Below are 55,615 nucleotides of genomic sequence, written 5' to 3' on the forward strand. Positions count from 1 at the left end.
TCGTCGATGCCGACGTCGAAGCTGCCCTGCAGGGGCGTCAGCGCCAGCTGGCCGCTGGCGGTGATGCGGCCGCGATCACCGAGGGTGGTCTTGAGCTCCAGGCCGAAGGGCTTGCTGCTGGCGGTGTCGAAGCCTTTCACCGCCAGGTCCAGGCCGCTGAAATAGAGACTGGCCGGCTCCTGGGGCACGCGGTCCACCAGGTGCAGCTGGTTATCGCTGAGCTGGGCGTCGTCGAGCTTCACGCGCCACGCCGGGCCACTGCTGGGGGCATCGCTGGTGGGGAAGAGCTGCTGCCAGTCGAGCGTGCCGTCCTGCTCGCGATTGCCCCAGGCATCCAGGCCGTTGCCGCGCAGGCGGGCGATGCTGACTTCGCGCTTCTGCAGATCCAGACCGATACCCTCGGCGGCCAGGCGCTTGAAGCTGGCCTTGGGGTCGGCATTCACCGCCTGCACGGCGACGTCGTCCAGCGCCAGGCGGCCTTGACTGAGTTGCAGTTGCAGGGTCTTGCTCAGGTCCAGGCGGTAGTGGGCGCTGGCTTCCAGGCGCCCCTTGCCCAGCGCCAGCGGCAACTGGTTGCGCACATAGGGCCACCAGGGCGCGAGGCTGACGCCCTTGAGGGTCAGGTCGCCTTCGCTGCGCAGCGGCAGGAGATCCAGGCTGCCCTTCCAGGTGAGCTGGCCGCCCTGGGCGGTGGTGGCGGTCATTGCCAGTTGGCCTGGGGTGTCGCCGCTACGGGTGCGGAAATCCTGCAGGGTGGCGTCCAGGGGGGTGAAGGTGGCCTCCACCGGCTGGGCGCCCTGGGCATCGAGGAAATGCAGCCGGCCACCGACCAGGGCAATGCGCTCGATGTGCACCGGGAAGGGCTGGCCGGGCTCCGCCTCCGCCGGGGTCGGCGCGGCGGTGGTGGTGGGGTCGCTGCGCCAGAGCTGGGCCAGATTGACCTGGCCACCCTTGGCGATGCGCAGATCGACCTGGGGCTGGTCGAGGCGCACCTCGGTCAGGTGCAGGGTCCGTCGCCAGAGGCTGTCCCACTGCACATCGGCCGAGAAACCTTCGGCCGCCACCACGGGGTGCTCCGCCGGACCGATCAACAGCTTTTCGGCGTGCAACTGCAGGGTGAAGGGGTTGAAGCTCAGGGCCTGCAGGCTGGCGGGCTGGGTGAAGCGCTCGGCCAGCGCCTGGTTGAGGTAGTGCAGGGCGAGGCGCGGTCCGGCCAGGAATCCGAGCAGACTGTAGAGGGCCAAGAGCACGAGCAGCACGAGGCTCGCTTTCACAATTCTGGGCATGCAGGCATCTAGGACGGCGAAGGTGCCCGGATTATGGCACGGCACCTTCGCCAACGAGGGCGGTGGCCGTCCCAAAAGCACTGCTGGCTATGGGAGTCATCAGGGCCACGACTACAGGAGCGGCTGCAGAATCGCTCACAGTTTCGCCAACCCGGACGAGCGGAGCGGGCGCGCGACCGATCAGTGGTCAGGCGGACGGGAAGGCTTCTGGTAGAGGCGCCGAGGCCTGTGCCGAAGGCTCTAACACGGCACTTTGCCATGATCCGCCCGTCGCTCCGGATTAAGTTTGACTTAAGGACCGCCGACTAGTCTCGCGAACAGGTTGCATTCTCAGGGAGGGGGACACGGCGACGGGCTCAGCGGCTCGCGGCGTGACGACAGGACGGCCAGGGCAACCGCGAATCGAGAAGCCGCGCCGCCGGGAGTCGCAGATGTCCAGTCCGATCCAGCTCCATTCCATCCAGAAGAAGATCCAGTTCCTGCGCACCACCTTCAGCTACGTCGGCTGGTCGCTGTTCGGTCTGCTGCTCTGGGACGTGGCGGTGACGGTGGACGCCATGCTGTTCGTCGACGAGCGCTTCGACCTGCCGCTCACGCCCCTGACCCTGCTGTGCTCGGCGCTGGTGGTGCTGATCAGCTTTCGCAACAGCAGCGCCTATGCCCGCTGGTGGGAGGCGCGGACCCTGTGGGGCGCCATGGTCAACAGCTCGCGCAGCTTCGGCCGCCAGGTGCTGACCCTGATCGACGACCAGGGCAGGGTGCAGAACCGGGTCAAGGCCGTGCTGCTGCGTCGGCACATGGGCTATCTGCATGCCCTGCGCGCCCAGCTCAAGCGCCAGGACCCGGCCCAGGCCGCGGCGCCCTATCTGGCGCGCCACGAATTGGCGTTGGCCGACGGCAGCCTCAACTTCGCCAACGACATCCTTGCCGGCACTGCTGAGCTGATCGCCAGCGAATACCGCCAGGGCCGGCTGGACAGCATCCGCCTGGCGCGGCTGGAAGAGACCCTGGTGGACATGTCCAACTGGCAGGGCGGCATGGAGCGCATCGCCAACACCCCCTTGCCCTATCCCTATGTCTGCTTTCCGCAGCTGTTCAGCTTTCTGTTCTGCATCGCCATGCCGCTGGGCCTGGTCTCGACCCTCGGCTGGTTCACCCCGCTGGTGTCGACCGTGGTCGGCTTCATGTTGCTGGCGCTGGAGCGCATCGGCAGCGATCTGCAGGCGCCCTTCGCCGACAGCCAGCACCAGATCACCATGGACAAGCTGTGCGCCACCATCGAGGCCAACCTCTTGTCGATGCTGCGGCCGCGCAGCGAAGAGGGCAGCGCCGTGGCCCTGGCCCAGCCCGAGGACGACGCCTTTCCAAGCCGACGGGTGGCCTGACCGGCGGCGTTACCCAGGAGGCGTCGGGCCGCCAGGGTGGGAAACGTGCGGAAAGTCCCGCGCCAGAGGCATTTCTTTCCTGAGGGCACGGCACTAGCGCCGCTTCGCTCCGGTCACATTTTGCAATCTCCCCTGGCAGCGGTGGTTGGCTGGGGCCCAGCGGGTCATGCCGTGGGTCGCTGGCGGGCCGGGGCGAGAGGTGCCGTGGGGCCTGCGTCCCGCGACCTATATCTCGCTACGGATGCCCGCTCATGTCCGAAACTCGTTCCCCGACCGCCGGGGCCAGCGCCGAACCCTCTCGCCGCGCGCGCCATGCCCTGGATGCCCTGAACTTCACCCTGGCCGACGTCCGCGACGGCCTGGGGCCCTATCTCGCCATCTACCTGATCGCCGTGCGCGGTCCGGGGGAGGGCTGGAACGAGGCCACCGCCGGTTTCATCATGACCCTGGCCGGCATCGCCGGGCTGATCGCCCAGACTCCGGCCGGCGCCCTGATCGACCGTACCCGCCACAAGCGCCTCATGGTCGGCGTCGCCGCCCTGGTGGTGACCGTCTGCAGCGTGCTGCTGCCCTTCGTCTCCAACTTCTATGTGGTGGCGGCCACCCAGTCGCTGGCCCATGCCGCGGCGGCCATCTTCGCCCCGGCGCTGGCGGCCATCACCCTGGGGATCGTCGGGCCCAAGGCCTTCACCCGGCACATCGGCCGCAACGAAGGCTTCAACCACGCCGGCAACGCCGTCTCGGCGGCGCTGGCCGGTGGCCTGGCCTATTTCTTCGGCCCCACCGTGGTGTTCTGGCTGATGGCGCTGCTGGCGGCGGCCTCCATCGTCGCCATCGTCCGGGTGCCCCAGGACGAGATCGACGATGACCTGGCCCAGGGGCTGGGTGACGAAGTCGGTGCCCGCGACGCCAAGCCGGTGTCGGCCTGGCAGGCGCTGCTGGCCAATCGCAAGTTGCAACTGCTGGCGCTGCTGGCCGCGATCTTCCACCTGGCCAATGCCGCCATGCTGACCTCGGTCGGCCAGCAGCTGACCCATATCGTCGGCAAGGACAGCGCCACCTCGCTGGTGGCCGTCTGCATCGTCGCCGCCCAGTGCGTGATGGTGCCGGTGGCCATCCTGGTGGGGCGCAAGGCCGACGTCTTCGGGCGCAAGCCGATCTTTCTCTTCGCCTTCGCCGTGCTGGCGATCCGTGGCGTGCTCTACACCTTTTCCGACAGCCCCTACTACCTGGTGGCGGTGCAACTGCTCGACGGCATTGGCGCCGGGGTCTATGGCGCCCTGATGCCGGTGATCGTCGCCGACCTGACCCGCGGCAGCGGACGCTTCAACGTCAGCCAGGGCGCCATCGCCACCGCCCAGGGACTGGGCGCGGCGATCAGTGCCACCATCGCCGGGATCATCATCGTCCGCTTCGGCTACGCGGCGGCCTTCACCACCCTGGCGGCCATCGCCGCGGTAGGCTTCGTGCTCTATCTGCTGCTGATGCCGGAGACCCGCGACGAGCACGTCGCCGGGGACGCGGCGCGGTCGAGCGGCTCGGTGGTGGGAGGCTGAAATGACACGCCAGGATGATTTTCTCGCCTTCGCCCATATCGGCGATCTGCACCTGACCACCGCCGAGGCGGACAATGCCCGGGCGCTGCAGACCCTCCTGCAGCGCCTGCGCGGGCGCAGCGAGCTGGATTTCGTCTATCTGCCCGGGGATAACGCCGACAACGGCACCGCGGAGCAGTATCTGTTGCTCAAGCGACTGCTGGACGACTTTCCGCTGCCGGTAACGGTGATCACCGGCGACCACGACATGGAAGGCGGCGATCTCGGGCCCTTCTATGCCGAGTTGCAGGTGCCGCAACTGCCTTATGCCAGGGAGGTGGGCGGCGTGCGTTGCCTGTTCCTCGACATGTGTGGACCGGGCACCGGCGGGCCGGATTTCCGCCTTGGCCGCGAGCAGGTGCAATGGTTGGAGCAGGAGTTGCACCAGGCGACCCGGCTGGAGCAGCACTGCGTGGTCTTCATGCACAGCTATCCGGCGGACCTGCAGGGGCCCGGCGAGGCCGAGCGGGTGGCGCGGCTGCTGCACGAGGGCCCGGTGCGCCTGGTGGAGATCGGTCATACCCACTACAACGAACTGGCCCACGACGGCGGCGTGCTCTATGCCGCCTGCAGATCCACCGGCCAGATCGAGGAAGGCGGTGTAGGATTCGCGCTGGTCACCCTGGACGGTCCGGCGGTGAGCTGGCGCTTTCGCGAATTGCCCGACGGCTGGCCCTGGGTGCAGATCACCGCGCCCGGTGATGCCCGCCTCAACGGCGCCGGTGTGGCCGAGGTCCGCGAGTGCCGGGTGCTGGTGCTGGCCGAGAGCGACCTCACGGCCTGCGAGTGGCAATGCGACGACGGTCCCTGGTGGCCGCTGCAGCCGCTCGGCAAGGGTCGCTATCAGGGGGACCGACCCGTGCCGGAGGGCGTCCGCCGGTTGCAGGTCCGGGTCCGGGATGCGCAGGGCGGCGAAGACCGTGACGAGGTGGAGCTGAGCGGTCATCTCAGCCCCGTCGCCGCGCCCGTCGACTGGGGCTCGGATCGCACCCAACTGGGTGAATGGCGGGCCAGGGGCGTCCTGGGGACCCAGCTGGGACCCAATCGCAATGGCCGCAAATGGTGAGGTCGGCCAGGCCGGTTTCGCGAATCGACTAGAAGGAACAGCGCTTTCATGGGGTCCATCATCACCACTCCCCACGTCCTGACGTGGGTCATCGCCGCCCTGGCCACCCTCGGGGTGGTCTCGCGGCCCTTCGGTCTGCCGGAGGCGCTGTTCGCCGTCGCCGGTGCCGCGCTGCTGGCGCTGTTCGGCCTGTTGCCGCTGGACGGCGTCTGGCACGGCGTCGCCAAGGGCACCGACGTCTATCTGTTCCTCATCGGCATGATGCTGCTGGCCGAGATCGCTCGTAAGGAAGGGCTGTTCGACTGGGTCGCCGGCCACGCGGTGCGTGCGGCCAAGGGATCGGCGCTGCGGCTGTTCGCGCTGGTCTATGGCGTCGGCATCCTGGTCACGGTGTTCCTTTCCAACGACGCCTGCGCCGTGGTGCTGACCCCGGCGGTCTACTACGCCACTCGCGCGGCGAAGGTGAAGAATCCGCTGCCCTATCTGTTCTCCTGCGCCTTCATCGCCAACGCGGCGAGCTTCGTGCTGCCGATCTCCAACCCGGCCAACCTGGTGGTCTTCGCCGAGCACATGCCGGAGCTGAGCCGCTGGCTGGCGCTGTTCACGGTGCCGTCGATCCTGGCCATCGCCGCGACCTTCCTCACCCTCTGGGCGACCCAGGCCAAGGTCCTGCGTGCCGAGCGGTTGTCCGAGGGGGCGCGGTGGAGGCGCTGCCCACCACCGGACGCATCGCCGGCTGCGGTCTGATCCTGACCATCCTGGTCCTGCTCGGCGCCTCGGCGCTGGATCTGGAGCTGGGTCTGCCGACCTTTCTCGCCGGCTTCGCCACCTTCCTGGTGGTGGTGGCCTGCAAGCGTGGCGGCGGCCTGGAGTTGCTCAAGCACATTTCCTGGGGCGTCCTGCCGCTGGTGGCCGGGCTGTTCGTGCTGGTGGAAGCCCTGGAGACCACCGGGGTGCTGCAGGCGCTGGCCAATCAGCTGCAGGCCGTCGCCCAGGCGACGCCGGAGCGCGCCGCCTGGGGCGCCGGGCTGCTGGTGGCCTTTGGCAGCAACCTGGTCAACAACCTGCCGGCCGGCCTGCTGGCCGGGGCGGCGGTGCAGACCGCCCATGTCTCGGAAAAGATCGCCGGCGCCGTGCTGATCGGCATCGACCTCGGGCCGAACCTGTCCATCACCGGCTCCCTGGCGACCCTGCTGTGGCTGGCCGCGCTGCGCCGTGAAGGGCTGTCGGTGAGCTTCTGGCAATTCCTCAAGCTGGGCGCCGTGGTGATGATTCCGGCGCTGGTGCTGGCGCTGGCTGCCTTGATCCATCTCTGACGGACGGTCACGGCTTATCCTCAGGCAAGGCGATTTTTGCCCTCTGCCTGGGGCACTATCGGCATACCTCTGCTACGAAGAGCTGCCCATGGCCATCGCGCGCTACACCGGCTTCGCCCAGGCCCTGCACTGGCTGACCGTCGCCCTGCTGTGCCTGCTGTTGCCCTTCGTCTGGGTGGCGGAAAACTTTCCGCCCGGACCGGTGCGGACCCTCTGGTACCTGCTGCACGAATCCACCGGGATCTCGGTGTTCCTGCTGATCCTGATCCGGCTGACCTGGCGCTGGCGGCATCCGGCGCCGCCGGCCCATCCCCGTGACGGTCGTCTGCTGCGGCTGCTCGCCGCGCTTAACCATGGCCTGCTCTATGCCGTGCTGCTGCTGATGCCGGTGACCGGCTACCTGATGGCCGGCCAGGGCCAGCCGGTACCGGTGTTCGGGCTGTTTTCCCTGCCGGGTTTTCCCCGGCATGAAGCCCTCGGCATCCTCGCCAATCGCATCCATGTGGCTGGTCAGTTCGCCGTCTATGGGCTGGTGGTCCTGCACGTGGCGGCGGTGGTCTGGCATGTGGCGATCCGCCGCGATGGCACCCTGGAGCGGATGTTGCCCGAGCAACGGCCTTAAGGCGTCAGCTCCCTTCCACCCGCTGCCGGTCGCGTTCCAGCAGGGCCGGCAGGGTCTCGCGCAGGTGGTCCACCAGGGTGCGGATCTTGGCGTCGAGAAAGCGCCGCGACGGATAGAGCGCATGGATGTCCAGGGCATAGAGCCGGTGCCCCGGCAGCACGCGCTGCAGGCGGCCACTGGCCAGGCCGGCGACCGCGGCGTACAGCGGCAGGGCGCCGATGCCCAGGCCGCTGGCCACGGCTTCGGCCAGGGCATCGGCGGTGTTGACCTGGAAGGGCGGTCGATCCACCGCCACCTCGGCTATACCCTCCGGTCCTTCCAGCAACCAGCGATCCGGCGCCATGGCGCGATTGACCAGCCGCAGGCAGCGATGCCCGACCAGCTCCGCCGGGGTGGTCGGCCGGCCCTGGCGCTCCAGGTAGGCGGGCGCCGCGCAGAGCACGCTGTGGGTGCTGCCCAGATGCGCCGAATGGAAGGCCGAGTCTGGCAGACCGTCGGCCAGGATCAGCGACAGGTCGTAGCCTTCCTTGAGGATGTCGGTGAAGGTCTTGGTCAGTTGCAGATCCAGGTCGACCTCGGGATAGCGCTCGCCGTAGCCGGCCAGGCTCTGGATCAGGTAGTGCTGGCCGAGGCCGGTCATGGTGTGGATGCGCAGCCGGCCGCGCGGCACGGCCAGGGCGTGGCGGGCCTCGGCATCGGCTTCATCGAGGTCGACGAGGATGCGCTGGCAGCGCACCAGGTAGCGTTGGCCGGCTTCGGTCAGGCGCAACTGGCGGGTGGTGCGGTGCAGCAGCCGGGTCTGCAGGTGCTGCTCCAGCTGGCTGACCGCCCTGGATACATAGGCGGTGGTGAGTTCCAGCTGGCGCGCGGCGGCGGTGAAGCTGCCGGTCTTGGCCACGCAGGCGAAGGCGCGCAGATTGAAGAGATGATCCATGGACGGGGCAGGGCGGTGGAAAGGGCCATTGTGGGCCATTACCCGCCCGTTGGTTAAGGCTCTTTGCTGCCATACCCGGCTTAATCCGGGCGGGCGAGGCTTTCTAGAATGGCCGCCGAGGCGCTGCGCCTCCCCCTTCCGCTCGCTCTCGTCGTTGCCCAGCATGCCTCTCGCCTCACCGCCGCTCGCGCGGCCCGCCGCTGCCTTCTCCCGTACCCGCTGGCCGGGCCGCAACGCCTGGCGCCGTGCCGCTCGCGAATGGGTGCGTACCGATGGCCAGACCTGGGCCTTTATCGCCAAGGCGCTACTGGCCGCGGCCCTGGCGCTGTGGCTGGCCTATCGCCTGGAGCTGCCGCAACCGAGCACGGTGCTGGTCACCGTCTTCATCGTCCTGCAGCCGCAGAGTGGCCAGGTGCTGGCCAAGAGTTTCTATCGCATCCTCGGCAGCCTGGCCGGCCTGACCTTTACCGTGGCCGCCATCGCCCTGTTCGCCCAGGAGCGAGTGCTGCTGCTCGGCGCCCTGGTGCTGTGGATCGGCTATTGCACCCGTGGCGCGGCGCGCTATCGCGACTTTCGCAGCTATGCCTTCCTGCTGGCCGGCTATACCGCCTGCCTGGTCGGACTGCCGGCGGTGGCCCAACCCCAGGGCGCCTTTCTCCAGGCGATCTGGCGTCTGCTGGAGATCGCCCTGGGCATCTGCTGCGCCGGCGTCGTGAGCGTGGCGATCCTGCCGCAGACCACCCGCGGCGTCCTGCGCCGGACCCTGGCGCAGCGCCTGCGCGATTTCCTGGCCATGGCCCATGACGGTCTGCTGGGCCAGCTCGACGGCGAACGCTTCGCCGGGCTCAGTGCGCGTTTCGCTGCCGACTCCGTGGGCTTCGAAAGCCTGCGCAGCGCCAGCGTCTTCGAAGAGCCCTATCTGCGCCGACGCAGCGGACGGCTGGCCGCCCTGGGCAATCGTCTCATGCTGCTCAACACCCGCTTCCATGCCCTTCATCAACTGCTCGACCGTCTGGCCGGACGGCCACCGGCGGTGCGCCAGGCGCTGGCGCCCGCCCTTGGGCTGATCGCCGCCGCCCTGGCGCCGGGCCTGGGTCACCTGCCGGAAGAGCGTGACCTGCGCCGCCTCAGTGAGCGCCTGGCCGGGGAGCGCGAGATGCTGATGACGGCGATCCGCGACGGTCGCCAGCAACTGGGCCAGACAGCGCCTGGCGCCGCAGTCGATCGCCTCGACTACGACACCGCCGCCGAACTGCTCTATCGCTTCGCCGAGGACCTGCACCTGCTGCTGAATACCCAGCTGGAGCTGGACCTGCCGACCAGCACCGCGCCCAAGACGCGCGAGACCTTCACGCCGCTGGCCAGTCGCGCGGTGGCCTGGATGGCCGGGCTGCGCAGCGCCCTGGTGGTGCTGGGCGTGGGACTGTTCTGGATCGAAACCGCCTGGCCGAGTGGCGCGGCCTGCACCCTGGCGGCGGCGCTGATCTCGGCGCTGGCCTCCACCTCGGCCGATCCGCGCCGCTATTGCCTGCAACTGGCCGGTGGCACCCTGGTCGGGGCCCTGGCCGGTGGGCTGCTGCAATTCCAGGTGTTGCCCTGGATCGACGGCTTCGCCCTGTTGCTGCTGGTCCTGATGCCAGTGTCCGCCACTGGCGCCTGGCTGATCACTCGACCCCGGCTGGCGGGCTATGGCACCGGGCTGATGGTCTGGTTCTGTTCGGCGGCGCTGCCGGGCAATCTGCCGCGCTACGACGCCGATGTCTTCTGCAACACCTACCTGGCCTACGGATTGGCCTGCGCGGTGGCGGTGGTAGCCGTCAGCGTGCTCCTGCCGCCCAGCCAGCCCTGGGTCTGGCGCCGGCTGGAAGATGCCCTACGCGAGCGGCTGATCCATGCCATCGGGGCACCCCTGGCCGGTCTGAGTGGCCGCTTCGATTCCGGCTTGCGCGATCTGCTCAACCAGGTGCAGGTGCTTACCGTCGGCCAGCCGGAGGTGCAGCGCCGGCTGCTGCGCTGGACCTTCCTGAGTCTGGAGCTGGGCCACGCCATCATCGAGTTGCGCCTGGAGCAGGCCGCGCTGCCACCCTTGCCTTGGTATCGCCAAGAACGTGCCTGGCGCCTGGCCATTCGCGCCCTGGGACGGGCCCTGGTGCGACTGTTCCGCAAGCCCGACGCCGCCAACCTGGCCCGCGCCCTGGCCGCTGTGGACCACGCCATCACCCTGGCGCACCAGGCCCAGCGCCACCTGGAGCCCAATCCGGGCGACTTCGATCGCTCACCGCTGCGCCGTATCGCCAGCTACCTGCATTTCATCCGCACCTCGCTGCTGGCGCCGGATTCGCCCCTGGCCGGGTACCTGCCGCCGGCCAGGCAACCGGCGCGGGACGAAGGCTGAGCAGCGCTTCTGGAAATATTGGCTAGGCTTACGAACGGGGAGGGCCGTCAGGCCCTCTGCCATGCGACTTTCGGCACAACCAGAACAAGGCCCGCCTGCCCATGCCCGTCCGCTTCGTCCGTCCGCTGCTCTGTTCCGCCAGTTTTCTCCTGACGCCCCTGGCGTCCGCCCAGGAAGCCCCCGGTGCCCCCGGCGCCGGACCCTTCTGGTCCTATTCCGGCAAGACCGGCATCGGTACCAGCTACGAGGCCTATCGCGACGGCGCCTACAGCGACCAGGCCAGCACCGGCCGCGTCTCGCGGGTGTGGTTTTCCCTGGCGCAGGGGGTGGTCACCGAGACCATGCAGGGACTCATCCACGAGGCGCAACTGCGCGAGATGCAGCTGGTGATCCGCGGACCCGACTTCACCCACCTGGAGCGCGACGATACCGACAGCCGCATCGAATACCTGGCCACCGATGCCGCCGGCCGGCCCACCTCGCTGGCCTACAAGATCGTCAACCGCGACCGCCAGGGCCGCTACGAGATCGAAAAGCACATTTTCACCGACCCGGACCAGGACACTCTGGTCATGCGTGTCATCTTTCGCAGCCAGGACCCGCGCATCCAGCCCTATCTCTATGTCGATCCGGCGCTGGCCAACAGCGGCAGCCACGACCGCGCCGCGGTGAAGGGTGGGGTGCTCTACGCCAGCGAAGGCGAGCACGCCCTGGTGGTCAAGGCCAGCCAGCCGCTGCAGACGCCCACCGTGGGCTTCGTCGGCAGCTCCGACGGCCTCGACGACCTGCGCCGCAACGGCAAGCCGACCCAGACCTACAGCAGCACCGGCGACCAGGCCGGCAACGTCGCCATGCTCGCCAAGCTACCGCTCAAGGGCGCCGAGACCACCCTGGACGTGGTGGTGGGCTTCGGCGCCAATCCGCGCCAGGCCGAGGCGGCGGCGGATGCCACCCTGGCCCACGGTTATCAAAAGGTGCTGGCCCACTACAACGGCGAGGGCGACGCCATCGGCTGGCAGGACTACCTCGCCAGCCTCGACCAGCTGCCGCGTCTGCAGGCCCAGGCCGGCGACGGCGGCAAGCTGCTCAACGCCAGCGCCCTGGTGCTCAAGGCCCAGGAAGACAAGACCCACGCCGGCGCCCTGATCGCCTCGCTGTCCAACCCCTGGGGCGAAACGGTGCCGGCGGGCAAGGGCACCACCGGCTACAAGGCGGTCTGGCCACGGGACTTCTACCAGTGCGCCATGGCGCTGCTGGCGCTGGGTGACCGGCAGACGCCCAAGGTCGCCTTCAGCTACCTCAAGCAGGTGCAGGTGGATGCCAATACCGCGCACAAGCCGGCCGACAGCTCCGCCTTCATCCACCAGCAGAAACAGGGCGACGAGGTGCGGGCGCCGGGCGCCACCGGCTGGTTCCTGCAGAAGACCCACGTCGACGGCACCATCGAGTGGGTGGGCGTGCAACTCGACCAGACCGCCATGCCGATCATGCTCGGCTATCGCCTCTGGCAGGGCGGCCTGCTGGGTGACGCCGAGATCGATCGCTGGTACCGCGCCATGCTCAGGCCCGCGGCGGATTTCCTCGCCCGCGACAGCCAGGTCAACCTGGGCTGGAACACCTGGCAGGTCAAGCCGCCGCAGACCCAGCAGGAGCGCTGGGAAGAGCAGTGGGGCTATTCGCCATCCACCACCGCGGCGGTGATCGCCGGTCTCGCCACCGCCAGCGAACTGGCGCGCCATGCCGGCGATGAGGCCAATGCCAGCCGTTACCGCGACACCGCCCGGCGCTATTCCGGCCAGGTGGAAAAGACCATGGCCACCACCCAGGGCAGCCTGGGCGCCGGCAACTACTACCTGCGCATCACCCAGAACGACGATCCCAACGACAAGGGCAAGCTGGTGGACAACAACAGCCGCCCGGGCCTGCCGGAGGACCAGGTGCTGGACGCCGGCTTCCTCGAACTGGTGCGCTACGGCGTGCGGCCGGCGAGCGATCCCCTGGTACAGAAGAGCCTGGCGGTGCTGGACGACGAAGGCCTGCCGGAGAATCTGCGGGTCAAGTACAGCTTCCAGTACCCGGGGGTGAACGGCACCTTCCCCGGCTGGCGGCGCTACGGCAACGATGGCTATGGCGAGAGCGAAAGCTCCGGCATCAATTTCCCCGCCACCGAGCAGCCGGTACCCAACTCCGGACTGCGCGGCCGGGTCTGGCCGATCTTCACCGGCGAACGCGGCCATTACGAGCTGGCGCGTCTGGTCCTGCAGGGCAAGCCGGATGCGGCAGCGCTGGGCAAGCTGCGTGACACCTACGTTCGCGGCCTGGAACTGTTCGCCAACGCCGGCCTGATGCTGCCCGAACAGGTCTGGGACGGCGTAGGTGACAACCGGCGCCACGGCTACACCCAGGGGCAGGGCACCGATTCGGCGACGCCGCTGGCCTGGTCCCATGCCGAATACGTCAAGCTGCTGCGCTCCCTGGCGGACGGCCAGGTATGGGATCGCTACCCGTTGGTGGCGCGGACACTGGCGCCCTGAAGCAAGCCAGTTGTCGGATCGCGAGCGCTGCTAGCGCTCGCGATCCGATAGCAGCTCTGGTCGATTTTGCTTCAGCCAATGCGTGACGTGCTGGAGCAGGATCTCGGCCTGCTGCAAGGCCTCCTGCGCCATCGAATCGCTGACTAGATCGCCCGAGTAGTCGATGACGTTGCGTTGCTTGCGCAAGGTATCCAGTACCAACATCGTCGCTGTATCAAGCTCGATGGTCCGGGGTAGTGACTGGATCATGGTCTGATGGTGACCGGGGCGGCTAGTGAGGGTCCGATAGCCATTGGCCTGAAGCGCTGCGTTCGCGCCCTGCATGATTGCCTTGTAGGCCAGATCGAAGCGGCTTTCGCTGCTCAGTATTGGCAGACAGGCATCGGTCAAGCTGCGTTGCGCTGCCTCCAGCAAGCGCTGGATGCTCGCAGGGTCCGGTGTGATCGCCTCAAGACTCTTGCCGAGCAGATTATCCAGGGTCATCTGTCTTTCCTTGTGACAGGTACGAAGCGTCGCCGATGACGAACACCTTGGGCTTTTCCAGCAGGTCCGTGATGAAGGCTCCTCCTTCCGCCAACAGCCTCTGCCATTCCTCTCGCTGGTATACCTTGGGATTGATCTCGCGCCCAAGCGTCTCCTGACAGGGATAGAGCACTGCCACTGCCTCGCGGAAGGTCACGGTACCCAGGATCATGAGGTCAATATCGCTTCCAGCGCTTGCTTTGCCGCTAGCCATCGAGCCGAAGACGAAAGCTGCCGATATTTGGTCTGCAATGGGGCTCAGCGCCTCGGCTAGAATATCGGTCAGGCCACTGGTCTTGCGCAAGATGCTCGCCAGCTCTTCGAAGATGGGGCACTCCCGATTGGCGCGATAGTGCTGTTGATTACCCACGCGCGTCTTCACGGCCAGACCTGCCGCGACCAGCTTGACGAGCTCACGGCTCAGGGTGCCAGACTGGGTCTCGGTCAAGCGCGCGATTTCGCGCTGATGGTAGCTGCTCTCCGGATGGAGCAGAAGAAGCGCCAGGACCTTGCGGCGATAGTCGGGAAATAGAACGGAAGCAAGGGACATAAGAAATTCGTTTGCTGCCTTTTGGGCTGCAATTGAAGCCTAAAAGGCAGCAAACAGCCAGTGCGATTGCCCTTGATGTATTCCAGCGCCTGAGCAGCCGACCAACGGTAGCGCGTTACCAATGCCTGTGCCAGGGCCGCTGAGCCAGGGCAACGAAACGTCGACCCCAAGGGAACGCCTGTAACAAGACTTGTCTGATGGGCGTTCTCGCGCTTTGCTGAGGCAGCGGATCCTTCCGCTCGTCGCTGTTCTCCTTTCTTTCCGGTCCCTCTGCCCTCGGTCGCGTACCGCGCGGTAGCGTGCCCGGCTGTCGCGCTTTTCTCTCGCTCGCTCCGGCGACCGCTCCGGTGGTCTGGGGGCGGGTCTTTGCCGGTTCCTGTCAAGAAGGTCACGGATATGACTGACGTCGCTCTCCCCATCGCCCTCTACCTGGGCACCCTGGTGCTGCTGGCTTTCGCCCTGCGCCGCAGCCCGCTGCTCACCGAGGAGACCCTGGCACGCTCCTCGCCGCTGGATGCCCTGCGCGGCATCCTCGCCACCGCCGTGGTCTGCCTGCATTTCGTGCTGACCTATCACCTCAAGGCCGAGGGCCAGTGGCGCGAACCCGACAGCGACCTGCTCTACAACATGGGCGTGGTGCCGGTCTCGCTGTTCTTCATGATCACCGGCTACCTGTTCTTCGGAAAGGTCTATCGGCGCACGCCGGACTGGAGCGAACTGCTCCGTTCACGGGTGCTGCGGGTCATGCCGCTGTATCTCTGCGTGGTGGCCGTGGTGGTGCTCTTCACCCTGATCCGCACCCACTTCGTCATCGCCGACGGCCAGCACTTCATGCTCGAACTGCTCAGCTGGGAGCTGTTTTCCGGCTTCAGTCTCAACGGCCTGGAAGAGAGCGGCTGGATGACCGCCGGCGCCCACTGGACGCTGCGCTACGAGGCGCTGTTCTACCTGGCGCTGCCGCTCATCGCCGCGCTGTTCAATCGCCGTGGCTTCGGCCTGCCGCTGCTGGTCTCGGCGCTGCTGGTGGGTGGCCTGGTCGCCGCCGGTTATCACTATCACGTGCTGGGCGCGCGCTTCGGCCTGCTGTTCCTGCTGGGGTTTCTGCCGGTGTTCGTCAAGGTCCATCGGCCGGCGCTGCTGGCACGCCTGCGCACGCCCCTGGTGGCCGCGCTGTCGCTGGCGCTGGTGGCTTACGCCATGACCCAGCCGGACTACAACCTCAGGCAGATGCTGGCGCTGGCGTTGCCCTTCGCCGCCATGGCCGCCGGCAACGACCTCTTCGGCCTGCTGCGCAGTCGCGGCCTCAAGGTGCTGGGCGAGATCAGCTACAGCCTCTATCTCACCCACGGCCTGCTGCTCTACGGCCTCTTCACCCTGCTCAACCTGGGTTCGGTCGAGACCCTGGGTACCGTCGGTTTCATGGCCCTGCTGCCGCCGGTGCTGGTGCTCGCCTGCCTGCTGTCGATGCTCAGCTACCGCTGGATCGAGCGTCCGCTGATGCACCTGGGAAGGGCGCCACGGCCTCGGCACGTGCCGGCGTAAGCGCCGGCGCTGCCCCGGGATACTCCAGCAGAAAGGCCAGTGCCTGGGCGCAGGAGGCTTCCACCTTGAGCGCCAGCAGGTCGTCCGCGCGGGTCCGCCCATAGCCCAGGGCGGCGATGGGCAAGCCGGCGCGGGCCGCGGCCTGGGCGAAGCGAAAGCCGGAATAGACCATCAGCGACGAGCCCACCACCAGCAGCGCATCGGCGCGGCCCAGGTGGGCGAAGGCGCGCTCCACCCGCGCGCCGGGCACGTGTTCGCCAAAGAACACCACGTCCGGCTTGAGCAGAGCCCCGCAGCGTGGGCAGTCGGGCACCCGGAAACTCATGAAGTCCACGCCTTCCAGATCGGCATCGCCATCCGGCGCGGTAGCCGCGTCCAGCGCTAGCCAGTCGCCATTGAGTTCGCCCAGCCACTGCTGGAATTCCTGGCGCGGCAGGCGTAGCTCGCAACCTAGGCAGCGGATCTGGTCGAGGCGGCCGTGCAGGTCGATCACCGCCTCGCTGCCGGCGGCCTGGTGCAGCCGATCGACGTTCTGGGTCAGCAGCATCTCCACCTGGCCACGCCGCTCCAGGGCCGCCAGGGCCTGATGGGTGGCGTTGGGCCGCGCCTGGCAGAAGCGCGGCCAGCCGATCAGGCTGCGCGCCCAGTAGCGGCGGCGCAAGAGTTCGTCGCCGACGAAGGCCTGCAGGGTGACCGGTTGCGGGCGCTTCCAGGCGCCGTCGCGGTCGCGGTAGTCGGGAATGCCGGAATCGGTGCTGCAACCGGCACCGGTGAGCAGGAAGATCCGCTCGTGCCGGGCGATAAAGGACTGGAGCTCGGGCAGGGACATCGGGCACCTGGAGTTGCGGACGATACCCCCAGCTTGGAAAGGGTTATGCCGGGAGGCAAGCCGCAGCTGACGAACGTCCTGCCCGTCGCGCGGCGCTCCGCCCGAAGGCAGCCTTGCTAGAACACCGGGACGTAGATGTAGATCTGCGAATCCTGGGCATCCACCCCGGTGAAGGCCTCGGTGTAGTGCTCGAAGCAGGCGCCCGGGCGGGGTTGCAGGCCGCGCGCCGGCAGCAGCTCGGCGAACAGTCGGCCGAGGCTCTTGGCCACGCTGGGCGCGGTGCCCAGGTGCACGTAGCGGGCATAGCGGCCTTCCGGCAGTTCCTGGCGCACCATGCCGGCGGGCAGGGGCGCGCCCGGCGCGGTGGCCACCGCGGCCAGGTAGTGCATGGCGCCGGCCTGACGCCAGCTCAGGCCATACCATTCGGCGTCGCCTTCGCGGCCGGTGATTTCCCCGGCGCGGTCGGCGAAGCGCCGCCAGAGGGCGGCGATGTCTTCGCCCTGGCCAGGCTCGAACAGCAGACCGGTCACTTCCAGGGCGGGATGGTCGACGATTTCCAGCGACATGGGACAGACTCTCTCGAAGATGCGATGAAGGCCGCCACCTTACTCCAGCGGCGCCTCGCGGTCAGCCTGGGCAGGGCATAAGCGGTCAGGCGAAAGGTCGCAGCGGACCCGTGGCGCCATTCCGGTTCGCCGGGTGTGTTCCTAACGGCTGCCCATTCGGCGAGTGCACCTGCTGCGCCACCCGGGCGCCAGGCTGGGGTTTAGCGGTCCTCGGCAAGCGCCTGGGTCAGCGCCAGGCCCGCCAGGCGCGCGCTGGCCAGCAACCGCTCCGGACTCTGCCCATGGCGGGCACTGGCGGAGAGCCCGGCCATGGTGGTGATGACGAAGTCGGTCAACTCCTGCGCCCGTTCTGGCTTGCAGGCGGCGACCCGGGTGCGGATGAGCGCCTGGGCCGCCTGGTGGTAACGGTCGGCCGCCGCGCGGGCCTGGGGATCGTCGGAATGGGTGCCCTCCAGCACCAGGCAGCCGGCCGCGCGGGGATCGACGGTATAGCTGCGCGCCACCTCTTCCAGCACCTGGGTCAGGACCTCCGCCAGGGATAGCTCGGCCTCCAGGATGTGCTGCAGCAGCACGGCGCCCGTCGCAATGTAGCGATCGAGCACCCGCTGGTAGAGCTCGAGCTTGCTGCCGAAGGCCGCATAGAAGCTCGGCGGCCTGATCCCGAGCGCCTCGGTCAGGTCGGCGACGCTCACCCCGTCGTAGCCCCTTTCATGGAACAGGCGCTGGGCCTGGACGATGGCCTCGTCCGGATCGAAACGGCGGGGCCGCCCACGGGGTGCGGATTTATTTGTAGTGTTCATTACAAAAATACTTTGACAGCAAACGGGAGAGGCTTATTGTAGCACTCACTACATTAATCAGGAGGCAGATCCATGAGCAATTTCGCAGGCAAGAAGATCCTGGTACTAGGTGGCAGTCGCGGCATAGGCGCCGCCATCGTGCGGCGCTTCGCCGCCGAAGGTGCCCGGGTAACCTTTACCTATGCCAGTTCCGCTGACGCCGCCCTGGCCCTCGCCGCGGAGACCGGGAGCACCGCCGAGCTGACCGACAGCGCCGACCGCGACGCGGTGATCGCCCGGGTGCGCGCCTGTGGTCCGCTGGACGTGCTGGTGGTGAATTCCGGCGTGGCGCTGTTCGGCGATGCCCTGGAACAGGAGCCGGACGCCGTCGATCGCCTGCTGCGCATCAATGTCCAGGCGCCCTATCATGCGGCGGTCGAGGCGGCGCGGCAGATGCCGGCAGGCGGGCGGATCATCGTCATCGGCTCGGTGAATGGCGATCGCATGCCGTTGCCCGGCCTGGCCGCCTATGCCATGAGCAAGTCTGCCCTGCAGGGGCTCGCCCGTGGTCTGGCGCGGGACTTCGGTCCGCGCGGCATCACCGTCAACGTGGTGCAGCCCGGCCCCATCGATACCGAGATGAATCCGGCCGATGGCCCCATGAAGGAGCTGATGCACAGCTTCCTGGCGATCAAGCGCCACGGCAGCGCCGACGAGGTGGCCGGCATGGTCGCCTGGCTGTCCGGCCCCGAGGCCGGCTTCGTCACCGGTGCCATGCACACCATCGACGGCGCCTTCGGCGCCTGACCGCGACCCGCGCCGCTATCGCCTGACACCCAGACGATAGCGGCGACTGCCCGTTGTCCGGCTGGCGCACCTAGTGCGCCGGTCCCAATACCTCTTCGGCGATATCCAGCAGCGCCCGCAGCCTGTCCATGTGGCGCAGGTCCTGGTGATAGCCCACCCAGATATCCCGTGACGGAGGACTGCCGAAGCTTTCGATGAGCTGCAATCCTGGCGTCGCATCGCCGAGCGGGCGAGGCAGCACGGCAACCCCCAGTCCCCGGCGGCACATCTGCGCCTGGACGGTTCGACTGGTACTGGTGAAGGCGCGTTGCGCTCCCGGCAGCCGGTCGAGCAACCAGGCGACATCGGGAAAGTGCGCTTGCGCGCTGTTCATGAGGATCAGCCCGACCGCGGCCGTATCCTCCTGCACGGCCAGCGCCGTCTCGGCGGAGCCATAGAGGCCATAGGGCATCCTCAGGAAACGGCGCTGCACGATATCCGGTTCGCTGAAGGGCACCAGGCGAAAGGCCACGTCCGCATCGCGGCGGGAGAGATCCAGCAGTCGATAGCTGGCAATGACCTCGGGTACCACGGCAGGGTGCCGCCGGGTGAGGTCGGCCAGGACCGGCGCCAGAACATAGCCGGCAAACCAGTCCGCCGAAGAGATTCGCAGGATGCCCTCCAGGCGCTGGTGATTACCGGCCAGACGCCGCTCCATGGCCAGGGCCGAGGCTTCCATGGACTCGGCCAGGGCGAATACGGCATCTCCCGAATTCGTGAGGATCAGGCCCTCGCGAGTGCGCCTTAGCAGCGCCTGTCCGGCTTCATCCTCGAGCGTTTTGATCCGTCGACCTACCGTCGGGTGGCTGATGCCCAAGGCTCGCGCGGCCGCGCCATAGGATCCGCCGCGGGCGACGGCCAGAAAGATTCGTACATCGCTCCATTCCATGGCTAATCTACGTTCAAAAATGAACATAAAATATGCAGGAAAGGCAGTCCCCAAACAATATCGTAAGGGCGACCATGGTGGCTCACATCGATTCAGATACGTTGGATTCAGCCAGGGATGTTCGAACTGGCTCCATGCAGGTGAGCAGCTATGGGCAGATTGCTGGATAGGGTTGCGATTGTAACGGGCGCCTCCAAGGGCATCGGCGCGGGTATTGCCCGGCAACTGGCGGCGGACGGCGCCAGGGTCGTCATCAGCTATGCGTCCGACAAGTACGGGGCGGACGCCGTTCTCGCCGACATCGAGGCAGCAGGGGGTACGGCTATCGCGCTACGCGCCGATGTCCGCCAACGGGCCGATATGGAGGCCTTGGTAAAGGCGGCTCTCGAACACTTCGGTCGCCTGGATATCCTGGTGAACAATTCCGGCGTCTATCAGTTCGCCAGGATCGAAGACACCACGGTAGAGCTGTATCGGCTGCAATTCGACATCAATGTGCTCGGACCCCTGCAGCTCATAGGCGCTGCCAGTCCCTATCTGGGCGCCGGCAGCAGCATCATCAACATCAGCTCGAACGTCACCAGCGTCCTGCCGGCGGAAAGCGCCGTCTACAGCGGCACCAAGGGCGCGCTCGATGCGATCACGGGGGTGCTCGCCCGCGAGCTGGGCCCTCGTGGGATTCGCGTGAATGCCGTCAATCCTGGCCTCATCGAAACCGAGGGCACCCGGACCGCCGGCGCCTTGGGCGCGGAATTCCAGGCCTGGAACGAGGCCCGCACCCCACTCGGCCGTATCGGCCATGTACGGGATATCGCCCCCATCGTCGCCTTTCTGGCGTCCGACGATGCCGGCTGGGTCACCGGCGAAGTCATCTTCGGCTCCGGCGGCATGCGCTAGACCAGGCGGTTGCCTGCGCCGCGCGCGCCGATCGCTGACGCCCTGCCAGCTCTAGCCACACTTTCGAGAAATCGCTGCACCTACAGGTCGCGGGCCGGCCACGCCTGCGCGGATCAGGATGCAGCCCGATTAACGGTAAACGTCCATGAACTCATCCCTGTACAAGGTCCAGCCCGACAGCCGTCGCTGGTTCGCGCTGGGCGTGCTGCTGATCGGTACGCTGCTGCCACCGCTCGACTTCTTCATCGTCAATGTGGCGCTCCCGGTGATTCGTTGCGACTTCGCTACCACGTCGGATCTGGCGCAACTGGTGGTCTCCGTCTATGCGACGGCTTATGCGGTCACCCTGATCCTGGGCGGGCGGCTGGGCGACATGTTCGGCCGCAAGCGTGTCTACCTCGGCGGCATGCTGGGCTTTGGTATCGCCTCGGCACTCTGCGGGGTCGCGCCAACGCCAGCCATGCTGATTGCCGGACGGCTGCTGCAGGGCGTGGCGGCTGCCATCATGGCGCCGCAGTCCATGGCCCTGATCCATGCGACCTTCCCCGCGGAAGAGAAGAATCGGGCGCTCGGCCTGTACGGCGCGACCTTCGGACTCGCCGCTGTGCTGGGCCAGCTCTTGAGTGGGGTGCTGATAGAGGCCAATCCCTTCGGATTGGGCTGGCGCAGCATCTTCCTCATCAATCTTCCCGTCATTCTCTGCGCCCTGCCGGCCGCGCTGGTCGTGCTGCGCGAGAGCCGGGCCCGGCAACCGGGCCGGCTGGATGTCATGGGCGCCGGCCTGCTCGCGGCTGGGCTGTTGGCGCTGGTCGTACCCCTGATCGAGGGGCCACGACTGCATTGGCCCTGGTGGTCGCTGCCCCTGCTTATCGTCAGTGCCGGGTTGCTGATCGCCTTCTGGCGCTACGAGCAGCGCAAGGAAGCGGCCGGCGAGACGCCCCTGGTGCTGCCTTCCCTGCTCACCGCCTCCCGGCTCAGACGCACTCTCCTGGCGACCTTTCTGTTCTATGCCCTGGCGCCTTTCTTTCTCATCTTCGCCGTCTACCAGCAGGCCGGTCTGGGTCACGGAGCCCTGACTGCGGGTTGGGCGATCCTGCCCCTGGGGATCGGATTCCTCTGCGGGCCCCTGTGCAGTCCGCATCTTGCCCAACGGCTGGGCGCACGCACCGCCGCCCTTGGCATGGCCCTGGAGGTCCTGGGCCTGATGTTGGCGGCGGCGCTGGCGGGCTTGCCCAGCTGGCTGCCGGTGCCGCTGCTGTTGATCGGCCTGGGTCAGGGCATAGCGCTTCCGGCCCTGGTAAGAATGAACGCGGATCAGGTGGCACCGAGCCTGGCCGGACTCGCCGCCGGCTTGATGAATGCCACCTTGCAGATCAGCGCCGCCGTCGCGGTAGCGCTCATTGGTGGCCTGTTTTTCGCCCTTGCCCCCGATGGCGCTGGCAGGAGAGAGGTGCAGGTCGCCTTTTCCGTTGCCGCCCTGACGATGGGCGGTGCCTTGGCGCTGGCCGCCGTTTTGAGCTGGCCTGGCGCCCCGACGACCGCCTCGCGCGGGGCCTGTGACGCAGAGTGAACAGCGCTTTTCACGGCGCGAGGAGAACAGCATGAGAAAGACCTGGCTCATTACCGGCTGCTCGAGCGGTCTTGGCGGCCATATCGCCGCAACGGCCGCTGCGCGTGGCGACCGCATCGTGGCAACGGCTCGCGATCCCGCCGTACTGCAACCCTTGGCCCGGCAATTTCCGGAGAACCTGAGGGCCGTGCAGCTGGATGTCACCGACCCCCTTTCGGTGGCTGCCGCGCTTGCCTTTGCAGAGCGGGAGTTCGGTGGTCTGGATGTTCTGGTGAACAACGCCGGGATAGGCTTCATCGGTGCCGTGGAGGAGGCCGAGCCCAGCGAATACCGGCCGGTATTCGACGTGAATCTATTCGGCCTGATCGAAACGACCCGCCTGGCGTTGCCTCTCCTGCGTCGGCGGGGCGGCGGCCGTATCGTCAACCTGTCATCCGGGGCAGGGCTCTCGGGAGGACCGGGTTCCGGCTACTACAGCGCGAGCAAGTTTGCGGTCGAGGGCTTTTCCGAGTCGCTGGCCAGGGAAGTGGCACCCTTCGGAATCCGTGTGACTATCGTCGAGCCCGGGCCGTTTCGCACCGATTTTCTCGGGCGCTCCATCGCCATGGCGAACCAGGTGATCCCGGCCTATGCCGACACGGCGGGGCGCCGGCGTGCCTACCGGAACAGCAATGACGGCAGACAGGCGGGAGATCCGCGAAAGGCTGCCGCAGTGATAGTGCAGGCCGTCATGGCGACCGAGCCGCCCTTGCATCTGCCGCTTGGACCGGTCGCCTACGACATCGCGGAGCGCAAGTCGCAGGCGCTGCGCGCTGACATGGCGGCCTGGCGCGACCTCGCCCTGCATACCGACTTCGACTGATCGATCCTGGCGGGGCTGCGATGCCCGTGGCTCCGACCCTTCCACCCACCTCACGGATCATCTCGATCCCTATGCCCAACCCGCGCGAGCGACACGCTCAGCGCGATGAGAGGACAGGGCCGTTTCGCCTGGTGAGTGGATTCCTTGCTCGGCAAGCGTCCTTGCCGTTCCGTAAATGAACACCGCTGGAGTGCTCCATGAGTCATACCTTCCCGGATGCGACTGCCGGCCACTGGCTGCAACGCTACTATTTCATCAGGGCTGCGGTTTCGCTGCTGTGGATCGCGCTGGCGCTCGCCATCGGCCATGAGCAGGGGTGGGCGGGGCCGCTGTTGCTCGTCCTCTACCCCGCCTGGGATGCCCTGGCGAACGTTCTGGATGCCCGCCAGAGCGGCGGCCTGCGGCACAACCCTGCGCAACGGCTCAACGCCGTCGTCAGTCTGGGCGTCGCCGTGGCGATAGGGCTGGCATTGATATTCGGTCCAGGCGCCGCGATTGGGGTGTTCGGGGTCTGGGCCCTGGCCGCTGGGCTTTTCCAGCTGGTCGTGGCGGTACGGCGCTGGCGGACGACCGCTGGCCAGTGGGCGATGATCCTGAGTGGCGCTCAATCCGCCCTGGCGGGTGGCTTCTTCGTCAAGCAAGCGACTGACGGAGTCCCGCTGGATGTTTCCAGCGTGACGCCTTATGTGGCTTTCGGTGCCTGCTACTTCATGGTCTCGGCGGCTTGGCTGGCGGTAGCGAAATGGCGGCGGAGCGCGGCCGGCAAGCGAGCCTGAGGTGGATTGACGCCCTGGTGGGCGTCGATCCAGGCGGCGGCGAAGGACTCAGCCGTAGCGCTTGAACGCCTCGATGGCCAGGCCGTTGCCGATGTTGCCGAAGCGGTCGCCGTCCACCAGGCGGGCGCCGGGGAAGCGTCTGGCCAGGGCCTGGCGCAGCGCCGGGATGCCGCTGGAGCCGCCGGTGAAGAACAGGCTGTCGACCCGCGCGGGATCGAGGTCGGCGCGGGCCAGCAGGTCGTCCACGCCGCGGCTCAGGCGTTCCAGTTGCAGGGCGATGGCGGCGTCGAACAGCGGCCGTTCCAGATCCGCGGCCAGGCCGGTCTCGATGCGATCCAGGCGCAGGGTGCGGCGCCAGTCGTCGGTCAGGGCGATCTTGGCGTCTTCCACCTGGATCGCCAGCCAGTGGCCGGCGCGCTGTTCGATCAGTTTGAACAGCCGATCCATGCAGCGGGTGTCCTGGGCGTCGTATCTCATGTCGCGCAGGCCCAGCACGCTCTTCTTGGCGTAGACGGCGTTGATGGTGTGCCAGGTCGCCAGGTTGATGTAGTGGCTGGTGGGCATGGTGGCGCCGCTCTTCATGGCGCTGCCGTAGCCCAGCAGCGGCATCACCCCTTCCAGACTCAGCTGGCGGTCGAAGTCGGTGCCGCCGACGTGCACGCCGCCGGTGGCGAGGATGTCGCCGGCGCGGTCGGCCAGGTTGCGGCGCTCCGGCGCCAGGCGCACCAGGGAAAAGTCCGAGGTACCACCGCCGATGTCGACGATCAGCACCAGCTCTTCGCGCTCGATGCTGCGCTCGTAGTCGAAGGCGGCGGCAAGGGGTTCGAACTGGAAGGAGATGTCGCTGAAGCCCACCTGGCGCGCCACCGCGGCCAGGGTGTTCTCGGCCTCCTGGTCGGCGACCGGATCGTCATCGACGAAATGCACCGGACGGCCCAGCACCACGGCGTCGAAGGGGCGATCGGCCTGCTGTTCGGCGCGCTGCTTGAGGGTGCCGAGGAACAGGCCGAGCACCTCGGTGAAGGGCAGGGCACTGCCGAGGATGCTGGTCTCGCCCTTGAGCAGGTTGGAGCCGAGCAGACTCTTGAGCGAGCGCAGCAGACGCCCCTCATAGCCTTCCAGGTATTCGTGCAGCGCCTGGCGGCCATAGGCCGGGCGGCGCTCCTCGGCGTTGAAGAAGATCACCGAGGGCAGGGTCGCCTTGCCTTCTTCGAGGGCCAGCAGGACCTCGCCGGAAGGCCTGAGCCAGCCAGCGGTGGAGTTGGAGGTGCCGAAGTCGAGGCCCAGGGCGCGGGCGGGTAGAGCAGCAGACATGTCAGGATCCGTAACGCGAGCAGCCGCGCAGTTTAGCCGAGACACGCGTGCAGGCGAACCCTGGCCGGATGCCAGCAGGGTTGGCCGGTGTCTTTCAGGCCCGCGGCGAGTGCGGGCGGTGATGTCAGCCCTTGCGCGAGCGGTCGCGCGGCTCTTCCACGGTGCAGACATCATCCTGGCAACGCCGACTGCCCTCCGGATGCGGCAGCCAGGTCAGACCCGGGCGCAGCTTGAGAAACAGGCGATAGCCCACTTCCAGCAACGGCCGCAGCGGTCGCCAGCCCAGCGGCCGCGCCCAGTGACCGAGACCGGCGGTGCGCCAGCTCCAGTAGGTGGCGTCCAGGCCCTTGAACCAGCGGCCATCGGCATCCCGGGCATGCAGCAGGTCGAGCATGGCCTGGCGCGGCGGGGCATCGGCCGGCGCCTGCGCGGGGTAGTCCGGCGCGGCCAGGTCCACCAGCTGCAGTTGGCTGGAGTCGGCATGGCGGCGCAGCCAGGCGATCTCGCGGGCGCACAGCGGACAGGCGCCGTCGTGAAAGAGGGTCAGGGGCAGGCGAGGTGCGTGCATCGTGATTTTCCCAGGGGTCTTGCCTATCTGGACCGGCAGGCAGGGCGGCCGTTGCGCTTTCCGCCGAACGGTAAGCGCAACGGCCTCTCGTGGCGAGTCGGAATCAGAGACGCCGGATCACGGCATGGTAAGCAATCTGATAGCGAGGTCGGTATGGATCTGGGAATCAAGGGGCGCGTTGCCCTCATCACGGGTGCCAGCGGTGGCATGGGTCTGGCCACGGCGAAGCTGCTGGCCGAGGAGGGCGTCAAGCTGGTGCTCTCCGACCTGGAGCAGGGCAAGCTGGAAGAGGCGGCCAAGGGCCTGCCAGGCGATACGCTGCTGATCGCCGCCGACATGACCGACCAGGCGGCGGTGGACCAACTGGTGGAGCAGGGCGAGGCCCGCTTCGGCCAGATCGACATCGTAGTGCACACCGCCGGTGTCACCGGCGCCAAGGGCGATCCCCTGGAACTGGCCGATGCCGACTACGAGGAAGCCTGGGCCACCGACTTCTTTTCCGCCGTGCGCGTTGGCCGCGCCGCCATCCCGCGCATGCGCCAGCGCGGCTGGGGTCGCTTCGTCTGCATCACCTCGGAAAACGCCGTCCAGCCCTATTGGGAAGAGGCCGTCTACAACGTGGCCAAGGCCGCCCTGGCCGCCTTCATCAAGAACCTGTCGTACAAGGAGGCGGCCCACGGCGTGCTGTGCAATACCGTGTCGCCGGCCTTCATCGAGACCGGCATGACCGACGGCATGATGGAAAAGCGCGCCAAGGAAAAGGGCGTCTCCTTCGAGGAAGCCATCGAAAGCTTCCTCGACGAAGAGCGGCCCGGCATCGTGCAGAAGCGCCGCGGCAAGGTGGAAGAGGTGGCCGCGGCCATCGCCCTGCTGGTGTCCGAGCGCGGCTCCTTCATCAACGGCAGCAACCTGCGTGTGGATGGCGGTTCGGTCCAGGCGGTGCAGAACTAAGACGGGCGGGGCGGCTCTTCGGCTGTCCCGTTTTCCTGCTGGCGGCGCACAGCTTCTTCCAGGGGAATGAATTCCACCTGGCGATCCTTGACCACCGGCGGCAGGGTGATGCCCATGGAGACATAGATGCTGGTGAACATGTCGATGCCCATGTCCGCCGGCTTCACCCAGTCCACCGGGACATAGAGCAGCCCGCCACCCACCGGCACCGGCGCCGAGGGCACCAGCACGGCGTGATAGTGGCGACCCTCGATGTCGATCACCGCCGGATTGGGCAGCAGCGCCAGCACCGCCACGCCCTTGCCCCCAAAGAAGCACCACACCGGACTCATGGCGCGGATGTCCGCTCCACCTTCCTTGCGGTCAAGCAATTCGACGAAGCGCTCGGCCAGGCCATAGAGCTTGCCCACCACCGGAATGCGGCGAAAGGTCATGTCGGCGAACCAGCCCAGCGGCCGACGCAGCCCCAGCTTGACCGCCAGGCCCAGCGGATAGAGCAGCACCAGCAGCAGCAGGGTGCCGAGGCCATAGGCCGCCAGGGAATTGCCGACGAAGGGATGACCGACCGCCACGAACAACCGGCCCAGGGTGGTGTTGGGTCCGATCAGGCCATTGAGGAAACTGACGATCCAGCCGATCAGCGCCAGGGTCAGTACCAGCGGCAGGAGCAAGAGCAGACCGGCCAGCCAGGTGGAGACGATGCTTTCGATACCGCGGCGAACGAAGGGCATGCAAGAACTCGACGGCTAAAGCGCCATTCTATACGGGCCAGGCGCACCCAGCGTCGGCGCGGGCCGACTTTCTGAGCGCGCCTTCCTCATAGCCAGCGACGATAGAAGGCGGCTTCCTGTTCCAGGGCGTCCGCCTGGTTGACCGCCCGGCGAAAGCCATGGCCCTCGTCGGGATAGCGCCTGACCACCACCGGTATGCCGCGTGCCTCCAGCGCCGCAGCCATGGCATCGGTCTGGGCGGGGACCACCACGGCGTCCTTGAGGCCCTGCAGGAAGATCACCGGCGCCTGGATGCCCTCCGCGTACAGCAACGGGGTGCGTGCCTCGTAGCGCGCGCGATCGGCTTCGGGATCGCCGATCAGCCAGTCCAGGTAGTCGGCCTCGAACTTGTGGGTGGCCTTGGCCAGCGCCAGGGGATCGCTGACGCCATAGAGGCTGGCCCCGGCGCGAAAGACGTCGCGGAAGGCCAGGGCGCAGAGCACCGTATAGCCACCGGCGCTGCCCCCGCGGATAAAGGCGCGCGCCGGGTCCGCCAGGCCCTGGGCGCCCAGGTAGGCGACCACCGCACAGGCATCCTCCACGTCCACTTCGCCCCAGCGCAGGTGCAGCGCCTGGCGATAGGCCCGGCCGTGGCCGCTGCTGCCGCGATAGTTGAGATCGGCCACGGCGAAGCCCTGGCGGACCCAGAACTGGATGCGCGCATCGAACACCGGATAGGTGCAGGAGGTGGGTCCGCCATGGATGCTGACCAGCAGCGGCGGCGGACCCTCGCCCTGCCGTTCCGGCAGATAGAGAAAGCCCTGGGCCTGGCCGTCACCACTGGGATAGCTCAGCGATCGGGGCGCGACGCTGGCGCTGTCGCCGAGGGGCGCGACGCCGCCGGTGACGATCTCCACCGCACCAGTCCGGCGATCGATGGCCAGCACCGCCGAGGGGCGTGTGGGCGCCGCGGCGATGCAGTAGCAATGGCGCTCGTCCAGAGCCAAGCCACGGAAGCGGCTGAAGTCTGTGGCCAGGTGGCGGGTCTCGCCCGCGACCCGGCGCTCGCCAAGCACGCCGAAGCCGTCTTCCTGCCAGGTCGCCAGCCAGCCTTCCGCGGTCGGCAACCAGCTGCTACCGCCCAGCTGCCAGGGCGCCGCCGCGTGATCCGCCGCGGGTGCCTGTTGGGGCGCGAAGCCCTCCGCGGACGCGCACCAGGGCTGCCACCAGCCCTGGCGATCGCTCAGCGCCCAGAGCCGCTGCTCGCTGTCGAACAGCGGTTGTTGCAGCGATTCGTCGGGGTCGGCCGACACGACGGTGGGCGCCCCGGGGCGTCCTGCGGTATCCATCGTCGCCGTCAGCAGCCGGGTGCGGGTCCAGGGCTGGTGCGGTCTGTCCCACTCGATCCAGGCCAGGCGGCGGCCGTCGGCGCTGGTGCGCGGTGCGGCGTAGAAGTCCGCGCCTTCGGCCAGCACCTGGCGCGCGCCACCGGCACGCAGGGCGACCAGGCGATGCCGCGGCGGCTGCTCGCGGCGATCCTCCTCGACCGCCAGCACCTGCTGCCGGACGCCATCCCAATGCAGATCGCCATAGCGCCAGGCCTCGCCCCCGGCCAGCCATTCGGGCGCGCCGCCCTCTCGCGGCTGTCGATAGACCGCCTGGTCGGCTTCATTGACGAACAGCGGTCCCTGATCACCCAGACAGAGGGCGCCGCCGCCGTATTCATAGACCTTGCTGCGCAGGCTGAAGCCCGCCGGCGTGAGGCACCGCGGCGCCGCGCCGGCCTCGCGAACCCAGAGGCGGGTGGCGCCATCGGTGGGGTCGTATTGGCTCCAGTAGAGGCCGCTGGCATCGACCTTGAGTTCGGCGAAGTCGATACCGGCGGCAACGGCCTGGGCTGGCGTGAGCGGGATAGGGGCGGTCATGGCGACTCCAGAGAGGGACACAGCCGTCTAGCCTAGCAGCTGGGTGGGAAGGGCTGGGTGAGGGATACCACGCTGTTGGGCTTCGCTGCGCTCACCCCAACCTACGGGGTATGCGCTGCCTTTCCCCCTCTCCCTCTGGGAGAGGGTTGGGGTGAGGGTGGCTGTATCTTTGGGCTTCGCTGTGCTCAGCCCAACCTACGGGGCGTGCGCTGCCTTTCGCCCTCTCCCCTGGGCGAGGGCTGGAGTGAGGGTGGCTGTATCTTTGGGCTTCGCTGTGCTCAGCCCAACCTACGGGGCGTGCGCTGCCTTTCTCCCTCTCCCCTGGGAGAGGGCTGGAGTGAGGATGGCTGTATCTTTGGGCTTCGCTGCGCTCAGCCCAACCTACGGGGCGCGCCTCGTTTTTCCCCCCTCTCCCTCTGGGAGAGGGCTGGAGTGAGGATGGCTGGATCGTTGGGCTTCGCTGCGCTTCGCTGCGCTCAACCCAACCTACGGGGTATGCGCTGCCTTTCTCCCTCTCCCTCTGGGAGAGGGTTGGGGTGAGGGGCAGTCCGTTCGGCGCCGGTGCTAGAACAGCCCCAGCTGCTGCCCCGGCGGGGCGAACTGGCTGCAGTCCAGGCCCTCGCCCTCGCGGCGCTCCAGGCCGAAGCGTCGGCGGGCCAGGCGAAAGCGCTGGGCCAGCAGTTCGGCGAACTGGCCTTCGCCCTTCATGCGGATGCCGAAGCGGCTGTCGTAGTTCTTCCCGCCGCGCGACTGGCGGATCAGGCTCATGACATGGGCGGCGCGTTCGGAAAAGTGCGTCTGCAGCCATTCCTCGAACAGCTCGACGATTTCCAGGGGCAGCCGCAACAGTGTATAGCCGGCCGAGCGGGCGCCGTGGTCGCGGGCCGCCTCCAGCAGGGCTTCCAGCTCATGGTCGTTGATCATGGGAATCATCGGCGCCAGCAGGGCGCTCACCGGCACTCCGTGCTCGTGCAGCGTGCGCATGGCGCGCAGCCGGGCCTGGGGCGCCGCGGTGCGCGGTTCGAGGATGCGCTTGAGGTCGTCGTCCAGCGTGGTCAGGCTGAAGGCGACGCGCACCAGGTTGCGCTCGGCGAGCTGCACGAAGAGATCCAGGTCGCGCAGGATCAGCGCGCTCTTGGTGATGATCGTCACCGGATGGCGATAGCGCAGCAGGATCTCCAGCGCCTGACGGGTCAGCTGGTACTGCCGCTCGATGGGCTGGTAGCCGTCGGTATTGATGCCCAGGGCGATGGGCTGCGGCTGATAGCCCGGCTTGCTCAGCTCCGCCTCCAGCCGCTCGGCCAGATTGGTCTTGGCGATCAGCTGGGTCTCGAAGTCGATACCGGGCGAGAGGTCCCAGTAGGCATGGGAAGGACGGGCGAAACAGTAGATGCAGCCATGCTCGCAGCCGCGATAGGGATTCACCGAACGATCGAAGCCGACATCCGGCGACTGGTTGCGGCTGATCACCGTCTTGGCCGTTTCCTGGCGCACGCGGGTGGTGAAGGTCAGCGGGGTGGCTTCTTCGTACCAGCCGTCGTGCTCGCTCTCGCTGCGGGTCGCGGCAAAGCGATTGTGCGGATTGCTGGCGGTGCCACGACCCCGTGGCGGGCGTTGGGGCTGGGTCACGGGCAGACCTCGATGGCTGTATTTTTATACAGTATAGGGTCTGGTCGATCCGGGCAAGGGTGCGGCTGCCACCCGGGCAGCCGCACCCTTGTTTCCTACAACACCGAGATCGGGTAGTTGAGGATGATGCGGTTCTCGTCGAAGGAGCCGCTGGCACTGTAGTCGCGTCTCATGCTGGAGTTGCGCCAGCGGATCAGCAGCTTCTTCAGCGGGCCGCTCTGCACCTCGTATTGCACCTCGGATTCGCGACCCCATTCCTTGCCGTCGGTGATGGTGCCGGTGTGCACGTTGTCGCCACTGAGGTAGCGGTTCATCAGGGTCAGACCCGGCACGCCGAAGGCGGCGAAGTTGTGGTCGTAGCGCACCTGCCAGGAGCGCTCCCGGGCGTTGTCGTAGCTGGAGTTGTAGCTGTCGTTGGCCAGGGTGCCGCCACTGGTGCCGTTGACCCTCATCCAGGCGCTGTCGCCGCTGACGCGCTGCAGGCCGACATAGAAGGTACCGCCGCCCTGCTTGGCCGAGAGCAGCGCATAGGCGGTGCGGTTGTCCAGGGCACCGGCGCGGGCGGAGCCGTCGTCGTCGCCGATGAAGTAGCCGAGGTTGGCGCCCAGGGTCCAGCTGCCCACCGGCTGGTAGTGGATCAGGTTGATGAACTTCTGGTTGTAGATGTCTTCGAGCTGGGCGTACCAGAGGCCGATCTGGGTGCGCTTCTCGTTGAACTTGTATTCGCCGCCGACGAAGTTGAAGCGGTCGGAGGTGGCATTGGCGCGGCCCTGCATGAACATGTCTTCCATGCTGGCGTCGTTGCGCGGGCTGTTCTGGCGCATCTGGCCGCCCCAGAGTTCCAGGTTCTGGATCTCGGTGGAGTGGATCTGCGCGCCCTGGAAGGTCTGCGGCAGCGAGCGGCCGTCGTCGGACCTGAGGATCGGCAGCACGGCGAACCACTCGCCGACCTTGATATCGGTCTTGGAGACCTTGGCCTTGGCGGCCACCGCCAGGCGGCCGAAATCCTTGGCCGGTTCGTTGCCGGCATGGGTCGGCAGCAGCTGGGTGCCGTAGGTGCCGGCGCCACCGTCGAGCTTGACCGAATACAGCCCCAGGGCATCGATGCCAAAGCCCACCGGCCCCTGGGTGTAGCCGGAGGTCAGGCCGAAGATGAAGCTCTGGGTCCATTCCTCGGCCTTGTTCTGCGCGGTGTAGGCCGGATCGACGAAGTTGCGATTGAAATAGAAGTTGCGCAGGTTGAGCGTGGCCTTGGTGCCTTCGATGAAACCGTCCGCGGCCCACAGTGGCGTGGTGCTGGCGAGAGCGGCGAAGGCGGCGCAGGCACGGGCGAGCCGGCCGGAAGCGAGTCGAGTGCTCATGGTGTTCCTTGTTCTTGTAGGTAAGGGGTGCCCTGCCGGCGCGGAGGCGGCATCTGACGAGGGCGGGTAGGGCGGTGGTGCGAGGTACGGCTAGGAAGGTGCAGGCGACATGAGGGATTCCTTTCTTATTTGAATTATCGGAAAGCAGCGACCGAGGCGTTCGGTCGAGTAGTTATATGACAACGTATGTCTTACGGCAAGGCTACCAAGGTAGCAGGGCGGAGCCCTCGCCAGGCGAGGGCTCGCGAGGGGTCAGGCGCTGGCCTTGAGGCTGTCCTGACGGGCCGTATCATAGGCGTGCTTGTCCATCTGCAGGGCGCCCGGCTTGCCCAGGTCGCTCATGGGCACCCGGTAGGTTTCCGGCGACAGGTAGGCCGCCAGGGCCGACAGGCAGGTCACGCCGAAGGCCAGGCCACCGACCACCAGCCAGATGTTGTCTGTGCCGGGCGGGGCGACCAGGGCGAACAGGGCCGGCAGCAGGGCGGTGAGCATGGTGCCGATGTTCTGGGCGATGGCCATGGCCGAGACACGGTAGCGGGTCTGGAACTGCTCCGGGTAGAAGCTGGGGAAGACCGCGTTGTAGCCCTGGTAGACCACGCCCCACATCAGCAGCGACATGAGGAAGGCCAGCGGCAGGTTGTGGATGCTGATGGCATAGAGGTAACCGAAGGCCAGCAGACCCGAACCCAGGGCGCCACCGATCATGGTCGGCCGGCGGCCGATGCGGTCGGAGAGGTTGCCGACGAAGGGGATCACCAGCACGGCGACGATGTTGCCCACCACCGGTATCCACAGGTAGACGCTCTTGTCGAAGCCGATGCCATAGGCCGGCTGCACTGCGTAGGCGGCGCCGAAGATGGTGGCCACCACCGGGATGACGTTCATCAGCGCCATCAGCGCGACCAGGATCATGGCCTTCCAACTGGTGGTCAGGGCTTCGCCGATGGGCGAGCGTCTGGTCACGGTGGCGGTGCCGGTCTTGGCTTCTTCCTTGACGAAGGCAGGCGTCTCATGGACCTCGCGACGGATGATGAAGCCGGCCAGCAGGACGAAGGCGCTGAGCAGGAAGGGAATGCGCCAGCCCCAGCTGTTGAAGGCATCGGCGGGCATGAAGTAGGCCAGCGGCAGGAACACCGCGGCGGCCATCACCTGGCCGGCCTGCACCCCCTGCAGGGTAAAGCTCGCATAGTAGCCACGTCGGCCGAAGGGCGCGTGTTCGAGCACCATGGAACTGGCTCCGGAGATCTCGCCGGCCACGGCGAAGCCCTGGATCAGGCGCAGCACCACCAGCAGGATGGGCGCGAGGATGCCGATCTGGTGGTAGGTGGGCAGCAGGCCCACGGCCATGGTGGCGATGCCCATGAGGAACATGCACAGCAGCAGGACGTTCTTGCGACCGCGGGTATCGCCCCAGTGACCGAGCACGAAGGCGCCGACCGGCCGCGCCAGATAGCCGACGCCATAGGTGGCGAGGGAGGCGACGATGGCCATCTTGGGATCGCTGGAGGGGAAGAAGATCTGCGGAAAGATCAGCGCCGCCGCCTGGGCGTAGATGAAGAAGTCGTAGTATTCCAGCGCCGAGCCGATCCAGCCGCTGGCGGTGGCTTTCTTGGCTTGGGAGCCGGGGGTGGGGGAGGCGGTAGTGGCCATGGTTGTCTCCGGAATTTTATTGTCAGGCCAGGAGGATTTCAGCGCCGCGCACGAACTCGCTCGGGTCGCGGGAGCCGAAGATGGAAAGGACGAGAGGACCTAGCCTGGCCGTCGCCGACTGAGCGCGGTGGGACTGCAGACGCGACGGGGCACGCAGGATAACGTGGATAGCTGGGGCATGGACGCACACTCTTGTTTGTCTTGTTATGGTCGACGCGGCGGAAGCGACGAGCGCTGGGCTCTGCGATCCATAGTGCGAGGCGCTGCCGGGCCCGGTCAATTCGCGGGATGACCAAATGTTCGATCAGCGAACAGAAACTAACCGGTTCGTACATAATCCATTGTTGGGCCTCGCGGTGCCACGAATAATCGGTGCCAGACCCGACGAATCCGCGCCACCCGCCCGCATGTCCCGCGGCGTGGCCGTCCAACACAGGAGCACCGGCATGCAGCGTTCCATCGCGACCGTATCCATCAGCGGCACCCTGACCGAGAAGCTCGAGGCCATCGCCGCGGCGGGTTTCGACGGTGTGGAGATCTTCGAGAACGACCTGCTGTATTCCGGGGCCAGCCCGCGGGAGATCCGCCAGCGCGCCCAGGACCTGGGGCTGGCCATCACTCTGTTCCAGCCGTTCCGCGACTTCGAGGGCAATCGCCGCGAGCGCCTGCAGCGCAATCTCGACCGCGCCGAGCGCAAGTTCGACCTCATGCAGGAACTGGGCACCGACCTCATCCTGGTGTGCAGCAACACCGCCGCCGACAGCCTCGGCGACGAACGCCTGATCGCCGACGACCTGCAGCTGCTGGCCGAGCGCGCCGCCCGGCGCGAACTGCGCATCGGTTACGAGGCCCTCGCCTGGGGCCGCCACGTCAACACCTGGCAGCAGGTCTGGCGCCTGGTGAAGGCGGTCGATCATCCCAATCTCGGCGTGCTGCTCGACAGCTTCCACACCCTGTCCATCGGCGGCGATCCGGCGGCCATCGCGCAGATCCCGGGGGACAAGATCTTTTTCGTGCAGATGGCCGATGCGCCGCTGCTGCAGATGGACGTGCTGGAGTGGAGTCGGCATTTCCGCTGCTTCCCGGGGCAGGGCGAATTCGACCTGGCCGGTTTCCTCGCGCCCATCCTGCAGACCGGCTACCAGGGACCGCTGTCGCTGGAGATCTTCAACGACGGTTTCCGCGCCGCCCAGACCCGCGCCACCGCAGCCGATGGTCTGAGATCCCTGCTCTACCTGGAAGAGCAGACCGCCGCGCGGCTGCAGCGCGAGGAGACCCCGGTGGCAGCGCCGCTATTCGCCCCGCCCGAGGCGCCGCGCCTGGAAGGCACCGAATTCCTCGAATTCGCCGTCGACGACGGCCATGGCGCCGAACTGGCGCGCTGGCTGGGCAAGCTGGGCTTCGCCCAGGCCGGCCGGCATCGCTCGAAGAACGTCACCCTGCTGCGCCAGGGCGAGATCAACCTGGTGCTCAACGCCGAACCCTATTCCTTCGGCCACAACTTCTTCGAGGCCCACGGGCCCTCGCTGTGCGCCATGGCCCTGCGCGTGCCGGACAGCCAGGCCGCCCTGGAGCGCGCCCAGCAGTACCGGGCGCAGCCCTATCGCGGCCTGGTCGGCCCCAACGAGCGGGAAATCCCGGCGGTGCGGGCACCGGACGGCAGCCTGATCTATCTCGCCGATCGCGGCGTGGATGGCCGCAGTCTCTACGACACCGACTTCGATGTCAGCGCCGGCGCCAGCGGAGGGCTCGGTCTGACCCATGTCGACCACGTGGCCATCGCCCTGCCGGCCGATGCGCTGGACAGCTGGGTGCTGTTCTACAAGAGCCTGTTCGACTTCAGCGCCGACGACGAGGTGGTGGTCCCGGACCCCTATGGCCTGGTCAAGAGTCGTGCGCTGAAGAATCGCGAGAGCAGCGTGCGCCTGGCGCTGAACATCTCGGAGAATCGCAACACCGCCATCGCCCGGGCACTGTCCAGCTATCGCGGCTCGGGGGTGCATCACATCGCCTTCGCCTGCCAGGACATCTTCCAGGCGGTGGAACAGGCCAAGGCCGCCGGGGTACCCCTGCTGGAGATCCCGATGAACTACTACGACGACCTGGGCGCGCGCTTCGATTTCGACGACGACTTCCTCAGTCGGCTGGCCTACTACAACGTGCTCTACGACCGTGACGCCCAGGGTGGCGAGCTATTCCATGTCTACACCGAGTCCTTCGCCGACCGATTCTTCTTCGAAATCCTCCAGCGCAAGGATTACAGTGGCTACGGCGCGGCCAACAGCCCGGTCCGCCTGGCGGCCATGCTGCAGGCCCACCAGGGCCGTCCGGCGCCCCTGGAATTCTGAGCCAGGCGGGCACCTGCGGGTGCCCGCGCCTCTCCTCCGACAAGAGTCAGCCCGATGCAGGACACCCCGGCGCTCGCGCCTACGCTCCGTACCCCACGCAAGAACAATCCCGAGAAGACCCGCCAGGCCATCCTCGCTGCCGCCGTGGCCGAGTTCGCCGACCTGGGGCTGAGCGGGGCGCGGGTGGACGCCATCGCCGAGCGCACCCATACCTCCAAGCGGATGATCTACTACTACTTCGGCAGCAAGGAGCAGCTCTACCTGACGGTGCTGGAAAAGCTCTACAGCGACGTGCGCGGCAACGAGGCCGAATTGCCACTGGACCGCCTGCCGCCGCTGGAGGCGATTCGCACCCTGGCGGAATTCCTCTTCGAACACCACCGCAGCCACGACGACTTCATCCGCGTGGTGAGCATCGAGAACATCCACCGTGGTCGCCACCTGGCGCAGTCCGAGACCATCTCCAGCCTCAACTCCTCGGCACTGGAGGCCCTGCGCCGCATCCTGGCGCGCGGCGAAGCCAGCGGCGATATCCGCAGCGGACTGGACGCGGTGGATGTGCACCTGCTGATGTGCTCGTTCTGCTTCTATCGCGTCTCCAACCGGCACACCTTCGGCCACATCCACGACATCGACATGGAAGAACCGGCCGTGCTGCGCCGGCACAAGACCATGATCGGCGATGCGATGGTGCGCTACCTGCAGCCGTAGGACATCCATGCGGCCCTCACCCAACCCTCTCCCGGAGGGAGAGGGGGCGTTTGACCGAAGCTTCTAGTCTCCAACATGGATTCGCAGGGTGGAAACCCCGTAGGTTGGGTTGAGACGGCTTCATCGTCGAAGCCCAACACTGCCGGCTACCTCGTATTGGGCTTCGCTGCTCTCAACCCAGCCTACGGAGCACGGAGTCCAATCGCCCCCTCTCCCTCCGGGAGAGGGCCGGGGTGAGGGCAAACCCAGGCACCCCGGCCAAAACCTTTAGAGCACCGGCATGCCGCCCGTCACCGGCAGCATGGCACCGGAGATGTAGCTCGCCTCATCGGACGCAAGCAGCACATAGGCCGGCGCAAGTTCCACCGGCTGGCCAGGGCGACCCAGCGGCGTGCTGCTACCGAATTGCTCAGGTTCGTCCGGCTTCATGGTGCTGACGATCAGCGGCGTCCAGATCGGGCCGGGGGCCACGCTGTTGGCGCGGATGCCCTTATCGCCCAGCAGCTGCGCCAGGCCCGCGGTGAAGTTGGCGATGGCGCCCTTGGTGGCCGAATAGGCCAGCAGGGTCGGCGGGGCGATGTCGGCGTTGATCGACGCGGTGTTGATGATGGAGCCGCCGCGCGGCATGTGCTTCAGCGCCGCCTGGGTGATGCGGAACATGGCATGCATGTTCACGTTGAAGGTATGCACCCATTCCTCGTCAGGGATCTCGTCGAGGCTGTCGCGCACCTGCTGGAAGGCGGCGTTGTTGACCAGCACATCAATGCGGCCAAAGGCCTCGACGGTCTTCTGCACCACGTCCAAACAGGTCTGGCGCTCGGCCAGATCGCCCGGCAGCAGCACGGCCTGGCGCCCGGCCTCGGTGACCAGCCGGGCGGTCTCCTGGGCATCCTCGTGCTCGTCCAGGTAGGCGATGGCGACATCGGCGCCCTCACGGGCGAAGGCGATGGCCACGGCGCGACCGATGCCGCTGTCGGCACCGGTGATCAGGGTCTTCTTGCCCGCCAGGCGACCCGAGCCGCGGTAGCTCGCGGCGCCGCTGTCGGGTTGCGGATCCATGCGTGCTTCGGAACCGGGAAAGGTCTGGGGCTGGGGTTTCAGCGGGGGTTTGGGATGGTCGCTCACGAGCGGGCTCCGGATACGGAAGAAAGAAGGGGCGACCCCGGCCTGTGCCGGGGCGTAGGGCTGGTCAGAGAATCGGCTTGCCGCCGGTGACGGCGATGCGCGCGCCCGAGGTGTAGCTGGATTCGTCCGAGGCCAGCATCACATAGACCGGCGCCAGTTCCACCGGCTGGCCGGGGCGGCCGAGCGGGGTGTTGCCGCCGAATTCCTTGACCTGCTCCGGCGGCATGGTGGCCGGGATCAGCGGAGTCCAGACAGGGCCGGGAGCCACGCTGTTGGCGCGGATGCCCTTCTCGCCGAGTAGCTGAGCCAGGCCGGCGGTGAAGTTGGCGATGGCGCCCTTGGTGGTGGCATAGGCCAGCAGTGTCGGCCGCGGCATGTCCGAATTCACCGAGGTGGTGTTGATGATGGAGCCACCCGGGCCCATGTGCTTTATCGCGGCCTGGGTGATGCGAAACATGGCGGTGATGTTCACATCGAAGGTGTAGACCCACTCGTCGTCGGGAATCTCTTCGAGGGTCTCGTGGGTCATCTGGAAGGCGGCGTTGTTGACCAGCACATCGAGACGGCCGAAGGCGGCCACGGTCTGGTCCACCACTGCCAGGCACTGCTCGCGCTTGGACAGGCAACCCGGCAGCAGCAGCGCCTCGCGGCCGGCTTCGCGCACCAGGCGGGCGGTGTCCTCGGCGTCTTCGTGCTCGTTCAGGTAACTGATGGCGACATCGGCGCCCTCACGGGCGAAGGCGATGGCCACGGCACGGCCAATACCGCTGTCGCCACCGGTGATCAGCGCCTTCTTGCCGGCCAGCCGGCCAGAACCCTTGTAGCTTTGCTCGCCGCAATCCGGTACCGGATTCATGCGCGATTGCAGGCCGGGAACGGCCTGCTGCTGTTCCGGCATCGGGGCTTTGGGGAAATCGGTCATGGAAGAATCCTCGTCGCGGTAACTTTTGCGGGCCTGTCAGTACCGACAGGCCACAAGCGGCGAGGGTTCGAGATCCGGGACGGGCGGTGTACCGGCGCTAGCGGGGTGCCGCTTCGGCCCAGCGCGGCGGCACCGTGGGTTGCCAGGCGGCGAGGGCGTCTAGCAGGGCCGTTGGTGAAGCTTCCACTTGCAGCATGGCGCGATGCGGCGCGGCGACGAAGCCCTGGGCGACCAGGTGATCGAGGAAGCCCTCCAGCTGGGCATAGAAGCCATCGACCTCCAGGAGGCCCATGGGTTTGGCGTGATAGCCGAGCTGACCCCAGGTCCAGACCTCGAAGAGCTCTTCCAGGGTGCCCAGGCCGCCGGGGAGGGCGATGAAGGCATCGGCCAGTTCCGCCATCCGCGCCTTGCGCGCATGCATGCCGTCGACCACTTCCAGGCGGGTGCAGCCGGTATGGCCCAGCTCGGCGGTCTTGAGACTCTGGGGAATGATGCCGATGACTTCGCCACCGGCAGCCAGGGCGGCATCGGCGACCACACCCATCAGGCCGACCTTGCCGCCCCCATAGACCAGGGTGAGGCCGCGCTCGGCGAGGGTGCGCCCGAGGTGCGCCGCGGCTTCGGCGAAGACAGGCGAGGCACCGGGCTTGGCGCCACAGAAGACACAGACGGTTTTCAGCGACATGGGGACTCCTAGGCAGGCAAAGCGCCTAGCCTAGCCGCCCGCTCCGCCGGAGCAAAGCACCCTCATCGCGCGAGGAAAGCGACCTCCGGCGCATTGCCGCTGGCGGCCTGGGCATAGTTGGCGAACAACTCGTGCAGCAGGGCGGTAAGGGTCATGGCGGGCGTCCTTGGCTGGCGGATGATGGAGGGATAGTACCCAGAGCTGAGGCCCGGCGACCTGGCAAAGGTTTCGATGGAGGCGATAGAGCGAAGCCGTGCCCTTGCCATGGCCGCTGGAACCCGCCACCCTCGCATCGGTCTGACTGGCGACTTTCACGCATCCGGAGGGTTCATGAAATCCACGTTTTTTGCCGCCGCACTGTTCGCCGTGGGAAGTACCGGCGCCTGGGCCGCCGACAGCTGTACCACCCAGATCGAAGCCGGCGACCAGATGACCTACAGCCGCGCCTCGATCCAGGTCCCGGCCTCGTGCAAGACCTTTACCGTCGAGCTGATCCACAACGGCAGCCTGCCGAAGAACGTCATGGGCCATAACTGGGTGCTGACCCGCTCCACCGATGCCTCGGCCGTCGACGCCGCCGGCATGAACGCGGGTGAAGACAAGGGCTACCTGCCGGAGGGCGACGAACGCATCATCGCCCACACCCGCATGCTGGGCGGCGGCGAGAAGGACTCCGTGACCTTCGATACCGGGGCTCTGGAAGCGGGCAAGGAATACACCTTCTTCTGTTCCTTCCCGGGGCATTTCGGCTCCATGCGCGGGGTGTTGCAGCGGGGGTAAGGGGAAGGTTGGGTTGTGGCGGTCGACCGTCGCAATCCGACCTCTTGTGCAGAAGACGCCTGTAGGTTGGGTTGAGCGTTAGCGAAGCCCAACATTGCAAGGCCTCACGCTTGTTTAGTAGGTGCCATGGCTGGTTATTGAGTGTTTGGAGAGTTTTTGTTTCGCCCACCCGGGCGAGTTACTTTTTGCAGTCGCCAAAAAAAGTAACCAAAAACGCTTGCCCCACCATCCGGCCTTTCGCTTCGCTCCAGGTCCGCTCACGCCAGCGCCGTTCCGGGGTCGGTCCAGATGGGCCGTCCATGGCCCCCTGGACCTCTCGCCGCATCCATGCGGCTCGACCCACTCCACGGCACTAGCGTTCGCCCTGCTGAACGTGGCGATTCGCTAGCCTGAAAGTGTTGGTTGAAGAACGCGTCACCCGTAGCCCGTAGCCCGTAGCCCGGACAACGGCGAAGCCTTGTCCGCTTTCTCGATCAAGCTCATCAGTGGAAAACGCTGCGCGGTTTTCCACGCTACGAATCGCGATGGCCTCCCTGTAAACGTTCCTAAAATTTCAGGCTGGCGTCCCGTCCCCGTCAGTGAGGCTGAGTGCAGGTGTCACGGAGGGGGATGCGAGGCAGGACGCCCCTTCGTGCCGCGCCCCAGGAGCGGCGCCGGAGCGAGGGGACCCGGAGCGCAGCGCAGGGCCGAAACGTGGGGACAGCGTTTTTGGTTACTTTTGTCCGGGGCGCGCAGCCGCGACTGGCAAAAGTGAGTCGCCCGGGTGGGCGAAACAAAAGCCATCAGGTCACTCGATAATCAGCTAGTGCACTAACAAGCCTTCAATGGCGACGTATTGTTGGGCTTCGCTGGCGCTCAACCCAACCTACGAATCAGGTCACGCCTCGCCATTTACCGGTAGGGCAGCTTCAGCCCTTCGCCAATTCCGCCTCGATGGCCGCCACCAACCGCGGATCATCCGCGGTCACATCCGGCGCGAAGCGCCCCACCACCTCGCCGTCCCGCCCGATCAGGAATTTCTCGAAATTCCACAGCACCTCGGGCTTGGGATTGGGGTTGCCGCCACGGCTCAGCATGCGCTCGCGGAAGGGGCCGTCGCCGGTCGTCTCGGGTTGCGCCTGGGTCAGTTCGGCATAGAGCGGATGCTTGTCTTCACCCACCACGCTGAGCTTGGCGAACATGGGGAATTGCACGCCATAGGTGAGGGTGCAGAATTCCTTGATCTCGGCGTCGCTGCCCGGCTCCTGCTGCTTGAAGTCGTTGGCGGGAAAGCCGAGCACTTCCAGGCCGCGCTCGCGCTGGGCCTCATAGAGGCGTTCCAGGCCTTCGTACTGGCTGGTCAGGCCGCACTTGGAGGCAACGTTCACCACCAGCAGCACCTTGCCCAGGTAGCGCTCCAGGGTCAGGGTTTCGCCGTCGATGGATTGCAGCGGGAGTTTCATCAGGGTCGCGGTCATGGTCGGCTTCCTCGGAAAGAAGCGATCAGCCTAGCGCAAAAACGCCGCCTCGATGGGCGGCGTCGATCGGACGGCTGGGGCTCAGTGCTTGAGCTTGACCACGTCGCCGGAAACGGTGGTGGTGAAACCACTCAGGACGTAGGCCCAGAACCAGTTTTCCTGCACCTGGGCATTGATCAGCGCATCGCCACCGCGGGACTTGATGGCGGCCTGCTGAGCGCGCACGAAGCGGTCGTTCTGCTGGACCGGAATGAAGCCCAGGATCATGAGACCGGTAGCCTTGCCCTCGCCATGACCGACGACGGTGTACTGCGACGGATCCAGGTTCTGCGTCTTCATCGCGGTGCCGGTGCAGCCAGCGACGGCGGCGGCGAGGGCGAAGGAAGCGGCGAGCTTGGCGAAACGTTGCATGGAGTATTCCTTTTCTGATGTGGCAGGGCCGGGCGTCATTTCCCGGTTGGCTGAACTCTAGCAGCGCACCGCCCTGGACGAGCGCCGTTCACCCCGGCGATAGGACCGCTCCTCCCGTTATCAGGTGATAGCACCTCGATCTAAGCCGAAGCGGCCCGAGCTGCTACCATCGCCGCCTTTTCGTCCGGCGGTCGTGTCGGGCGCCGTTCTGGAGACCTCGTGTGAATCTGCCTCTCGTTCTCAACCTCGTCGCCTTCGCCGTGCTGCTCGGCCTGCTGGCGCGTACCCGCAACACCGGCTGGAGCCTGGCCGTGCGCGTCTTCATCGGCCTTGCCCTGGGCGTGGCCTTCGGCCTGGTGCTGCAATTCGTCTACGGGCATGACGCCCCAGTGCTCAAGACCTCCATCGGCTGGTTCAACCTGGTCGGCAACGGCTATGTGCAGCTGCTGCAGATGAGCATCATGCCGCTGGTGTTCGCCTCCATCCTGGCGGCCGTGGCGCGGCTGCGCGAAGCGTCTTCCATGGGGCGCATCAGCCTGCTGACCCTGGGTACGCTGCTGTTCACCACCGCCATCGCCGCCCTGGTCGGGGTGCTGGTCACCTGGCTGTTCGGCCTGAGCGCCGAGGGCCTGGTGCAAGGCGCCCAGGAGACCGCGCGCCTGACCGCCCTGCAGAACAGCTATGTCGGCAAGGTGGCGGATCTGTCGGTGCCGCAGCTGCTGCTGTCCTTCATTCCGAAGAATCCCTTCGCCGATCTCACGGGTGCCAATCCCACCTCCATCATCAGCGTGGTGATCTTCGCCGCCTTCCTCGGCGTCGCCGCCCTGCGCCTGCAGCGCGACGATCCGGTGCGTGGCGAGAAGGTGCTGGCCGGCATCGACGTGCTCCAGGCCTGGGTGATGAAGCTGGTGCGCCTGCTGCTGCAACTCACCCCCTACGGCGTGCTGGCGCTGATGACCAAGATGGTCGCCACCGCCAGTCCCCAGGACGTGCTCAAGCTGGGCACCTTCCTGATCGCCTCCTACCTGGGCCTGGGCATCCTCTTTGGCGTGCATGCGCTGCTGCTGACCCTGAGCGGCCTGTCGCCCGCGCGCTTCTTTCCCAAGGTCTGGCCGGTGCTGAGTTTCGCCTTCACCAGCCGTTCCAGCGCGGCGACCATCCCGCTGAGCATCGAAGCCCAGACCGAGCGCCTCGGCGTGCCCCCGGCCATCGCCAGCTTCGCCGCGTCCTTCGGCGCCACCATCGGCCAGAACGGCTGCGCCGGTCTCTATCCGGCCATGCTGGCGGTGATGGTCGCCCCGACCCTGGGTATCAACCCCTTCGATCCGCTGTGGATCGCCACCCTGGTGGGTATCGTCACCCTGAGTTCGGCGGGCGTGGCCGGCGTAGGTGGCGGTGCTACCTTCGCTGCCCTGATCGTGCTGCCGGCCCTCGGCCTGCCGGTCACCCTGGTGGCGCTGCTGGTGTCCATCGAGCCGCTGATCGACATGGGGCGTACCGCCCTCAACGTCAACGGCTCCATGACCGCCGGCACCCTGACCGCACGCTGGATGGGCCAGCTGGACAAGGCCACCTATGACCGCAACGACCGCGCCGAAGCCCCGGCGGCGCCGATCAGTCGCGGCTGAGTCCGTAGGTTGGGTTGAGCGCAGCGAAGCCCAACGGCGCCCGATGCCTGCTGCGGTGTGCTGGGCTTCGGCGGTGGAGCCGCCTCAGCCCAACCTGCGGGTGCCTAATGTTGACTGGGTACAACGTGGATGGTTGAACCGCGTAGGTTGGCGCTGAGCGCAGCGAAGCCCAACAGGCACGATCTATCCAACAGCCCTGAAAAAGGCTCTAGACTGCGACTTTCCATTCACCAGGGACGGTGATCTTGGACTATCGACGCAGCCGTGCCGCGGGCGGCATCTTCTTTTTCACGCTCAATCTCAACGACCGCTCGGCCACTCTGCTCGTCGACCATATCGGATCGCTCAAGCAGGCCGTGCGCGAGGTGAAGGTCCGGCATCCCTTCGATATCCTCGCCATGGTGGTCCTCCCCGATCACCTGCACGCGCTCTGGCGTCTGCCAGATGACGATGGTGACTATCCGCTGCGTTGGAGCCTGATCAAGGCAGGCTTCTCGCGTCAGTTACCGCCGTTGGAGACGGTGAATCTATCGCGCCGGCTGAAACGCGAACGCGGCGTCTGGCAAAGACGCTATTGGGAGCACCGAATTCGGGACGAGCAGGATCTGCAGCGACATTTCGACTACATCCATTTCAACCCGGTGAAGCACGGCCATGCGCCTAGGGCGGTGGAGTGGCCCCATTCGTCCATTCATCGCTATGTGCGAGCGGGCGTCCTGCCGGTGGATTGGGCAGGACAGCGCGATGAGGACTGGGCGGTGGGCGAGCGGTGAGAGTTGGTCGTGTTGGGCTTCGCTACACTCAGCGCCAACCTACGCGGTTCAACTCTCCACGTCGTGCCAAAGCGACGTTGGAGACCCGTAGGTTGGGTTGAGCGCAGCGAAGTCCAATAGGCCGTGCCTTTGGAACAGGCCTCGTTAGAACAGGAAATACCGCTGCGCCATCGGCAGCACCTCGGCCGGTTCGCACCAGAGCAGCTGGCCATCGGCCTTGACCTGGTAGTTCTGCGGATCGACCTCGATGGTCGGCAGGTAGCCGTTGTGGATGAGGTCGCTCTTCTGCGCGGTGCGGCAACCCTTGACCACCCCGATGCGCTTCTTCAGCCCCAGTTGCTCGGGTACCCCGGCGTCGAAGGCGGCCTGGCTGATGAAGGTCAGGCTGGTGTCGTGGAGCATGCCGGCGTAGCTGCCGAACATCGGGCGGTAGTGCACCGGTTGCGGGGTGGGGATGGAGGCGTTGGCGTCGCCCATCAGGCTGGCCGCGATGGCGCCGCCCTTGAGGATCAGCGTCGGCTTGACGCCGAAGAAGGCCGGGCGCCAGAGCACCAGGTCGGCGAACTTGCCCACCTCGATGGAGCCCACTTCGTGGCTGATGCCATGGGTGATCGCCGGGTTGATGGTGTACTTGGCGATGTAGCGCTTGACCCGGAAATTGTCGTTGCCAGCAGTGTCCTCGGGCAGTGGGCCGCGCTGCTTCTTCATCTTGTCGGCGGTCTGCCAGGTGCGGGTGATGACCTCGCCGACGCGGCCCATGGCCTGGCTGTCGGAACTGATCATGGCGAAGGCGCCGAGGTCGTGGAGGATGTCCTCGGCGGCGATGGTCTCGCGGCGGATGCGACTCTCGGCGAAGGCCACGTCCTCGGCGATGCTCGGGTCCAGGTGGTGGCAGACCATGAGCATGTCCAGGTGCTCGTCGATGGTGTTCTTGGTGAAGGGCCGCGTCGGGTTGGTGGAGCTGGGCAGCACATTGGGGAAGCCGCAGGCCTTGATGATGTCCGGCGCGTGGCCGCCCCCGGCGCCCTCGGTGTGGTAGGTGTGGATGGTGCGACCCTTGAAGGCGCCCAGGGTGGTCTCGACGAAACCGGATTCGTTGAGGGTGTCGGTGTGGATGGCCACCTGGATGTCGAAGCGATCGGCCACCGCCAGGCAGTTGTCGATGGCGGCCGGGGTGGTGCCCCAGTCCTCGTGCAGTTTCAAGCCGATGGCGCCGGCGCGGACCTGCTCTTCCAGCGGCCCGGGCAGGCTGGCGTTGCCCTTGCCGGTGAAGCCGATGTTCATCGGGAAGGCGTCGGCGGCCTTGAGCATCTGCGCCATGTGCCAGGGACCGGGGGTCACGGTGGTGGCATAGGTGCCGGTGGCCGGGCCGGTGCCGCCACCGATCATGGTGGTGGTGCCGCTCATGAGCGCCTCTTCGATCTGCTGCGGGCAGATGAAGTGGATGTGGGAGTCGATGCCACCGGCGGTGAGGATCATGCCCTCGCCGGCGATGACCTCGGTGGCGGCGCCGATGGGCACGCTGACGCCGGGTTGGATATCCGGGTTGCCGGCCTTGCCTATGGCGTGGATGCGGCCCTGCTTGAGGCCGACATCGGCCTTGACGATGCCCCAGTGGTCGACGATCAGCGCATTGGTGATGACGGTATCCACCACCTCGGCCGCCAGCAGCTGGCTCTGGCCCATACCGTCGCGGATGACCTTGCCGCCGCCGAATTTCACTTCTTCGCCGTAGACGGTGTGGTCTTCTTCGACCTCGATCCAGAGCTCGGTATCGGCCAGGCGCACCCGGTCGCCGGTGGTGGGGCCGAACATGTCGGCATAGGCTTGGCGGGAGATTTTCATAGGTGTGAATCCCGAATAAAGGTGGTCCGGTTTGCCCTCACCCCGACCCTCTCCCGGAGGGAGAGGGGAAGAGCGGGTGGCATCCTGTTGCCTCGTGCAGGGAGTTATTCCTGGACGGCAGGGTGTTCTGGTTTGCCCTCACCCCGCCCCTCTCCCAGGGGGAGAGGGGCAAGAGCGGGTGGCATCCTGTTGCCTCGTGCAGGGAGTATTCCTGCACCGCAGGGTGTTCTGTTTTGCCCTCACCCCGCCCCTCTCCCAGGGGGAGAGGGGGAAGGGCGGGTGTTCCGGTTTGGCCTCTCGCTCCGCTCGAGTCTCGCGGAGCAGGAGGAAAGCGCGAAAGGCACGGTGTCTGCTTTCAGCCCCCTCTCCCTGAGGGAGAGGGTTGGGGTGAGGGGGCTTGTCCCTACAACTTCCCCATCACCCGCCCGGCGAAGCCGTAGACGGTGCGCAGGCCGGCCAGCTCGACCAGTTCCACCTCGCGACTCTGGCCTGGTTCGAAGCGCACGGCGGTGCCGGCGGCGATGTTCAGGCGCATGCCGCGGGCCAGGGCGCGATCGAACAGCAGGGCGTCATTGGTCTCGTGGAAGTGGTAGTGGGAGCCCACCTGGATCGGCCGGTCGCCGCTGTTGGCGACGGTCAGGCTCAGGGTGCGGCGGCCGGCGTTGAGTTCGATATCGCCGTCCTGGATCTGGTATTCGCCGGGGATCATGGGCGCTGCTCCAGCATCAGTTGCATGAAGGTGAGATCCAGCCAGCGACCGAACTTGGTGCCGACCTGGGGCATCTGCCCGGTGGTGATGAAGCCCAGGCGCTCGTGCAGGCGGATGGAGGCCTGGTTGCCGCTCTCGATGGCGGCCACCATCACGTGCTTGTCGCAGGCACGGGCGCGCTCGATGAGCATCGTCATCAGGCGCGGGCCGATGCCCTGGCCGCGCTGGTCGGGGTGGATATAGACCGAGTGCTCGACGGTGTGGCGAAAGCCCTCGAAGGGCCGCCAGTCGCCAAAGGAGGCATAGCCCACCACCACGCCGTCGGCATTCTCGGCGACCAGGATGGGGTAGCCCTGGGTGGCGCGCAGGTCGAACCAGGCCTGGCGATTGGCCAGGTCTACCGGGGTCTCGTTCCAGATCGCCGTGGTGTTGCTGACGGCGTCGTTGTAGATGTGCAGCACGGCCGGCAGGTCGGCAGGGATGGCGTCGCGGACGATCAGACTCATGGCGGTCTCCCTAGGCGATCGGCTGGTGGACGGTGACCAGCTTGGTCCCGTCGGGGAAGGTGGCTTCCACCTGGATCTCCGGGATCATCTCCGGAACGCCTTCCATCACTTGGTCGCGGCTCAGCAGGGTGGTGCCATAGTGCATCAGCTCGGCGACGGTGCGACCGTCACGGGCGCCTTCGAGCAGGGCGGCGGAGATCAGCGCCATGGCTTCCGGGTAGTTGAGCTTCACCCCACGCGCCAGGCGGCGTTCGGCCACCAGGCCGGCGGTGAAGATGAGCAGCTTGTCTTTTTCGCGGGGCGTCAGGTCCATGGGTGTTCCGGTTGGCAGGTTCGGTCAAGGAAGGTCGATCATCGCGGCCGTGGGCCGCGCCTACAAGAGTGACGCGGCCTCAGGTGCTCCAGATCCGCGGTGGCACGGCGGCGCGGCCGAGCAGGGCCGGGCGCAGCAGGCGCCAGACCTCGATCAGCCAGGCGCGCGCCTGCAGCGATTCGGCGGCCAGGCAGCGGGCGACCACCAGTCCGGGCAGCTGGGTCAGGTCGCCGCGGACCGCCAGGCCGAGTTCGCGGCAACGCGCCAGGGTATCGGCGTCCAGGGTGCCGGTGATCAGCAGGGTGGCGAACACTGGCTGACCGGCGAGGCCGATGGGCGAGTCCAGCAACCGATCCGCACCGACCAGGCGCTGGCGCTCGTGCCATAGCGGAGTGCCATCGCGACGGATGTCCAGGTGCGCCTGGAACAGCCCCTCGGCGAAGCGCTCGGCACTGGCTGGGCGGCCCAGGGCGACGATGTCCCAGTAGCAGAGGCGAGCGTCGCCCTCCAGCTCGATGCGGGTGGCGAGACGGGCCTGGGCGCCGGAGAAGACGATGGTCTCCTGGGGCAGCCATTCCAGGGTGGCGCCGGCAGCGACGCGCAGGTCGATCTGCTGGTGGGCGGCGCTAGCGGCGCGATACCACTTGGCCGCCCCGGGGCTGGTGAGCTGGGCCCAGGCGGTCGCGCCGACGCTGACGTCGATGTCCAGCCGATCGCCTCCGGCGATGCCACCTGGGGGATGGACGATGATGTGCTGGCAGACCTCGGGACCTTCGGCGTGCAGGTGCTTCTGCACCCGCAAGGGGCCGAGGTGGCGGCGGGTGGTCGGCCGGGTCCAGTCGCCCTGGCGGGCATAGGCCAGCTCCAGGCGCGCCAGCCAGGCGGGGGTGAAGAGGGCAGGGGGCAGGGCAGAGGTCATCGGGTTGGTCGTTGTTCTGGTTGGGCTATTTGGGGAGGGCCTTGCAAGAATCTGACCGGGTGGACATAGGTTGCCTTTCGGCTAGGTATGGTGGAGGTGTTTGGCTGATTCTCGCGTTTTGATGATGCTTATATTTCGCTCACCCAAGCGCACCACCTTCACTGCTTCGGTAGGTTGGCGCTGAGCGGAGCGAAGCCCAACGTTGCGATGGTGCAAAATTTATTGGTTCCTCAGCTGCTTACCGAGCTTTGCTGATCCCTCTTGTTTCGCCCACCCGGGCGAGTCACTTTTGCCAGTCGCGGCAAAAGTAACCAAAAACGCTTGCCCCACCATCCGGCCCTCTGCTGCGCTGCGGGTCCGCTCACGCCAGCGCCGTTCCGGGGTCGGTCCAGATGGGCCGTCCCTGGCCGACTGGACCTCTCGCCGCATCCCTGCGGCTCGACCCACTCCACGACACTGGCGTTCGCCCTCCTGAACTGGGCGATTCGCCAGCCTGAAAGTGTTAGTTGAAGAGCCATAACCGTCCGTAGCGTGGACAACGGCGAAGCCTTGTCCACTGTCCAAGGCCAGACTCACCCGTGGAAATCATTACTGGGGTTTGAGCCTGTTGAAATCGCGCCCATGCCGGTGCGCCGTAGCGACCACTCCTACAAGCTGAGTCCAACCCTGTAGGAGCGGCCCATGGCCGCGATAACACAGTTGCACCTATGGGCGCTGGGCTTCGGCGGTTGATAGCTGTCACAGCCTCAGGCTGGAGTCCCGTCCCCGTCGGTGAGGCCGAAACGTGGGGACAGCGTTTTTGGTTACTTTTGTTCGGGACGCGTAGTCCGGGGCGCGCAGCCGCGATTGGCAAAAGTGACTCGCCCGGGTGGGCGAAACAGAATCTTCCCCCAAATTCGATAAGCAGCCAGAACACCGATAAGCCAGACCTGACGCACCGCTCTGTTGGGCTTCGCTCCGCTCAGCACCAGCCTACGTCAGCCGGTCTTCGGCGCGCCGACCCTTCCCTACGAAATCCCCCGCCACTGCCGCGGACTCACCTGAAACCACCGCCGGAACGCTCGCGAAAAGGCACTCGTCTCCGAATAGCCCAGCAGCGGCGCCAGGTCGCTGACCGGCAGCCGCTGCCGCAGGTAGTGCTGAGCCAGGTCGCGGCGAACGCCCTCGACCAGCGCCGAGAAGCTCGCGCCCTGGTCGCGCAGGCGCCGTTGCAGCTGGCTGGTGGAAAGGTCCAGGCGCTGGGCGATGGACTCCAGGCTGGGCTCGCCCAGGGGCAGCGCCAGGCGCACCGAGGCACGGACCTCTTCGAGCAGCTCCATCTGCGGCAGGCGCTGGCCGAGTTGGCGGATGGCGTCCTGTACCACCAGCAGGAGCAGCGGATCATGGTCGGGCATGGCGCGGTCGCGCAGGTCGGCCTTGGGCACCAGCATGGCGTTGCAGGGCTGGCCGAAGCTGACCGGGGCGTCGAATAGCCGGCGGTGCTCGTGCCAGCCCTCGGGGCGCGGGTGTTCGAACTGCACCGTGCGCGGTGCCCAGGTAGCGCCGAGCACATGGCGCAGCAGGTTGAGCAGCATGCCCAGGGTCAGCTCGGCGTCCTGGCGGCGGGCGACGATGGCGCCGTGGCGTACCTGGTAGTCGAAGCGCCAGCACTCACCGGCGTCCACCAGCTGGATCAGGGTGCTGTGCTGGTGGAAGGGAAAGGCGCCGGCGAAGTTCTGCAGCGCCGCCTCGGCAGTGGGCGAACAGAGCCCCACGTAGCCCAGCAGGCCGAGCATCTGCGGCTTGAACTGCCCGCCGTAGTGCAGGCCGAAATTGTCGCAGCCGGACTGGGCGGCGGCCTCTTCCAGGACCCGGCAGTAGTTGCCCAAGCCGAGGCTCAGCGTCGGGTGCTGCAGCTGTTCGGGATCGATGCCGGCGGTGCCGAAGATGCGGTCGACGTCACCGCCGTGGCTGGTGATGACGGCGTCCAGGCCGCTGGCGGCGGCGGAGAGCACGCCAAGGTTGCGCGACGGTGCGGTCAGGGCGGCAAAGCCGGAGGCGGCCAGGGGCATGGTGCGGGTCCAGGGAGGAGATCGGCATGAATGAAGCAAAGGCTGTGCCCCGGGGTGGAAAGCGGTCCTCCAGTGCGGCTGGAACGCCGAGGCCTTCACGTTATCGAGCGCCTTGGCGTGCTTCATCGCGGGGCGAGTGGTCGGGCATCGCACCAGCGTGGTGCGGTCTCGGGTAGCACCCTGGGAAGAGGGGTAACGCCGACTTGACCCGAGGTCACGGCGACCGTGCCAAGCGGTCAAGTCGGCACGGCCCCGAGCTGTTTAAGCTCGAAAAAGCCGGGCGTCGCGGGATCGCGGTGACCCATTCGGATCACGTCGCTACACGGGGAGTGGCCTGTCATGACCAACGAGAAACTCAAGCCGACCCTCGGCACCCTGCACCTCTGGGGCATCGCCGTGGGGCTGGTGATCTCCGGGGAATACTTCGGCTGGAGCTACGGCTGGGGCGTCGCCGGGACCCTGGGCTTTCTGATCACCGCGCTGGTGGTGGCGGTGATGTACACCTGCTTCATCTTCAGCTTCACCGAACTGACCACCGCCATTCCCCATGCCGGCGGGCCCTTCGCCTACAGCCGGCGCGCCTTCGGTCCTACGGGGGGTACCATCGCCGGCATCGCCACCCTGATCGAATTCGTCTTCGCGCCGCCGGCCATCGCCATGGCCATCGGCGCCTACCTCAACGTGCAGTTTCCCACCCTCGATCCCAAGCTTTGCGCGGTGGCGGCCTATTTCATCTTCATGACGCTGAACATCCTCGGGGTGAGCATCGCCGCCACCTTCGAGCTGGTGGTCACGGTGCTGGCGGTGATCGAGCTCTTGATATTCATGGGGGTAGTGGCGCCGGGCTTCAGCCTGACCAACTTCACCAGCGGTGGCTGGGCTGGCCAGGATCAGTTCTCCCTGGCCGCGGTGGGTGGCATGTTCGCCGCCATTCCCTTCGCCATCTGGTTCTTTCTCGCCATCGAGGGCGCGGCCATGGCCGCCGAGGAAGCCAAGGACCCCAAGCGGACCATTCCCAAGGCTTACATCGCCGGCATCCTCACCCTGGTGACCCTGGCCATCGGCGTGATGATCTTTGCCGGCGGGGTGGGCGACTGGCGCGCCCTGTCCAACATCAACGACCCGCTGCCGCAGGCCATGAAGGGCGTGGTGGGCGAGGGTTCGGTGTGGCTGCACCTGCTGGTGGGCATCGGCCTGTTCGGCCTGGTGGCCAGCTTCCACGGCATCATCCTCGGCTATTCCCGGCAATTCTTCGCCCTGGCTCGTGCCGGCTTCCTGCCCCGCGGCCTGGCCAAGCTGTCGCGCTTCCAGACCCCGCACCGGGCGGTGCTCGCGGGTGGCGTGGTGGGCATCGCCGCCATCTTCAGCGACGGCGTGATCAGCCTGCAGGGCCTGACCCTGACCGCCGCCATGATCACCATGAGCGTGTTCGGCGCCATCGTCATGTACATCATGAGCATGCTCAGTCTGTTCAAGCTGCGCCGTAGCGAGCCGAACCTGGAGCGTACCTTCCGCGCCCCGGGCTATCCGGTGGTGCCGGCCATCGCCCTGGTGCTGGCGGTGGTCTGCCTGGTCGCCATGGTCTGGTACAACCCGGTGATCGCCAGCGTCTTCGTGGTGCTGATGGTGATAGGCGCGCTGGTCTGCGGTCTCAGCCGTAGACAGGGCGACATTGCACCCGACGCTGCCTTCGGCGAGGCCTGAGCAGCGCAACCCGAGGAGGTAGCATGAGCGGTTTCCAGCACAGCGTGGGCGGCCAGACCTGGCGTTTCGCCGATCTCAAGGAGCTGCTGGCCAAGGCCACCCCGGCGCGTTCCGGGGACGTCCTGGCCGGGGTCGCCGCCGGCAGCGACGTGGAGCGGGTGGCGGCGCAGATGGCGCTGGCCGAAGTGCCGCTCAAGCACTTTCTCAGCGAGGCGGTGATCCCTTACGAGGCCGACGAGGTCACCCGGCTGATCCTGGATACGCACGATGCCCAGGCCTTCGCCCCGGTCGCCCACCTCACCGTGGGCGGCTTCCGCGACTGGCTGCTGGGTGCGGCGGCCGACGAGACCAGTCTCGCCGCCCTGGCCCCGGGGCTGACCCCTGAGATGGTGGCCGCGGTGTCCAAGATCATGCGCATCCAGGACCTGATCCTGGTGGCGCAGAAGGTTCGGGTGGTGACCCGCTTTCGCAATACCATCGGCCTGCGTGGACGACTGTCGACCCGGCTGCAGCCCAATCATCCCACCGACGATCCGGCCGGCATCGCCGCCAGCGTTCTCGACGGCCTGCTCTATGGCAACGGCGATGCGGTGATCGGCATCAACCCGGCCACCGACAGCACCAGCGGCATCTGCGAACTGCTGAAGATGCTCGACGCCGTGATCCAGCGCTACGAGATTCCCACCCAGTCCTGCGTGCTGACCCACGTCACCACCAGCATCGCCGCCATCGAGCGCGGCGCGCCGGTGGACCTGGTGTTCCAGTCCATCGCCGGGACCCAGGGCGCCAACGAGAGCTTCGGCATCAGCCTGGCGCTGTTGCAGGAAGGCTACGAGGCCGGGCTGTCGCAACGTCGCGGCAGCCTGGGCGACAACCTCATGTATTTCGAGACCGGGCAGGGCAGCGCCCTCTCGGCGGGGGCCCACCATGGCGTCGACCAGCAGACCTGCGAGGTGCGCGCCTACGCCGTGGCCCGTCAATTCAAACCGCTGCTGGTGAATACCGTGGTCGGCTTCATCGGCCCCGAGTACCTCTATAACGGCAAGCAGATCATCCGCGCCGGGCTGGAGGATCACTTCTGCGGCAAGCTGCTCGGCGTGCCCATGGGTTGCGACATCTGCTACACCAACCATGCCGAGGCCGACCAGGACGACATGGACATGCTGCTGACCCTGCTGGGCGCGGCGGGCATCAACTTCATCATGGGCATCCCGGGGTCGGACGACGTGATGCTCAACTACCAGACCACCTCCTTCCACGACGCCCTCTACGCCCGCCAGGTGCTGGGCTTGCAACCGGCGCCGGAATTCGCCGCCTGGCTCGACCGCCTGGGCATCCTGCGCCTGGAAGACGGCCGCTTTCGCCTGGGCGAGGGCTTGCCGGCGCCGTTCCAGCGGGCGCTGGCGCAGATTTAGGGAGGATCGCGGCCATGGCGGTTTGCCGATGCGGCCTTATCGCGGCCATGGGCCGCTCCTACAGGGATAGATGCTCTCGTAGGAGCGGCCCATGGCCGCGATGAACCTAATAGCTGAGGAGTCTTGCCGATGAAGCCTAACGACACCGCCCGTCCCGACCCCTGGGCCGAATTGCGTCGCCTGACCCCGGCGCGCATCGCCCTGGGCCGCGCCGGCACCAGCCTGCCCACTGCCGCCCAGCTGGACTTCCAGGCCGCCCATGCCCAGGCCCGCGATGCCGTGCACCTGGCCTTCGATCACCAGGCGCTGCGCGAAGGCCTGACTGCCCAAGGCCGCGAGACCCTGGTACTGAAGAGCGCCGCGCCGGATCGCCACACCTATCTGCAACGGCCGGATCTGGGGCGCAAGCTGTCCGCGGAGTCCGCTCGCGAACTCGGCGCCTATGCCGCCGAGCATCCCGAGGGCTTCGACGTCGCCGTAGTCATCGCCGACGGCCTCTCGGCCCTGGCGGTGCATCGCCATGCGCTGCCGTTCCTGGAGCGCCTGGTCGACCAGGCCGGGGCCGAGGACTGGCGCTGGGCACCGGTGACCCTGGTGGAGCAGGGCCGGGTAGCCGTGGGTGATGAAATCGGCGGGCTGCTCAAGGCGCGCCTGCTGGTGATGCTGATCGGCGAGCGCCCTGGTCTGAGTTCGCCCGACAGCCTCGGCCTCTACTTCACCTACGGCCCGCGCCCGGGCCTCAACGACGCCTATCGCAACTGCATCTCCAATGTGCGGCTGGAAGGCCTCGCCTATGGCCTGGCGGCGCACAAGCTGCTCTACCTGATGCGCGAAGCGGATCGCCGCAAGCTCTCCGGCGTGCAACTCAAGGACGAAGCCGAGGTGCCGCTGCTGGAGGGTGACGAGGAGAACGCCCGGATCGGCAACTTCCTTACCGCTCAATGAGCGGGACTGGCCGTCATCCTGCCTTGAGCGTCTTGCGCAGGAAGTACCGCGCAAAGCCCGGCGGATAGTCCGCCAGTTCGCCGAACACCTCGTAGCCCAGCCGCTCGTAGAAGCCGCGGGCCTGGAATTCGTGGGTGTCGAGCCAGGCGCCGTGGCAGCCGCGGGCCAGGGCTTCGGCCTCGGCGCGCCGCAGCAACTCGCGGCCGGCGCCCTGGCCGCGAGCGGCTTCCTCCACCGCCAGCAACTGCACATAGAGCCAGCCATAGCTGGTGTAGCCCCAGAGTCCGCCGAGGGATTCGCCGCCACGGGTCAGGCTGATGACCAGGGCCCGGTAGCCGCTCGGGCCAGCCTGGCTGTCGTTGTAGCGTCTCAGCGGCGCGGCGATGGCCTGGCGCAGGTCTTCGCGCGCTTCGTCGGTCAGGTGGTAGTCCAGTAGCGCTGCGGGCATGGCGATGGTCTCTGGAAGGGTCTGCCCGAGCATAGCGCAGCACCGCTGCGT

The 55,615-nt window shown here is 67.1% G+C and carries 49 protein-coding genes and 1 pseudogene (1 of these 50 running past the window's edge); 23 read left to right on the forward strand and 27 right to left on the reverse strand.

Annotation, left to right across the window (positions count from 1 at the left end; translation table 11 throughout):
- Window positions 1–1,286, reverse strand: a pseudogene (locus BGI51_RS10695) (DUF748 domain-containing protein) (its annotated part extends 1,558 nt beyond the left edge of the window); the annotation flags it as partial.
- A gap of 431 nt (window positions 1,287–1,717) precedes the next feature.
- Between BGI51_RS10695 and BGI51_RS10700 the strand changes: the two are divergent.
- The 6 genes from BGI51_RS10700 (at window position 1,718) to BGI51_RS10720 (ending at window position 7,270) form a co-directional block, all read left to right on the forward strand.
- Window positions 1,718–2,671: a bestrophin family protein gene (locus BGI51_RS10700; protein ID WP_187981102.1), complete on the forward strand. Its 954-nt coding sequence runs from the start codon at window positions 1,718–1,720 to the stop codon at window positions 2,669–2,671.
- 251 nt (window positions 2,672–2,922) lie between these two features.
- On the forward strand, window positions 2,923–4,227 hold the full coding sequence (locus BGI51_RS10705) for an MFS transporter (protein ID WP_187981103.1): 1,305 nt from the start codon (window positions 2,923–2,925) through the stop codon (window positions 4,225–4,227).
- Window position 4,228: 1 nt separating this feature from the next.
- The gene (locus BGI51_RS10710) at window positions 4,229–5,332 is read left to right on the forward strand and encodes a metallophosphoesterase family protein (protein WP_187981104.1); all 1,104 of its coding nucleotides are present in this window, start codon (window positions 4,229–4,231) and stop codon (window positions 5,330–5,332) included.
- 48 nt (window positions 5,333–5,380) lie between these two features.
- Window positions 5,381–6,079 carry an SLC13 family permease gene (locus BGI51_RS23870; RefSeq protein ID WP_356595267.1) on the forward strand — a complete coding sequence of 233 codons (699 nt, stop codon included), beginning with the start codon at window positions 5,381–5,383 and terminating at the stop codon, window positions 6,077–6,079.
- A complete protein-coding gene (locus tag BGI51_RS23875) occupies window positions 6,034–6,648 on the forward strand; it encodes an ArsB/NhaD family transporter (RefSeq protein WP_356595270.1) in 615 nt (204 codons plus the stop codon). Before BGI51_RS23870 ends, BGI51_RS23875 begins: the two co-directional genes overlap by 46 nt.
- An 88-nt stretch (window positions 6,649–6,736) precedes the next feature.
- Complete coding sequence (locus BGI51_RS10720; RefSeq protein WP_187981105.1) at window positions 6,737–7,270, forward strand: cytochrome b; 534 nt, start codon at window positions 6,737–6,739, stop codon at window positions 7,268–7,270.
- Between the two features lie 4 nt (window positions 7,271–7,274).
- Here the strand turns inward: BGI51_RS10720 and BGI51_RS10725 are convergent, their stop codons facing one another.
- Window positions 7,275–8,204, reverse strand: a complete 930-nt coding sequence (locus tag BGI51_RS10725; protein ID WP_187981106.1) for a LysR family transcriptional regulator — start codon at window positions 8,202–8,204, stop codon at window positions 7,275–7,277.
- A 163-nt stretch (window positions 8,205–8,367) separates the two neighbouring features.
- Between BGI51_RS10725 and BGI51_RS10730 the strand changes: the two genes are divergently transcribed.
- Window positions 8,368–10,599 carry an FUSC family protein gene (locus BGI51_RS10730; RefSeq protein WP_187981107.1) on the forward strand — a complete coding sequence of 744 codons (2,232 nt, stop codon included), beginning with the start codon at window positions 8,368–8,370 and terminating at the stop codon, window positions 10,597–10,599.
- A 101-nt stretch (window positions 10,600–10,700) separates the two neighbouring features.
- Window positions 10,701–13,133, forward strand: coding sequence for a glucan 1,4-alpha-glucosidase (locus BGI51_RS10735; RefSeq protein ID WP_187981108.1), 2,433 nt, complete (start codon window positions 10,701–10,703; stop codon window positions 13,131–13,133).
- 30 nt (window positions 13,134–13,163) lie between these two features.
- Here the strand turns inward: BGI51_RS10735 and BGI51_RS10740 are convergent, their stop codons facing one another.
- On the reverse strand, window positions 13,164–13,616 hold the full coding sequence (locus tag BGI51_RS10740; protein WP_187981109.1) for a DNA-binding protein: 453 nt from the start codon (window positions 13,614–13,616) through the stop codon (window positions 13,164–13,166).
- On the reverse strand, window positions 13,603–14,205 hold the full coding sequence (locus BGI51_RS10745) for a nucleotidyltransferase domain-containing protein (RefSeq protein WP_187981110.1): 603 nt from the start codon (window positions 14,203–14,205) through the stop codon (window positions 13,603–13,605). The genes BGI51_RS10740 and BGI51_RS10745 overlap by 14 nt, the downstream gene beginning before the upstream one ends.
- Before the next feature lie 396 nt (window positions 14,206–14,601).
- Between BGI51_RS10745 and BGI51_RS10750 the strand changes: the two genes are divergently transcribed.
- A complete protein-coding gene (locus BGI51_RS10750) occupies window positions 14,602–15,747 on the forward strand; it encodes an acyltransferase family protein (protein ID WP_187981111.1) in 1,146 nt (381 codons plus the stop codon).
- Here BGI51_RS10750 and BGI51_RS10755 read toward each other — a convergent pair.
- The 3 genes from BGI51_RS10755 to BGI51_RS10765 all read right to left on the reverse strand — a co-directional run bounded on the left by BGI51_RS10755 (window position 15,674) and on the right by BGI51_RS10765 (window position 17,942).
- Complete coding sequence (locus tag BGI51_RS10755; RefSeq protein ID WP_187981112.1) at window positions 15,674–16,576, reverse strand: NAD-dependent protein deacetylase; 903 nt, start codon at window positions 16,574–16,576, stop codon at window positions 15,674–15,676. The two genes, BGI51_RS10750 and BGI51_RS10755, sit on opposite strands and share 74 nt — an antisense overlap.
- A gap of 116 nt (window positions 16,577–16,692) precedes the next feature.
- Complete coding sequence (locus BGI51_RS10760) at window positions 16,693–17,142, reverse strand: GyrI-like domain-containing protein (RefSeq protein ID WP_133862204.1); 450 nt, start codon at window positions 17,140–17,142, stop codon at window positions 16,693–16,695.
- 200 nt (window positions 17,143–17,342) lie between these two features.
- Window positions 17,343–17,942 carry a TetR/AcrR family transcriptional regulator gene (locus BGI51_RS10765; RefSeq protein WP_187981113.1) on the reverse strand — a complete coding sequence of 200 codons (600 nt, stop codon included), beginning with the start codon at window positions 17,940–17,942 and terminating at the stop codon, window positions 17,343–17,345.
- A gap of 72 nt (window positions 17,943–18,014) precedes the next feature.
- Between BGI51_RS10765 and bdcA the strand changes: the two genes are divergently transcribed.
- On the forward strand, window positions 18,015–18,728 hold the full coding sequence (gene bdcA, locus BGI51_RS10770) for an SDR family oxidoreductase (RefSeq protein ID WP_187981114.1): 714 nt from the start codon (window positions 18,015–18,017) through the stop codon (window positions 18,726–18,728).
- 70 nt (window positions 18,729–18,798) lie between these two features.
- Here the strand turns inward: bdcA and BGI51_RS10775 are convergent, their stop codons facing one another.
- Window positions 18,799–19,683 carry a LysR family transcriptional regulator gene (locus tag BGI51_RS10775; protein ID WP_252977267.1) on the reverse strand — a complete coding sequence of 295 codons (885 nt, stop codon included), beginning with the start codon at window positions 19,681–19,683 and terminating at the stop codon, window positions 18,799–18,801.
- 123 nt (window positions 19,684–19,806) lie between these two features.
- Here BGI51_RS10775 and BGI51_RS10780 point away from each other — a divergent pair, with 123 nt between their 5' ends.
- From BGI51_RS10780 to BGI51_RS10795, 4 genes are all read left to right on the forward strand, one after another.
- Window positions 19,807–20,553 (forward strand): glucose 1-dehydrogenase, encoded by a 747-nt coding sequence (locus BGI51_RS10780; protein ID WP_187981115.1) that lies wholly within the window; start codon window positions 19,807–19,809, stop codon window positions 20,551–20,553.
- Window positions 20,554–20,698: 145 nt separating this feature from the next.
- Window positions 20,699–22,123 carry an MFS transporter gene (locus BGI51_RS10785; protein ID WP_187981116.1) on the forward strand — a complete coding sequence of 475 codons (1,425 nt, stop codon included), beginning with the start codon at window positions 20,699–20,701 and terminating at the stop codon, window positions 22,121–22,123.
- A 31-nt stretch (window positions 22,124–22,154) separates the two neighbouring features.
- Window positions 22,155–22,985, forward strand: a complete 831-nt coding sequence (locus tag BGI51_RS10790) for an oxidoreductase (RefSeq protein WP_187981117.1) — start codon at window positions 22,155–22,157, stop codon at window positions 22,983–22,985.
- Window positions 22,986–23,182: 197 nt separating this feature from the next.
- Complete coding sequence (locus BGI51_RS10795) at window positions 23,183–23,761, forward strand: DUF308 domain-containing protein (protein ID WP_187981118.1); 579 nt, start codon at window positions 23,183–23,185, stop codon at window positions 23,759–23,761.
- 48 nt (window positions 23,762–23,809) lie between these two features.
- Here BGI51_RS10795 and BGI51_RS10800 read toward each other — a convergent pair whose 3' ends face one another.
- Together BGI51_RS10800 and BGI51_RS10805 are read right to left on the reverse strand one after the other, a co-directional pair.
- The gene (locus tag BGI51_RS10800) at window positions 23,810–25,075 is read right to left on the reverse strand and encodes an Hsp70 family protein (protein ID WP_133862196.1); all 1,266 of its coding nucleotides are present in this window, start codon (window positions 25,073–25,075) and stop codon (window positions 23,810–23,812) included.
- A 124-nt stretch (window positions 25,076–25,199) separates the two neighbouring features.
- Complete coding sequence (locus BGI51_RS10805; protein ID WP_187981119.1) at window positions 25,200–25,643, reverse strand: thiol-disulfide oxidoreductase DCC family protein; 444 nt, start codon at window positions 25,641–25,643, stop codon at window positions 25,200–25,202.
- Window positions 25,644–25,796: 153 nt separating this feature from the next.
- Here BGI51_RS10805 and BGI51_RS10810 point away from each other — a divergent pair, with 153 nt between their 5' ends.
- A complete protein-coding gene (locus BGI51_RS10810; protein ID WP_187981120.1) occupies window positions 25,797–26,594 on the forward strand; it encodes an SDR family NAD(P)-dependent oxidoreductase in 798 nt (265 codons plus the stop codon).
- Here BGI51_RS10810 and BGI51_RS10815 read toward each other — a convergent pair.
- The 5 genes from BGI51_RS10815 to BGI51_RS10835 form a co-directional block, all read right to left on the reverse strand.
- Window positions 26,591–27,325, reverse strand: coding sequence for a DUF502 domain-containing protein (locus BGI51_RS10815; protein WP_187981121.1), 735 nt, complete (start codon window positions 27,323–27,325; stop codon window positions 26,591–26,593). The two genes, BGI51_RS10810 and BGI51_RS10815, sit on opposite strands and share 4 nt — an antisense overlap.
- An 86-nt stretch (window positions 27,326–27,411) precedes the next feature.
- Window positions 27,412–29,229, reverse strand: a complete 1,818-nt coding sequence (locus BGI51_RS10820; protein ID WP_187981122.1) for an alpha/beta hydrolase family protein — start codon at window positions 29,227–29,229, stop codon at window positions 27,412–27,414.
- Between the two features lie 564 nt (window positions 29,230–29,793).
- Window positions 29,794–30,858 carry a PA0069 family radical SAM protein gene (locus BGI51_RS10825; RefSeq protein WP_187981123.1) on the reverse strand — a complete coding sequence of 355 codons (1,065 nt, stop codon included), beginning with the start codon at window positions 30,856–30,858 and terminating at the stop codon, window positions 29,794–29,796.
- Between the two features lie 95 nt (window positions 30,859–30,953).
- On the reverse strand, window positions 30,954–32,219 hold the full coding sequence (locus BGI51_RS10830; RefSeq protein WP_133862190.1) for an OprD family porin: 1,266 nt from the start codon (window positions 32,217–32,219) through the stop codon (window positions 30,954–30,956).
- A 252-nt stretch (window positions 32,220–32,471) separates the two neighbouring features.
- A complete protein-coding gene (locus BGI51_RS10835) occupies window positions 32,472–33,869 on the reverse strand; it encodes an MFS transporter (RefSeq protein ID WP_187981124.1) in 1,398 nt (465 codons plus the stop codon).
- 446 nt (window positions 33,870–34,315) lie between these two features.
- Between BGI51_RS10835 and quiC the strand changes: the two genes are divergently transcribed.
- Window positions 34,316–36,217: a 3-dehydroshikimate dehydratase QuiC gene (gene quiC / locus BGI51_RS10840; RefSeq protein ID WP_187981125.1), complete on the forward strand. Its 1,902-nt coding sequence runs from the start codon at window positions 34,316–34,318 to the stop codon at window positions 36,215–36,217.
- A gap of 54 nt (window positions 36,218–36,271) precedes the next feature.
- Complete coding sequence (locus tag BGI51_RS10845) at window positions 36,272–36,928, forward strand: TetR/AcrR family transcriptional regulator (RefSeq protein WP_187981126.1); 657 nt, start codon at window positions 36,272–36,274, stop codon at window positions 36,926–36,928.
- Between the two features lie 267 nt (window positions 36,929–37,195).
- Here the strand turns inward: BGI51_RS10845 and BGI51_RS10850 are convergent, their stop codons facing one another.
- The 3 genes from BGI51_RS10850 to BGI51_RS10860 form a co-directional block, all read right to left on the reverse strand.
- Window positions 37,196–38,053: a glucose 1-dehydrogenase gene (locus BGI51_RS10850; protein WP_187981127.1), complete on the reverse strand. Its 858-nt coding sequence runs from the start codon at window positions 38,051–38,053 to the stop codon at window positions 37,196–37,198.
- Between the two features lie 64 nt (window positions 38,054–38,117).
- Window positions 38,118–38,975, reverse strand: coding sequence for an SDR family oxidoreductase (locus tag BGI51_RS10855; RefSeq protein ID WP_187981128.1), 858 nt, complete (start codon window positions 38,973–38,975; stop codon window positions 38,118–38,120).
- Window positions 38,976–39,072: 97 nt separating this feature from the next.
- Window positions 39,073–39,660 carry a TIGR00730 family Rossman fold protein gene (locus BGI51_RS10860; RefSeq protein WP_074585072.1) on the reverse strand — a complete coding sequence of 196 codons (588 nt, stop codon included), beginning with the start codon at window positions 39,658–39,660 and terminating at the stop codon, window positions 39,073–39,075.
- Window positions 39,661–39,990: 330 nt separating this feature from the next.
- On the opposite strand from BGI51_RS10860, the gene azu reads away from it, so the two are divergent.
- Window positions 39,991–40,440 carry an azurin gene (azu, locus tag BGI51_RS10865; protein ID WP_187981129.1) on the forward strand — a complete coding sequence of 150 codons (450 nt, stop codon included), beginning with the start codon at window positions 39,991–39,993 and terminating at the stop codon, window positions 40,438–40,440.
- Window positions 40,441–41,348: 908 nt separating this feature from the next.
- On the opposite strand, the gene BGI51_RS10870 is transcribed toward azu, so the two are convergent.
- Window positions 41,349–41,897, reverse strand: coding sequence for a glutathione peroxidase (locus tag BGI51_RS10870; protein WP_187981130.1), 549 nt, complete (start codon window positions 41,895–41,897; stop codon window positions 41,349–41,351).
- A gap of 81 nt (window positions 41,898–41,978) precedes the next feature.
- Entirely contained in the window at window positions 41,979–42,308 is a 330-nt protein-coding gene (locus BGI51_RS10875) for a hypothetical protein (RefSeq protein ID WP_187981131.1), read from the reverse strand.
- Window positions 42,309–42,529: 221 nt separating this feature from the next.
- On the opposite strand from BGI51_RS10875, the gene BGI51_RS10880 reads away from it, so the two are divergent.
- A complete protein-coding gene (locus BGI51_RS10880) occupies window positions 42,530–43,936 on the forward strand; it encodes an L-cystine transporter (RefSeq protein WP_133862180.1) in 1,407 nt (468 codons plus the stop codon).
- Window positions 43,937–44,178: 242 nt separating this feature from the next.
- Window positions 44,179–44,709 carry an REP-associated tyrosine transposase gene (locus tag BGI51_RS10885; RefSeq protein WP_252977293.1) on the forward strand — a complete coding sequence of 177 codons (531 nt, stop codon included), beginning with the start codon at window positions 44,179–44,181 and terminating at the stop codon, window positions 44,707–44,709.
- Window positions 44,710–44,853: 144 nt separating this feature from the next.
- On the opposite strand, the gene ureC is transcribed toward BGI51_RS10885, so the two are convergent.
- From ureC to qhpR, 6 genes are all read right to left on the reverse strand, one after another.
- The gene (gene ureC / locus BGI51_RS10890) at window positions 44,854–46,554 is read right to left on the reverse strand and encodes an urease subunit alpha (RefSeq protein WP_187981133.1); all 1,701 of its coding nucleotides are present in this window, start codon (window positions 46,552–46,554) and stop codon (window positions 44,854–44,856) included.
- Between the two features lie 403 nt (window positions 46,555–46,957).
- Window positions 46,958–47,263, reverse strand: coding sequence for an urease subunit beta (locus BGI51_RS10895; RefSeq protein WP_064307547.1), 306 nt, complete (start codon window positions 47,261–47,263; stop codon window positions 46,958–46,960).
- On the reverse strand, window positions 47,260–47,769 hold the full coding sequence (locus BGI51_RS10900; RefSeq protein ID WP_187981134.1) for a GNAT family N-acetyltransferase: 510 nt from the start codon (window positions 47,767–47,769) through the stop codon (window positions 47,260–47,262). The genes BGI51_RS10895 and BGI51_RS10900 overlap by 4 nt, the downstream gene beginning before the upstream one ends.
- A gap of 10 nt (window positions 47,770–47,779) precedes the next feature.
- Window positions 47,780–48,082, reverse strand: a complete 303-nt coding sequence (gene ureA / locus BGI51_RS10905) for an urease subunit gamma (RefSeq protein WP_187981135.1) — start codon at window positions 48,080–48,082, stop codon at window positions 47,780–47,782.
- Window positions 48,083–48,161: 79 nt separating this feature from the next.
- On the reverse strand, window positions 48,162–49,001 hold the full coding sequence (locus tag BGI51_RS10910; protein WP_187981136.1) for an urease accessory protein UreD: 840 nt from the start codon (window positions 48,999–49,001) through the stop codon (window positions 48,162–48,164).
- A 1,007-nt stretch (window positions 49,002–50,008) separates the two neighbouring features.
- Window positions 50,009–51,052, reverse strand: a complete 1,044-nt coding sequence (qhpR, locus tag BGI51_RS10915; protein ID WP_187981137.1) for an AraC-like transcriptional regulator QhpR — start codon at window positions 51,050–51,052, stop codon at window positions 50,009–50,011.
- A gap of 339 nt (window positions 51,053–51,391) precedes the next feature.
- Between qhpR and eat the strand changes: the two genes are divergently transcribed.
- The 3 genes from eat (at window position 51,392) to eutC (ending at window position 55,116) form a co-directional block, all read left to right on the forward strand.
- Window positions 51,392–52,756: an ethanolamine permease gene (gene eat / locus BGI51_RS10920; protein WP_187981138.1), complete on the forward strand. Its 1,365-nt coding sequence runs from the start codon at window positions 51,392–51,394 to the stop codon at window positions 52,754–52,756.
- Window positions 52,757–52,779: 23 nt separating this feature from the next.
- Window positions 52,780–54,171, forward strand: a complete 1,392-nt coding sequence (locus tag BGI51_RS10925) for an ethanolamine ammonia-lyase subunit EutB (protein WP_187981139.1) — start codon at window positions 52,780–52,782, stop codon at window positions 54,169–54,171.
- Between the two features lie 129 nt (window positions 54,172–54,300).
- Complete coding sequence (gene eutC, locus BGI51_RS10930) at window positions 54,301–55,116, forward strand: ethanolamine ammonia-lyase subunit EutC (RefSeq protein ID WP_187981140.1); 816 nt, start codon at window positions 54,301–54,303, stop codon at window positions 55,114–55,116.
- A 13-nt stretch (window positions 55,117–55,129) separates the two neighbouring features.
- Here the strand turns inward: eutC and BGI51_RS10935 are convergent, their stop codons facing one another.
- Window positions 55,130–55,564 carry a GNAT family N-acetyltransferase gene (locus BGI51_RS10935; RefSeq protein WP_187981141.1) on the reverse strand — a complete coding sequence of 145 codons (435 nt, stop codon included), beginning with the start codon at window positions 55,562–55,564 and terminating at the stop codon, window positions 55,130–55,132.
- Between the last annotated feature and the right edge of the window lie 51 nt (window positions 55,565–55,615).

The sequence above is a fragment of the Pseudomonas oryzihabitans genome, from assembly GCF_014522265.1.
Lineage (GTDB): Bacteria > Pseudomonadota > Gammaproteobacteria > Pseudomonadales > Pseudomonadaceae > Chryseomonas > Chryseomonas aestiva.

Excerpts from the sequence above, each read along its gene's own strand:
- BGI51_RS10700 (WP_187981102.1), top strand. The coding sequence starts at position 1,718 with ATGTCCAGTCCGATCCAGCTCCATTCCATCCAGAAGAAGATCCAGTTC.
- BGI51_RS10705 (WP_187981103.1), top strand. The coding sequence starts at position 2,923 with ATGTCCGAAACTCGTTCCCCGACCGCCGGGGCCAGCGCCGAACCCTCT.
- BGI51_RS10710 (WP_187981104.1), top strand. The coding sequence starts at position 4,229 with ATGACACGCCAGGATGATTTTCTCGCCTTCGCCCATATCGGCGATCTG.
- BGI51_RS23870 (WP_356595267.1), top strand. The coding sequence starts at position 5,381 with ATGGGGTCCATCATCACCACTCCCCACGTCCTGACGTGGGTCATCGCC.
- BGI51_RS10720 (WP_187981105.1), top strand. The coding sequence starts at position 6,737 with ATGGCCATCGCGCGCTACACCGGCTTCGCCCAGGCCCTGCACTGGCTG.
- BGI51_RS10725 (WP_187981106.1), bottom strand. The coding sequence starts at position 8,204 with ATGGATCATCTCTTCAATCTGCGCGCCTTCGCCTGCGTGGCCAAGACC.
- BGI51_RS10730 (WP_187981107.1), top strand. The coding sequence starts at position 8,368 with ATGCCTCTCGCCTCACCGCCGCTCGCGCGGCCCGCCGCTGCCTTCTCC.
- BGI51_RS10735 (WP_187981108.1), top strand. The coding sequence starts at position 10,701 with ATGCCCGTCCGCTTCGTCCGTCCGCTGCTCTGTTCCGCCAGTTTTCTC.
- BGI51_RS10740 (WP_187981109.1), bottom strand. The coding sequence starts at position 13,616 with ATGACCCTGGATAATCTGCTCGGCAAGAGTCTTGAGGCGATCACACCG.
- BGI51_RS10745 (WP_187981110.1), bottom strand. The coding sequence starts at position 14,205 with ATGTCCCTTGCTTCCGTTCTATTTCCCGACTATCGCCGCAAGGTCCTG.
- BGI51_RS10750 (WP_187981111.1), top strand. The coding sequence starts at position 14,602 with ATGACTGACGTCGCTCTCCCCATCGCCCTCTACCTGGGCACCCTGGTG.
- BGI51_RS10755 (WP_187981112.1), bottom strand. The coding sequence starts at position 16,576 with ATGTCCCTGCCCGAGCTCCAGTCCTTTATCGCCCGGCACGAGCGGATC.
- BGI51_RS10760 (WP_133862204.1), bottom strand. The coding sequence starts at position 17,142 with ATGTCGCTGGAAATCGTCGACCATCCCGCCCTGGAAGTGACCGGTCTG.
- BGI51_RS10765 (WP_187981113.1), bottom strand. The coding sequence starts at position 17,942 with ATGAACACTACAAATAAATCCGCACCCCGTGGGCGGCCCCGCCGTTTC.
- bdcA (WP_187981114.1), top strand. The coding sequence starts at position 18,015 with ATGAGCAATTTCGCAGGCAAGAAGATCCTGGTACTAGGTGGCAGTCGC.
- BGI51_RS10775 (WP_252977267.1), bottom strand. The coding sequence starts at position 19,683 with ATGTTCATTTTTGAACGTAGATTAGCCATGGAATGGAGCGATGTACGA.
- BGI51_RS10780 (WP_187981115.1), top strand. The coding sequence starts at position 19,807 with ATGGGCAGATTGCTGGATAGGGTTGCGATTGTAACGGGCGCCTCCAAG.
- BGI51_RS10785 (WP_187981116.1), top strand. The coding sequence starts at position 20,699 with ATGAACTCATCCCTGTACAAGGTCCAGCCCGACAGCCGTCGCTGGTTC.
- BGI51_RS10790 (WP_187981117.1), top strand. The coding sequence starts at position 22,155 with ATGAGAAAGACCTGGCTCATTACCGGCTGCTCGAGCGGTCTTGGCGGC.
- BGI51_RS10795 (WP_187981118.1), top strand. The coding sequence starts at position 23,183 with ATGAGTCATACCTTCCCGGATGCGACTGCCGGCCACTGGCTGCAACGC.
- BGI51_RS10800 (WP_133862196.1), bottom strand. The coding sequence starts at position 25,075 with ATGTCTGCTGCTCTACCCGCCCGCGCCCTGGGCCTCGACTTCGGCACC.
- BGI51_RS10805 (WP_187981119.1), bottom strand. The coding sequence starts at position 25,643 with ATGCACGCACCTCGCCTGCCCCTGACCCTCTTTCACGACGGCGCCTGT.
- BGI51_RS10810 (WP_187981120.1), top strand. The coding sequence starts at position 25,797 with ATGGATCTGGGAATCAAGGGGCGCGTTGCCCTCATCACGGGTGCCAGC.
- BGI51_RS10815 (WP_187981121.1), bottom strand. The coding sequence starts at position 27,325 with ATGCCCTTCGTTCGCCGCGGTATCGAAAGCATCGTCTCCACCTGGCTG.
- BGI51_RS10820 (WP_187981122.1), bottom strand. The coding sequence starts at position 29,229 with ATGACCGCCCCTATCCCGCTCACGCCAGCCCAGGCCGTTGCCGCCGGT.
- BGI51_RS10830 (WP_133862190.1), bottom strand. The coding sequence starts at position 32,219 with ATGAGCACTCGACTCGCTTCCGGCCGGCTCGCCCGTGCCTGCGCCGCC.
- BGI51_RS10835 (WP_187981124.1), bottom strand. The coding sequence starts at position 33,869 with ATGGCCACTACCGCCTCCCCCACCCCCGGCTCCCAAGCCAAGAAAGCC.
- quiC (WP_187981125.1), top strand. The coding sequence starts at position 34,316 with ATGCAGCGTTCCATCGCGACCGTATCCATCAGCGGCACCCTGACCGAG.
- BGI51_RS10845 (WP_187981126.1), top strand. The coding sequence starts at position 36,272 with ATGCAGGACACCCCGGCGCTCGCGCCTACGCTCCGTACCCCACGCAAG.
- BGI51_RS10855 (WP_187981128.1), bottom strand. The coding sequence starts at position 38,975 with ATGACCGATTTCCCCAAAGCCCCGATGCCGGAACAGCAGCAGGCCGTT.
- BGI51_RS10860 (WP_074585072.1), bottom strand. The coding sequence starts at position 39,660 with ATGTCGCTGAAAACCGTCTGTGTCTTCTGTGGCGCCAAGCCCGGTGCC.
- azu (WP_187981129.1), top strand. The coding sequence starts at position 39,991 with ATGAAATCCACGTTTTTTGCCGCCGCACTGTTCGCCGTGGGAAGTACC.
- BGI51_RS10870 (WP_187981130.1), bottom strand. The coding sequence starts at position 41,897 with ATGACCGCGACCCTGATGAAACTCCCGCTGCAATCCATCGACGGCGAA.
- BGI51_RS10875 (WP_187981131.1), bottom strand. The coding sequence starts at position 42,308 with ATGCAACGTTTCGCCAAGCTCGCCGCTTCCTTCGCCCTCGCCGCCGCC.
- ureC (WP_187981133.1), bottom strand. The coding sequence starts at position 46,554 with ATGAAAATCTCCCGCCAAGCCTATGCCGACATGTTCGGCCCCACCACC.
- BGI51_RS10895 (WP_064307547.1), bottom strand. The coding sequence starts at position 47,263 with ATGATCCCCGGCGAATACCAGATCCAGGACGGCGATATCGAACTCAAC.
- BGI51_RS10900 (WP_187981134.1), bottom strand. The coding sequence starts at position 47,769 with ATGAGTCTGATCGTCCGCGACGCCATCCCTGCCGACCTGCCGGCCGTG.
- ureA (WP_187981135.1), bottom strand. The coding sequence starts at position 48,082 with ATGGACCTGACGCCCCGCGAAAAAGACAAGCTGCTCATCTTCACCGCC.
- BGI51_RS10910 (WP_187981136.1), bottom strand. The coding sequence starts at position 49,001 with ATGACCTCTGCCCTGCCCCCTGCCCTCTTCACCCCCGCCTGGCTGGCG.
- qhpR (WP_187981137.1), bottom strand. The coding sequence starts at position 51,052 with ATGCCCCTGGCCGCCTCCGGCTTTGCCGCCCTGACCGCACCGTCGCGC.
- eat (WP_187981138.1), top strand. The coding sequence starts at position 51,392 with ATGACCAACGAGAAACTCAAGCCGACCCTCGGCACCCTGCACCTCTGG.
- BGI51_RS10925 (WP_187981139.1), top strand. The coding sequence starts at position 52,780 with ATGAGCGGTTTCCAGCACAGCGTGGGCGGCCAGACCTGGCGTTTCGCC.
- eutC (WP_187981140.1), top strand. The coding sequence starts at position 54,301 with ATGAAGCCTAACGACACCGCCCGTCCCGACCCCTGGGCCGAATTGCGT.
- BGI51_RS10935 (WP_187981141.1), bottom strand. The coding sequence starts at position 55,564 with ATGCCCGCAGCGCTACTGGACTACCACCTGACCGACGAAGCGCGCGAA.